This window comes from Chitinophaga sp. 9-1-y (genome assembly GCF_059511905.2).
This window is the reverse complement of the sequence record NZ_CM197955.1, coordinates 4,379,942-4,437,612: the sequence shown is the minus strand read 5'-3', so window position 1 is coordinate 4,437,612 and position 57,671 is coordinate 4,379,942. Positions and strand designations below refer to the sequence as shown.

The following is a 57,671-nucleotide window of genomic DNA, read 5'->3' as shown; positions in this document are numbered from 1 at the left end:
AAGTGGCTGCTGGGCCCGGGCTACAATGCTATGTACGCAGAACAGGAAAATAAGAAATCTTTTCAAGATACGGGGATTGTATAGGGAAAATACGGAAAAATGAAACACTACACGTAATTTTGTCAAGTCATTATCATCAGCCCCTTCGAGCAGATAAACTTGAATCATTAATTTCAATTTAAGATGGAAACCATAGGATTTATAGGTACCGGCAATCTCGGCTACCCTATCGCAGAAAACCTGCTGAGAGCGGGATATACCGTAAGAATATACAACCGCACCCGTGAGAAGGCATTGCCTTTGGAGACGTTAGGTGCTGTATTGGTCAATAGCCCGGAAGAAACGGCTGTTAAAGGTGGGGTGGTATTTAGCCTGGTAGCAGATGATGCTGCTGTGCGGGCCATTACCACCGATGCTTTGGTGGCTGCATTGGGAACTAATGGTATACATGTATCTATGAGTACTGTATCACCGGATATTTCCAGGGAGTTGTCTGCGCATTTTCAGCAGCACGGAGCGGCCTGGGTAACGGCGCCGATATTTGGACGCCCGGAAGCAGTGGCCGCCAAAGTGGCGAATGCGGTGATTTCCGGGGAAGCCACCGCGAAAGAGCGTATTAAGCCATTATTGCAGGCAGGATTTGCTAAGAATATTTTTGACCTGGGTACCGATGCTGGTAGCGCTAATGTATTGAAGCTGATAGGCAATTTTATGATTGCAGGCGCTATTGAGCTGATGGCAGAGTCATACGCGCTGGCAGAGAAGAATAATGTAGACCCGCGGGTGGTGCATGATATGCTGACCAGCACCTTGTTTACGGGACCTATCTTTAAAAATTATGGAGAAGTAATACTGAGCCGGAAGTTTACTGGTAACCCTGCTTTTAGTGCAGCATTGGGTTTGAAAGACATGGACCTGGTATTGCAAACGGCGCGGAAGTCGTATACCCCGATGCCAATAGCCAGTTTGGTGCAGTCGCGGTTAACTACGGTCCTGGCTAAAGATATTCATGATGCCGACTGGATTTCCCTGGCGAATGGTGCCCTGGAAGACGCCGGCATTACGCAATAATGCGTTTGCTTAACCTTTATCTGCCATGGCGCGTTCTGTAGTGGCTCTTTTGTTGACAGTGGAGCGGGCCATGGCTTTTTCCCGGTGCATCACGCCCCAGTCGGAAATATGCTGTAACATACTTTCCATACTCAGGCCCAGCGGGGTCAGTTCATATTCCACCCGTGGTGGCACTTCCGGGTATATGATCCGTTTAATCAGCTGGTCATTTTCCAGTTCTCTCAACTGCAATACCAATACTCTCTCAGAAATACCAGAAATCGATTTTTTCAATTCGTTATAGCGCAGTTTACCATCCAGTAAACGCCACAGTATGCTGGGTTTCCAGCGGCCGCCGATCAACGACAGGGTATAGGCAGTACCGCAGTCGCCACGCAACTGTTGTTCGTTGATAGCATTAGAGGAATTTTCTTTTCGCATATCTTTTCTTTCAGTAGTAAAGATAAGCATAAAGCAGAAAGCGGAAGGCAAAAGTGCTAAAGCGCCTGTCAGCAAAGCAAATGATCAACGGGGATTTTGTCTTTGTACAGGATTAGACTGATTAGACTGATTTTGTGTTTTTGAGATTTTAAAAGAGGAGAGAAGATTTTGGCGAGTATATCCATTTCCATCTCCCAACATCTTTCTTAATTCTAAAAATAGAAAATCAGTCTAATCAGTCTAATCCTGTACAAAGACAAAATCCGCACTGATCATTCCCTAAAAATAGTAATTGGGGTAACAACATGGATGAAAATTAGAATGGCAAAAGGATAAATAGTTTTTGGGGTAACTGCATGAATGAAAATTAGAACGGCGAAACAGGTTAAATGGTAATTGGGGTAACAACATGGATGAAATGTTAGAATGGCAAAAGGATAAATAGTTTTGGGGTAACAACATGGATGAAAATTAGAATGGCGAAAGGGATCAATAGTGTGTTGTTTTTACCAGGATCAGACGGGCGAGGTCTGATCCTGGTGGGATATTATTCCGGTTGTTTATCAGCTGCCTGTTTTTTGGCTACATCTTCCAGTAACTTCAGTCCCAGCAGTCCGCTGATAGGGCCGTTGGCGCCGTCGCCACCGCCAATCAGCACATCTGGCATAATGCGGATGTTTTGTGCACCGATGGCTTCCATTACTTTCAGTTGTGTAAAGTTGTCGCCACCCATCGCTTCAACGGCCAGTTTGTAAGATTCCGCGCTGGACTGACCAATGGCCAGGATTTTTTCCGCTTCTGCTTTACCGGTGAGGGCAATTTTTTCTGCATCTGCTTTCGCGAGCCACTCGGTACGTTCTGCTTCCGCTTTGGCGAGCAGTCTCACTTTCTCGGCTTCACCGCCTGCGAGTAGTTTCATACGATCACTTTCTGCATTCGCCTGCAGGCGTACGCTGTTGGCGTCACCGGTTGCTTTTTTCACAGAGGCGTCCGCATGTCTTTCTGCGATCCATACGCCCTGGTCGGCTTTTACGATTTCTTTCTGCATTTCAGCAATGGCTGTTTCTTTTTCGAGCGATTGGCGGGTTTCCTGTGCCAGTCTTTCAGTATCGTAAGTGATCTTTTGTTCTTCTGCTATTTTACGATCGGTCAATGTTTTCATCAGTGTTTCCGGTGGTACGATGTCACCAATCAGGGTGTCTACGCCGAAAACGTTATACTGATCCAGTACATGTCCGATATGTTCTTTCGCGGAGTTTTGTCTTTCCTTACGACTGGTCAGGAAGCTGATCACATCGGATCCCTGTGCCGAGTTACGGAAATAGTTACCGATGGTAGGTTCCAGTACCTGTGTTACCAGGTTGCTCATATTTCCGAAGCGGGCAATTACTTTAGGTGCTTCGTTGGTGGGGATATGAATGATCTGGGACACATCGAGGTTGAAGGTAAAACCGTCGCGGCTTCTCACGGTGATGGTCGACAGGTTCTTATCCAGCTGGTGTGCTTCGCTTCTGGCGGAGGCCCAGTTGAGTACCAGGTTGGTGGTGGGTACCAGTTCCACCTTCATGATGTAAGGATTCACCGGGTATTTACCAGGGCCTAAAGGCTCAGCCCATACACCTTTGGTGCCTTTTGCCACGATGTTACCATGTTTAAATTCCGCGCCGCTGATGTCTACGCCGTCGTTACCAACGAAAGAGATGACTACGCCTACATGTCCGATGGCGATTTCGGTCATCTTTACCAGTTCCAGTTTCGCAAACCAGGGGTTGATAAAGTAGGAACCGGCCAGGATTACCTGTTCCTGTAAACCTTTATAACCGCCGTTCTCGAGGAAGGCATCCACATCCTGGAAGTTGTTGTGGCTTTCGATAGTTTTACCCGCGATAGAGCCGGTTTCGATGGCTTTACCTTCCAGTGTGGTAATGATACCAACGGCGTTGTCGGGGATAGAAAGCATATCGGTTACTTCCACTTCAAAGAGGAAGGTATTGATACGATACGATCCGGGGGTGATGATAGCCGTTTGCCGTCCTTTGCGGCCGCCGTTCTGCAGGAATGCTACTGCATCCTGGAAGGAGTCGCAGGGTACTTTACGGGCCAGGATAGAGCCGGTTTCCAGTTCCGCGCCATCTTTCGCCAGTACCAGTCCTATTTTACCGGTAGGGATGATGGTAAACGGTTGGAAGGCAACGCTATACTGCCAGATCCATTTCCAGAAGTATACGCCGGGCGCCAGGGTTTGGGCCTGGAAGCCCGCTTCACCGTTGGTGGCGAGGATACGTCCTTCGGGAAGTTCCTGTTTACCGAGGAGTACGAATTTCTTTGTTACCAGGCCGATACGGTCTTCCGGTACAATTACTACGCCGAAGCATATACGAAGAATCACCTTGTATAATAACAGGCATAGCAGGGGCACGCCAATGAGCAGCGCCCATCTGAGAACAGTGTTTTCCATTGTTGGGTTGTTGTTAAGAAATGTTTAGGTAAAATCTTGGGTACGGTGCATGGCTGTGCTGCTGCACGATTGTGTCAGAACAGGGCAAAAGCTGGGCATTCGTATTTATAAACTTGGGGGAGAAGTGTTGAAGTTTGCAAGAATGTATGCGATCAGAATATCTTTGCCGGAGCAACTATCAGATTCCATTGTAGAATTGAATTATGATGTAAAAGTGATAAATATTTTTCATCCGTCAAAATATTTTCGACAACTTTTCTTTTGAAAAGATTCCGTTGTGTTTTTGATTTTTCGAAAAACAGCCTATATTGGGGCTAGTTTAACCATTTATCACGTTGCTAAAACGATTTTTCTGAGCAAATCAACCAAAATATGTTTTACATTTGTTTAGGTTAAACGATTTAGCAAACATTCTATCTTAAGTTTTATATGAAGAATTCCACGGCGTTAGGAATCGATATTGGCGGCTCTCATATCACCGCAGCATTAGTTGATCTGGGTACAAGATCTGTTATAGAAGGTTCCTGGAACCGTACCCGTATTGACTCCCATGGGGAAGCCGAAGATATCATTGCTTCCTGGGCAGCCGTTATCAGCGAGGTATTCAGCAAAGCGCCTGCCGGCGCTCAACATATCGGCATAGGCATGCCAGGCCCGTTTGATTATGAACAGGGCATCAGTTTGATGAAAGGGCAACATAAATACGATGCCCTCTATCGCCTGAATGTGAAAAATCTGCTGGCAGATAAGTTAGGCATCACACCGGCGCAAATCCGCTTCATTAACGATGCCGGCTGTTTCCTGCAGGGAGAAGTATTCAGCGGCGCCGGCAGAAACTACCAACGCGTTATCGGTCTCACACTGGGCACTGGCCTGGGATCCGCCGTTTACCGCGATGGGAAAGCCAAAGATGCAGACCGCTGGTGTACACCATTCAAAGACGGTATGGCGGAAGATTATTTATCTACCCGCTGGTTTGTGAAACGCTACCAGGAAGTAAGTGGTCAATCCGTTCCGGATGTAAGAGCACTTGTTGGTCGTATAGGCGTTGACGATAGTATACAGGGATTGTTCGATGAGTTTGCCGTAAATCTCGGCACCCTACTGGTTGATTTTGTACAGGAAGAACAACCGGAAGTGATTGTGATTGGTGGTAATATAGCCAACGCGGCTGACCTTTTCTTCCCACTGTTAATCACTACACTGCAACAACACAACATCCATATTCCGGTAGTTACCGCCAGCCTGGGAGAAGCCGCTGCGCTAATCGGCGCTGCCAGCCTGTGGCATGAGTAGGAGCGAAGATCTCAGCGGGTTTTTGCCTGGAGACAGGATTATATTGATTATACTGATTTTATTTTTTTGATAAACAAGATGAGCGAAGACCTTAGCTGATACCTGCTACAGTCTTCGCTCATATTTTTAAATCAAAAAAACCAATAAAATATTTGATCAGCATAATCAGTATAATCCTGTCTCCAGACAAAAAAAATCCGCTCAGATTACCCGCTAAAATAGCTTTTTGCTTTCCGCTTTCTGCTTTTTGCTTATATTGGTGTCATCAACCACTTCTAAATATTTTCTGTTTGAACGACGCGTCAACTGCTGCTAATAATCTTTTGTGGGAAAACATCATCAACGGTGATCAGGATGCCTACAGGGAGTTATATGAGTTGTTTGCGGAGATGCTCTACCGCTACGGACTTCGTTATATGCAGGATACCGCTGCCATCAAGGATTGCATACAGGATCTTTTCACAGACCTGTATCATTACCGCCGTAATCTGTCTCCCAAAGTAAATATCCGCTACTATCTGCTCCGGTCTTTCCGCCGGAAAATACATACCGTTGTTAAAAAATCGGTGACCATGAGCCGCGCGGTGGAAGTGGAAGATTTCTTTTCCATCACCTACGAGCCGGATACCGAAACACAAATCATCGCTGCCGAACAACAACAGCAAATGCTGCATAGACTGGCACAGGAATTAAACGCTTTACCTGCCCGTCAGAAAGAACTGCTGTTCCTGAAGTTCAATTGCAACTTGTCGTATGAAGAAATAGCCGGCATTATGAAAATCAGTGTTCCTACCTGTCGCACCCTCGCGTACAGAGCTTTCCGCCAACTACGCACCAATATGGAGAAAATACCTGTTCTCCCACTCCTGGTTTTATTAATGCACTGGCTCTCGCAAAAAAATAATTAAAAAATATTTGCATTTTAGAGTCTATATCCGAGCCATTTGTTGCTCTTTATTGGAAATACCTTGCATGAAGTCTGGAGATGAACAATTGAAACTGGAAGATTTATTGAGTAACGACGGGCCATCCTCCGCGCAACCTGCCGACCCTGCACAACAGGAAATGGCAGCAGCGGTGCAGCGCATGATCATGAACGCCGGACAGGAATCGTGGGACCCGGCTGACAAAGCCGCGCTATGGGAAGACATTGCCGGACAACTGGTACCACAACGGTTCCGCTACCGCCACCTGGTCCTCAAAGTAGCGGCTGCAGTATTGGTATTGCTGGCTGTAGGCGGCTGGTGGCTGTGGCCGCGACAACATTCCGCATTGCTGCAGTTCGCCCAAACCCATCGGCCAACAGGCAATACTACAGACACCCGCCTCATTGTAGGACAAAATAAATCCGTGATCGTGCAGGGTAAGAACTCTTCCCTGGTATACGCCGACAGTGGCGTTACCATCAACGCCCATAACACCCTGATTCCGGCGGAAGAATATAATACGCTGGTAGTCCCCTATGGGCGCCGTTCCCGCGTACAGCTGGACGATGGTACCGTTGTATTCCTGAATGCCGGCTCCCGCCTGGTATACCCAGCTACTTTTAAACAACAGAAAAGAGAAGTATACCTTGAAGGAGAGGGCTTTTTCGACATCGCCCCCAATGCTGCGGCTCCTTTTTACGTATATGCTTCCGGGGTAGAAACAGAAGTATTAGGTACCACCTTCAACATATCTGCTTACCCCGACGATGCCTGGCAAAGTGTAGTGCTGGTATCCGGAAGTGTACGCCTGCACCTGCCACATGGCATGTTTGGTAAGCAGACCCGGCAACTGCAACCTTCCCAAATGGCTGTTGTTGATGATGATGAACTGGAAGTAGGCCAGGTAAATGTAAACACCTACACTGCCTGGAAAGATGGCCGACTACTGTTTTTCCGCACACCACTGAAAGACATCCTGAAGAAATTAACGCGATACTATAATATACAGCTGGACCTGGCGTCCTCACAACCCGGATTGGAAACCTGTTCCGGCGACCTTGATCTTGAAGAAAACCTTGAAAACGTACTCGATGTCATCTGCGTCACCAACTCCCTGCGCTATGAGCGCCAGGGGCAACGCATTGTACTGAAAGAGAAAGATTAATTACCATACATATCACCAAAAAAAAACCGGAAGATGGTGGAACATCTTCCGGTGGCACTACCCCTCGCATGCTGCGAGGGGACAGGCTTGTCTTTTTATTTAACGAAAAAAAACGTAGTGAAGTTATGAAAAAAATCTATGCACAATGGCGTATTCCGCCAGGCAAAGCTTTTGCCGCTAAATTACTGAGAACAATGAAGCTAACTGTAATTTTGCTATTCGTTGGAATCCTGGGTATCGCCGCGAAGGGCCGCTCGCAGGACAATCATCTCACGGTGAAACTTCACCAGGGTACTTTACCCCAGCTGTTTTCCCAAATCCAGTCCCAAAGCACCTGGCGCATCTTTTATAAAGATGAACTGGTAAACCGGGAACAACCCCTGACCCTGGATTTGCAGGACAAGAAAATCAATGAAGTGCTGGACAAAGCATTGGCCAACACCCATCTCAGCTACCGTATTGTACGCAACCAGGTAGCTATTATTCCCAAAGAGAAAAGTAAAAATGATCGTGTTACGGATCCCGGCTCACTGCTGGAGGACAGCTCCTACATCATCCGGGGACGTGTGTACGACACGCATGAACCCCCACAGACATTGCCCGGTGTGACCATCCGTGTAAAAGATAATAACAGCATTGGTACCACTACCGATGCAGACGGTTATTTCACCCTGAAAACCCGGAAAAATGCAGTACTTGTTTTTACGCAAATGGGGTACCAGCCGGCAGAACACACCGTCATCCGCAGCCTGAATGCACTCAATATCTCCCTGAAAGAAAATGTATCGTCCCTCGACGAAGTTGTAGTGGTGGGATTATCGGAGCAACAGAAAAAGCATATCGCCAGCGCTATCGGTACCGTTAACATGGCGCAGCAAACCAACGGCAAGCCGATTACGGCATTGTCGCAGGCCCTGCAAGGTGGTGTTACCGGTATACAGGTAACCCAGAGTTCCGGCTTACCCGGTGGCGATGCAGCCGTCATTAAAATTCGTGGTATCAGCACCCTCAATGAATCCAATCCATTAGTGCTGGTGGATGGTATACCCATGGATATGGATTATATAGATCCTGTTACCGTAGAAAGCGTGACCATCCTGAAAGATGCGGCTGCCGCTGCGGTATATGGCGCCCGGGCCGCCAATGGCGTTATCCTGGTCACCACCAAGCGGGGAGTAGCCGGCCGGGTAGCCGTTACCTACGATGGTTATTATGGCATACAATCGCCTTCCAGCATGCCTAAACTGGTAGAAGCCCCGGAATACATGCGCATGTATAATGAAGCGCAGGTGAATGCCGGCAACCAGCCTTTTTATTCGGACGAGGATATTAAGCATACAGAAGCAGGAGATGATCCGGTGAAGTACCCGAATACCGACTGGCAAAAGCAAATCCTTAATCGTGCGGCACCGATTACGAGTCACTCGCTGGGTGTAAGCGGTGGTAACAGTTTGGCCCGCTTTGCCTTAACCGCCAACTACCAGAATCAACAAGGCATGATCCCGCTGAATCATTCCAATAAGTATAATATCCGCGCCAATACTTCCATTACCCTGAATAAAAAATTCCTGGTGTATATGGATATGCTGGCTATTAAAAGAAATACGTTCTACCCTAACCGCCCTAATGGTAATGATGGCAACAGGATACTGGAAGATATCTTCCGCGTACCGCCAACTATCTTACCCAAATATCCCCAGAAAGATGGCGCGCCCCTTATATATGGCCGCTACGTGGATATTGTGAACCCGGTAGCCTATGCGGAACATGGTGGTCGCTCTGCCAATGAGTACGGACAATCCAGTATTAACCTGCAACCTAAATGGGAAGTTTTACCAGGACTGAATCTTCGCGGTCAGTTCAGTTTCCGTTTGAATAGTGATGTTACCCGTACTACCCGCGACAACTATTATTTCTTTGACTATTACACTGGTAAACTGGTACAGACCTGGGGCGTACAGCGTAGTGCCAGCATGGCCAGGACTACCTATTATTATGCAGGTGTCACCGCTGATTATACCTATGATCTGAAAGACCATCATTTCTACATCATGGGTGGGTATTCGCAGGAAGAAAATAACAGCGACTATTGGGATGTGAGATCATTGCTTTCATTTTATGGGAAAGTAAATTATTCTTATAAAGATAAATACCTGCTGGAGGGTGCTGTCCGAACAGATGGCTCTTCCCGTTTTGGGCCGGGACATAAGTATGGCACTTTCCCTTCTGTGGCGCTGGGCTGGAATGTACATAAGGAAAATTTTATGCAATCCCTGCATGTGATCAATAACCTGAAACTGCGGGCATCCTATGGCCGGCTAGGTAATGAGAACATTCCGCTTTACATGTATCAGAATATGATCAACACCGGTGATGGTACAGAAAGCATATTTGGTAACCCCGATATCACCTGGGAAACAGTAGACATGCTGGACCTGGGTATGGACCTGAGTTTGTTTCAAAGTAAACTGGAACTCACCTTTGATTATTATAATAAAACCACCAATGGCATTATCCTGAATCCACCCGTGTCTTATGTAGGCGGTATGGGAAAACCACCGATCAATGCGGGCAAGCTACGTAACAAAGGTTTGGAGCTGTCGCTGAATTATAACAGTCGCATTGGGAAAGATATCACGATCTCTGTACGCCCAGGTATCTCTTATAATAACAATACGCTGCTTTCCTTATTGGGAGGGCCTTATATAGATGGTAACCGTATCAATAAAGAAGGATATGCTTTGTATAGTTTATATGGGTATAAAACCAATGGACTTTTACAGGCCGCTGATTTCAAACCTGATGGAACGCCGCTGGTGCCTATTATCGCCAATGAGAAACCAGGTGATATCCGTTATATGGATCTGAATGGCGATAAAATCATTGATGGTAACGATCAAACGGTGATGGGCAATCCCACTCCCAAAGCTGATTTCTTCGCGAATTTCCGTATCACCTATAAAAAATGGGAGCTGGAAATGCTGCTACAGGGCGTAAGTGCTAATGACGCTGTGCTGGGCGGGATGCTGGCATATCCGCTGGATATGTCGTTTGATGGAGGCGTGCCTTCTCAATATTATGCCAACAATTACTGGACGCCGGAACGTACCAATGCCCGCTTTCCGCGCCTGACTACCTCACCGAGCATCAATAAGTTGTCGTCTGATTTCTGGATACAGAACGGGGCATATGTGCGCATGAAGTATATACAGCTGGGTTATAATTTCAGCAGCACCCGCTTAAAGCGTATAGGCGTTAACGGTGCCAGGGTATATGTGAATGCACAAAATCCGTTTGTGTTTACTTCTATGAAGCTGGTGGATCCGGAAAGCCAGGGCAACCAATGGACTTATGGTATCATGAAAATGTACACCGCCGGGGTAAGCATACAGTTATAACCATTAAACTTTTCTTTATGAAGCAATATAGTAAGATGATCCTGCTGGCCCTGAGTTTATTGTCGTTGCCAGCCTGCAAAAAATTTCTTACCCATGATAATCCATCCGGTGTAACAGATGCCGAGTGGTGGAAAACAGAAGCGCATGCCTATGGTGCGCTGGGCTCTATTTACGCGGGTATCCCGGCTGGTTCCACGGGGCGTAATGTGATGTTCTGGTCGGGCCTCAGTGATGAAGCCGTGTGTCGGGGCGACTTCCGGGGTAACTATGACATCTATACACGTGGCTTACAAAATCCTACCTGGGATGTAGCGGAGTGGATCTGGAGAGATGATTATATAGATATCCGCCGGGCTTGTCGTTTCCTGGAGAACGTAGACAAATGTTACATGACCGATGACCTTCGTAATCGTATGAAGTATGAGGCCCGCGCGCTTCGTGCATTTTATCATATGGAGATCATGCTTTTCTTTGGCGACATTCCTATTGTTACCGCTTCCGTTACGCCGGCAAATAATCATTTGAAAAGAGACCCGGCGCAAAAGGTGTATGATTTTATCCTGAGTGAACTGAAAGATTGTGCGGAGCATCTGCCCCAGGAATATGTGAGTGATGAAACCTGGCGCATCTCTGCCGGTACCTGTAATGCGTTGATTGCGCGGCTGGCGTTATTTTATCATCATTATGATGTAGCACGCGATGCTGCTGCCAAAGTAATCGGCTCCGGTGTATATAGATTGTATCGCAACGACAAGGGGATTAATAATTATGCGGAGCTATTCAGTTATGCAGGCGAGTTGAATAAAGAGCGGATCTTTTACAAGGCAGATGGTTGTAATAATGCCTGGACCACCTTTGCGCCTTATGGAATTGGTGGAGAAACGTATGTATCACCCACGGCGGAGGTAGTAGATAACTTTGAAACGAAACAGGGAAAAACACTTGCGGAACTGGGACCAGACTCCGTAGCTATCTACCGTAAAAATCCCAACTATAATAATAATCGCGATCCCCGGCTGGTAGCGTCTATCCTGTATCCCGGAGAGCAATACCTGGATGCCAACTATATTTTATCACCCTTTGATAATGCGACTGGTAACACGGATAAAATAGGAGTACAGAAATCAACTGCCACCGGTTACTGGGTGCGTAAATACCTGGATCCGCGCGACCGGCAGGGCAGGGGTGGTTCGCTGGATTTTATGATTATCCGTTACAGTGAGGTGTTATTAATTTATGTAGAGTCACTCATTGAACTGAACGACTGGAAAAATCCGGCCATTGCGCAGCATTTAAACGACATCCGTACGCGTGCAGGCATGCCCGTAGTGGACCTGCAACGGTATAATAGTGCTGCTGCCTTACGTCAGTTAGTACGCCGGGAAAGGCAGTCGGAGCTGGCGTTTGAAGGGCAACGCTATTTCGATATCCGCAGATGGGGGATAGTAAAAGACGTGATGAACGGAGAAGTATTGGGTGCTACCAACCCGCAAACGGGTGTGGCCGTGAAAGTACAGGATCGTGCTTATATGGATCGTGATTACCTGTGGCCGATACCGGAAAAAGAAACCTTATCGAACCCGGAGATGAAACAAAATCCTGGTTACTAATTTTTACCGCTTATCATAAATTCTGTGCTGGTACTTGCAATTCATGGAGTTAGATTATATCTTACCATTCGAAGGGCCAGAATCAAATAAGACGGTGAATTTATTATCACACAGTGAACGAATACTATCAGACCAAAACGCATTTAACAATCCGGCATTCTAATTAAACTGAAATATGGCGAAACAAAACAGCGATTCAAGGCGGGCATTTCTCAAAAATTCCCTGGGAGCGCTTGCTGCATTTACTATTGTGCCCAGACATGTGCTGGGCCGCGGTTACCTGGCACCGAGTGACCAGCTGACTAAAGCCGTGATAGGCGTTGGTGGCATGGGACGTGGTCACTTTGGCTATGCGGGCACGCGGGTAGTAGCACTTTGCGACGTAGATCGCAACCACCTGAAGCAAGGTCTGGACCTGCTGGGTGAAAAAGGCAAAGGCGTTAAAACTTTTGCTGACTACCGCGAGGTGATTACCTTACCCGAAGTAGATATTGTACACATTGCTACACCTCCGCACTGGCATGGTATTATTGCTGCTGATGCAGCCCGCGCCGGCAAAGACATCTGGTGTGAAAAACCAATGACCGCCACCATCGGTGAAGGTAAGCGCCTGGTGGAAGCCGTACAACAGCATGGCAGAATTTTCCGCCTGAATACCTGGTTCCGCTTTGAAGACAGATTTTATGGAATGGGTACTACTGTAAAGCCCATTAAGAAACTGGTAGACAGCGGTCTGCTGGGATGGCCACTGAAAGTTACCGTAAGCAAGCATACCGGCTTTGACTGGAAATTTTACTGGGTAGGTAAAACGAACCTGGAAGCCATGTCAGTGCCTAAAGAGCTGGACTATGATATGTGGTTAGGCCCTGCACCTTATCGTCCGTACAACCCGCATCGTGTACACCAGACCTTCCGTGGTTACTGGGATTATGATGGTGGTGGTTTGGGAGATATGGGACAGCATTACCTGGATCCTATCCAATACTTCCTGGGTAAAGATGATACCAGCCCCGTAAGCGTAGAAGTAGATGCACCACAACAACATCCTGATGCCGTAGGTACCTGGAGAAGAATTACCTACACCTATGCAGATGGTTGCCAGATTGTACTGGATGGTGATGGCGCTGATGAAAAAGCTGCTTATATAGAAGGACCTAAAGGTAAGCTGTATCCTGGCTTCCGCTCAGACATACCAGACCTGGAAAAGAAACTGGCTGCCTTCCCTGATCCGGCACCACAGCAAACAGATTTTGTGGACGCTGTGAAAAACCGTCGCAAATTTGCGCTGAATGAAGAAAATGGTCACCGCTCTGCTACCCTGGTTAACATGGGTAAGGTGGCGCTGCGTTTGAACCGCTCCCTGAAATTTGATCCCGTAAAACAGGAGTTTGTAGATGATGCTGGCGCTAATGCCCTTATCTATCAGCCTATGCGCGGACCATGGACGATCTAAAACAGCCGGAATCAGAACAAACAAGTAACTGAATTATGAAAAAGATACTACACTTACTCATTGCACTACTGGTTGGCGGGAGTAGCCTGGTGTCCGCACAGGGCCCAACAGATCAGCGTGCTTTCCATACCAAAGTAGCCGACGTGCTGGCATTGATGCCATCGCCCCACCCGTCGCAATTTAACGCCAATATGCAGGCGATTGAAGCGTTGGGAGAAGATGGATTAACCGCCGTTGCCGGTATGCTGGCAGCGCCCGGAAAAGGCGATAATACACAATTGCAATATGCCATTGCCGGATATGCTTTTTATGTAACACAACCAGGCAAAGAAGCCGCCCGCAAACAAGCGGTAGCCGCCCTCTGCAAATCACTGCCTAAAGCAAATGACCCGGAAAATAAAGTATTCCTGATCACCCAACTGCAAACCGTTGGAGACGACGCAGCTGTAAGCACGCTACAGTCTTGCTTAACAGACGATCGTTTATGTGATCCTGCTGCCCGCGCACTGGTGAAAATCAACACCCCTGCCGCACAACAGGCATTATTGCAGGCATTGTCTTCCGCCACCGGCTTCAACCGCATCACCCTCACGGAAGCGTTGGGTGATAGCCGTTATACCGCTGCTGCTGCCGCCATCGCTCCATTGGCTGCCGATGCCGACAAAAAGCTCGCAAAAGTAGCCCTCTATGCGCTGGCTCAAATCGGCGCACCTGCTTCTGCTCCGGTGCTCGCTGCTGCTGCCGCTAAAAGCGGTTACGCCTACGATGTCACCGACGCTACTTCTTCGTACCTGTATTATGCCGGTCACCTGGCAGATAAAGCCGCTGCGGAGAAAATTGCCGACAACATCCTGAAACAAACTAAAACAGATGGACAGGTACATACCCGTACCGCCGCACTGCAACTGCTCACCGCCATCCGTGGTGAAAAGAATATGCCGCTGCTGCTAGCCGCTGCTGATGATAAAAATCGCGCTTACCGTGATGCTGCATTAAAGTTTGCCGGTCAGAATGATCTCGCTGGCAACGCCGGCTGGTTGAAGAAACTGCTGGGCCCTGACAACGCCAATAAAGCCGCTGTGATCGGTATGTTGGGAGATAATAAAGTAGCCGCAGCTTTACCTGCCCTCCAGAAATTACTGGGCAGCAAAGATGCAGGCGTAAAACTCGCAGCCATTAAAGCGGCTGGTCAAACCGGCGCTGCTGCTGCACTCCCTGCTTTGCTGCAAACCATGAAAACTGGTGATGCCGCAACGGTAGAAGCAGTGAAGAATGCCCTGCTGATTATGCCTGGCGAAGAAGTAGCGGCGCAATCCGGTGCTACACTGGCTACCATGCCTGCTGCTGCTCAAACTGCCTTACTCACGGTACTGGCTGCACGTAAAGCAGACAGCCGCGTAGGTGATGTACTGCCGCTCACGGCCAGCACAAATGCTACCACGCGCAGTACTGCCATCGCAGCGCTGAAAGACGTAGCTACCAAAGGCAATCTCGGCGAGCTGTTTACCTTATTGAATAACAGCAGCGATGCTACGGATATCAGCAACCTCCAGGAAGCACTCATCAACGCCGGCGCCAACAGCGCTGACGTGCTGTCGCAAATGAAACAGGTAGCTGGCGATAAACAATCCCGCTACCTGCCTGTATTGGCTGGCATCGGTGAAACCACCGCACTGGCACCGGTATTATCCGCTTTCAATAACGGCGACGCTGCTACGAAAAAAGCAGCCGTTGCTGCTTTGTCGGCCTGGAAAACTGCCGCTGCGGCTCCCGCTTTATTACAAATAGCCCGGGACAATAACAACAGCGCTTACCGCGAAGAAGCACTGAAAGGCTACGTAGCCCTGACCCGCAGATCCGCTTTCCCGGCAGATCAGCAACTGCTCATGCTGCGTGGCGCCATGGAATTAGCTACCACTCCTGCCTTGCAACAGAAAATCCTGCAGGGCGTAGAGCAATGCAAAACTATTTCTGCATTGCTGTTTGCCGGTAACTACCTGGACAACACCGCTGTACAACAAGCAGCCGCCAACGCCGTGATGAACATCGCCCTGGCCGATAAAAGCTATAACGGCGCTACCGTTCGTGCACTGCTGGAAAAAACGGCTACGGTGCTGAATAACCCGGATGCAGATTATCAACGCCAGTCTATCCGCAAATACCTCGCGGAAATGCCTGCCGGCGATGGCTTCGTTTCCATCTTCAATGGTAAAGACCTCAGCGGCTGGAAAGGACTCGTTGAAAATCCTGTTGCCCGCGGAAAAATGGATGCCAAAACCCTCGCCAAAGCACAGCAGAAAGCTGATGATAATATGCGCAAAGGCTGGTCTGTGAAAGATGGTTTGCTGGTATTCAACGGCAGCGGCGACAACCTCTGCACCGACAAAAAATACGCAGACTTCGAAATGCTGGTAGACTGGAAAATCACGCCACAAGGTGATGCCGGTATCTATCTCCGTGGCTCACCCCAGGTACAGATCTGGGATACTTCCCGCACCGATGTAGGCGCGCAGGTAGGCTCCGGTGGTTTATACAACAACCAGAAACACGAAAGTAAACCACTGAAACTGGCGGATAACGCCATCGGCGAATGGAATCACTTCCGCATCATCATGAAAGGCGATCGCGTAACCGTTTACCTCAACGGTGAACTGGTAACCGATAACACCATCCTGGAAAACTACTGGGATCGTGGTTTACCGATCTTCCCGGAAGAGCAGCTGGAACTACAGGCACATGGTACCTACGTAGCGTACCGCGACCTGTACGTGAAGGAATTGCCTCGTCCTAAGCCTTATGTACTGAGCGATGAAGAGAAGAAAGCCGGTTATAAACTGTTGTTCGATGGTACCAACATGCACGAATGGATCGGTAACACCAAAGATTATGTGATCGACAACGGTGACATTATCATCGACCCATCCAACGGTGGTCACGGTAACCTCTATACGAAAGATGAGTACAAAAACTTCTCTTTCCGCTTTGAATTCCAGCTCACACCAGGCGCTAACAACGGTTTGGGTGTACGTGCCCCACTGGAAGGTGATGCCGCTTACATGGGTATGGAATTACAAATCCTGGATAACGAAGCAGATGTATACAAAAGCCTGCACGAATACCAGTACCATGGTTCTGTATACGGTGTTATCCCTGCTAAACGCGGTTTCCTGAAGCCAGTAGGTGAGTGGAACGTAGAAGAAGCCATCGTAAATGGTAATCGTGTGAAAGTAATCCTGAATGGTACCGTGATCCTCGATGGCGACATCGCAGAAGCCAGCAAAAATGGCACCATTGATCATAAAGAGCATCCGGGTCTGAAAAATGAAACCGGTCATATCGGTTTCCTCGGACATGGTTCTACTGTACGTTTCAGGCATATGAGAGTGAAAGTACTGTAATTGTTTTGTGAGATATTTTTTAGGGCGCCGTTCTTACCATTTGGTAAGAACGGCTTTTTTTATGCCTGTACCAGTTCGATCTTTCGCCCGTCCGGATCTTGGATCAGTGCGGTATAACCCCATTCGGTGGCCTTTGCGGCGTTAATGATGCATGCCGGTGGAAGTTGCTGCATTAAGTTATCCAGATGGTCTACAGTGAAACCTAACCGGGTGATGTTGTCGGCTTCTGTTATCCCTTTAGGCAGTGGGTAAATTTCCAGCGTTATGTTACTGTTGGTGCTGGCATAATGGAAGGGGCCATTGCCGTGGCGGTGATAGTGAAATTCGAAGCCGAGACGGGTGTAGAATTCCGCCAGCTTATCAGGATGAGCCGTTTTGATGACGAGGAGTTGGAGAGTAGGCATAAGATGAAGATAAGGTGTTTTATTTTGATGTATATTCGAACAGGCATGGTTTGTTTTCTTGTTAACTAATAAATTTGTTTAAAAGCGCCTATGGCAAGGGTATTATTATTCCATCTTTGTTGCTGGTTGTTCAGTACTGGTGCCAATAATCCGGATCCAAATATTTATAGTTTGTTTTATCATTGGAATAAAATGAGTTTGACTGCATTGAATAAGCGTATTGAGTTAGCAGTAGATCCGGCTGAAAAGAACCTGTATGAAGACAGGGCAAATGCCTATTCAGAAACATGGAAACCGCCCCCGGGTAGTATTAATACAGCTGGGTTAAGGTGGTTGTTTTTAGAACAGATTAGTGAAGTGTTTGATTGGAGGGATAAAGAGTGGGCGGTAATTGAAGCTGTCAAAAGTGGAGAAGTAACCAGGATCTTGAACTACCTAATTTACTACGAGGGCAAACAAACAAAAATTATCGTTTATTGCTTTTACCAAGGTAGATGGACGAAAGTCAAGGAAGAGGCAGATCATTTTAAGATAGCCGAATTGATGGCTCCTGAAGCTAAAGTGCCTATGAACCAGGGAGTAGGATCCGGAGATGTTATTGTGACAAGTTTTAAGTCGGCATTATCACTCAAGTCCGAATATTTTGTTGAATTTACGATAGCTGATAATTGTTTGATCAGAAAGATAATTACACGTTGAGCCGGTAGCCAATATTTCAGAGATATGAGAACTGTAACAAGCGTGATTATATTCGTTGTTTACTTTATTGCTGTAGTACTTGTCTACTTATCCAGCAAAGGTTGGATTATTAGCGAGTTTTCTTCTGTACAATATGTAACTGATAGCCTGGGGATTAGTACTGGAAACTGGATAACGCTCTGTGTTTATTGTCTCTGGACATTTGGTGTAATGGAGTATACAATAGGAACGCATCAACTGTCTGCACTTTTAGTACGACTGTTTTTTTTGATACTGAATATATTTGCGGTACCGTTGAGTATTGTTCTGTTTATTTTGTATAATAATACCCGCAGTACAGGCTTTACCACTACGGCAGATGTACTGAGTATCTTTTTTCTGTTGATTGTTTCAGGAGGTTTAAATACGGGGTTTATGCTAATATTGAAAATGTGGGAGAAGTTGATGGGCGATAAAGTGAATGGATGATACGATTTTTCATTTTTAGCGCCTTAGAAATTTTGCCCTCCATCTCTTGATAAAAAAATGCAAATGTTAGATAAGGAAATATTTAAAATTATGTGGCTTCCGGAAGAAATGGAAATAATTTTTCACGCCAAAGATGAAAGCCCACTTTCCCGTGAAGCTGATTTGTATAGGCAACTCAGCAGATATTTTGATATTGAGGAGTGGAAACGAAAATACAGTGTGGCTTATATGGAATGGTTACGTGATGAAAGTAGTGCGGTATGTGATATAGGTAATGAAGTCAACCAATCAATCATCAGGGCTTTAATACAGCTTAATCAGGAACTGGATGCCCAGCAACTTTACTATTGGTTTGACATTGATAGAACACTCGCAGAAGGATTTACCTGGAAATATTGCCCCATTTCAGGAGAAAAGGTGATATACCTCGGCGATAGGTACAGAAAGATTAATGCCTTCGCTTCACCCAGCTATCCATTGATATTTCCGGATTATGAGCAATTGTTTTTACTAGCTGAAGAGGATATTAATGATGAAGGTTAAGCGTATCAATTGGAAAGACATAGCCGTATTGAGCATTTGGATAGCCCTGTTTTCCTGGGTAATAGCTGAAACAATAAAGGTCTTCTTAATACCAAAAATAATTGAGTATAATAAAGTGATAAGTGGGGAGTGGAAAGGCGAGCAATATAGGGTGGGTAGATTATTGAATTTGGTCACCATGTTTCATATACGTGGTGTATTCGCCATCTTTTTGGTATTTGTCCTGGTAACTATATTTGTACTGACCAGACGTAGAAAAATATGGTCAGAGGTAATAGTTAGTTTCATGATTATTCTTGTCGCATATTTTATAATACCCTAAATTATTTTGGAATCACACCTACCTGGACAAACGACAATGTATGATAAAGCACCTTTTTATAAATATATTTTTGTTTTTTGTAGGTTGTCTTCTATTCATATTTATCCTATCTGGTTCAGGTATGGCGTCGAGCGCTAATTCTAACAAAACACTTCTTCTTTTCATTTATCTGGCGATTGTATTTGTACACCTTTTGTTGATTTGGGTCCTGAAAAAGCAGATAGAGAAAGACATTTTTTATTATTTGATATTAATCATTGGCTTATTATATTTTGGTGCCTATAATCTATTCTTTTGAGAAGGATTTACCTGAATGAGCATATATTACAGTAATTTATTCCTGCTTTTTTGGTGCCCGCTAAACCTTCTAAATGCGTGAAAAAATTAATGTTTGTTCCTTTAGTCAGTATTTTTTTAGGCTGTAATATGGGAAGTTCAAAATTTGTCCGAAAACATATCGATAATAAAGACATCTCCATAAAGTGGTATTACTATAGTTATATTACAAACAACAACCCTGACTTTGTAGTGGTAGAAAAAGACGGCGATAAGAATGAGATTTATAAAGCCACATGGACTGTTTTGAAGGTGACGCTTAAAGATCGTAACATCATCCTGGGAACGCTGGCGGAAGAAGTGTTCGGGTATAAGATTACATTAGATACGACGGGTACTTATCAAGAAATGAGATTAATACCTGATGGAGTAAAGGAATGGTGGTAGAAAGATATACTCCTTTAGATAATGAAGGAGGGTACTATTTATACCTTTTGAACTGGTTAACCCGGCAGCCGAACAGGGCATTAGTATCCAGCTTTCAGTTTATAGCGGAACTGGCTAACTGGTGCTGTAAGGGCTGTTAGATGGGGCGTTGGAAGTAGCTATTGAGGATAAAGCTGAAGCCAACCCTAAAGGCGCCCACCTGCTGGTATTCTGATTAAATAATACAAAGATGCTATTTTCTACAACTAAAGTTGTAGAGGTGGATTTGAAATAAATTATTTCCTTTGTGGCGTTGTTAACCTTTTAATTTATAAGGAGATAACTGTAGCTTTTAATTTCGGTAGTAGTGAACAATGTTTTAATGTTCGTGCTATTGTAGGAATATTGAGCCCCTTAGTAAACCATAATAAGTAACCTATATATGAAATACAACTTTTTCCTATTCCTTTTGTGCTTGGTATCTATGAGCGTTTGTGCGCAAAGAACCAATAGACTTGATTCTACCGGAAATGCGGGTATTGGTATTTTGTCTCCCACTGAGAAACTCGAAATATCCTCGGGTGGGTTATCTAATATAAAACTCACGCATTCTTCAGACGTTTTAGGGACAGTTGGCTCCCTCAAGTTTAATATGGCTGGTACTGACGTCGGGTCATTGGAGGTAGAACGATATATTGCCTCGGGAAGACGCTCTGCCATGAAATTCTTTGTGAGAGGTGATAGCATATCAGAAGCCATGAGGATCATAGAAAACGGAGCTGTAGGAATTGGAGAAACGGCACCTAATGCAAGGCTGCATGTAGTCGGAAAACAAGGTGCAATGCTCGCGAGATTTTCGCAGTCAGGATTACTAAATACTGACGGTAATATTTCTATTAGCAATGCAATCAGCACTCCCGGCCTCTTTCTTCCTACTATATCTGGACGATCATACATGGCTGGTCGTGGACTTGGGTTATACGTGATAGGTGAAGTAGACGATGTGATACCACAGGGAACGGATGCTATTTTTGGCGCAGTGATTTTAAGTGGACGAAGCAAAACACCTACGCGCTTGTCAAATAGCAATATATTGGCTGTCAATAATTATGATGTAAACTTATTGATAGTAAAAGCAAATGGTAATGTTGGTATCGGTACAACCGCTCCAGGTCCTTACAAACTCGCTGTGGAAGGAGCCATTGGCGCCAGAAAGATAAAAGTAACACAGGTAACCCCCTGGGCTGATTTTGTATTTGCTGAAGATTATAAACTCCCCACCTTACAGGAAGTAGAAGATTTCATCAAGGTGAATAAGCATCTCCCCGAGATTCCAACTACTGCAGAAGTGGCGAAAGATGGTATTGATCTGGCAGAAATTAATCAAAAACTATTGCAGAAAGTAGAAGAGCAGATGTTGTATATCATCGAAATGAATAAGAAAATTAATACCCTTACTAGTGAAATGAAGGAACTTAAAGCAAAAGTGGCCACTTCTTCCTCATTATAATTATAATAACCCTTTTCATGAAATTTGACGGCATCCTTATACTGTTCTTTCTTATTAGTGCTGTTGCAGTACAGGCGCAGGATCGTCTTATTAAGCAGGATAGTCTGGTAAAAAAGATCGCCCCAATACCTGGAAAATATCTTTCGCAGGTAAAGCATAAGTCGGATAAAATGGAACGACAAATTTCCAAGCGCAGTGAACAGGCGTTGAGCCGGTTTATGAAGCAGGAGGAAAGATTAAAGCGTCGTTTGGAAAAATTAGATTCCCTGAAGGCGAATAATCTGTTTGCACATTCCATCGATTCCCTGGGTAGCCTGAAATCGCGTATGAAAGGCAAACTGGGTAAGTATTCCGGCGCCTTATCGCAGGTTGGTGGCGGACAATACCTGGACAGCCTGGGTAATTCCCTGGCTTTTCTGAAGGAGTCAAAAGGTTTGCTGGCACAGACCAAAGGCATCACGGATAAACTCAATGGTTCCCTGAAGTCGGTAGATAACCTCAAAGATAAACTGGCGCAGGCCGAACAGATAAAAGCGTATATCCGGGAGCGTAAACAGTTGCTGAAAGAGCAATTGAGCCAGTATACCGGCTTTACGAAAGACCTGCAGAAGATGAATAAGGAAGCCTATTACTATGCCCAACAGTTGAAAGAATACAAAGAGGTGTTCAGGGATAAGAAAAAGGCAGAACAAAAGGCGATGGAGGTGATTAAGAAGCTGCCTGCGTATAATAATTTCATGCAGCAACATTCTCAACTGGCCAGTCTTTTTAATATCCAGGGGGCCACCGCCTCCGCGCAAAGCCTCGAAGGATTACAAACCCGCAGCCAGGTAGAGCAGATGATTCAGCAACGCATCGGTAGTGGCCCCAACGCCAGCGCCGCAGTGAGTCAGCAGATGGCAGAAGCCCGCAGCAAATTTGATGAACTGAAAAGTAAATTCCCCGACCTGGACAACGCTGCTGAAATGCCCGACTTTAAACCCAAGGAAATGAAGACCAAAAGTTTCCTTCAACGGGTGGAGTTTGGAAGTAATATCCAGTTTCAGCGCAGCAGTAAATTCTTTCCCACCACCGGAGATCTGGCAGGACAGGCCGCCTACAAGTTCCATAAAAACGGTAGCGTGGGGGTAGGACTCGCTTATAAACTAGGCATGGGTACCGGGTTTGATAACATCCGGTTTTCCAGTCAGGGTATAGGGATCCGTTCATTCATAGACTGGAAAATCAAAGGTACTTTCTTTATGAATGGTGGATATGAGCAGAATTATCAACCAGCATATGCAGGAGTTCCGGAAGGCGTGGGACAGCAATGGACGCAGAGTGGGTTGATAGGCATTAGTAAGAAGTATAAGATTAATAGTAAGCTAAAAGGGAATATGATGGTGTTGTTTGACTTTTTATATAATTCACATGTGCCCAGGACAGATCCGGTGAAGGTGAGGTTGGGGTATAATTTCTAGGGAGGAAGTATTTAATGCGAAAAGATTGACGATTCATAATAATAAACGGAAACATGTTTTAAATGAAATTAGCCGGAAGTACATGCTTTTTTTTCGAATACATTATTTGTTCTTAGAATGTTTTTGCATAGGCAATGAAGTAGTCAATTTGTTTTCATAGAAGCCAAAAAAAATAATTTGTCATTCGATCATAGTCTTCTTTTCTTTGCGCTACTTATTGTACTGTTTAGCATATTTGATTGGAAGTATTGAATCCTTTATCATGAAATATTTATTGTTATTTGTAACCTGTTTGCTTGGTAGCTATAATCTTTTTGCGCAGCAAGCCCCAAATCTGAATAGTGGTACAGCATCAACAGAGGCCACTGCATTTGCAAAGTCTGGTAGTATACCTGTTAATTATTTTTCTGGTATTCCAGGGATTAGCATACCAATTTTTAATTTTTCAAAAAGTGGTATTGCAGCAAATATCTCTCTTAACTATTTTGCTGGAGGAATAAAAGTAGCTGAAGAAGCAACCAATACGGGTTTGGGGTGGCATATTAATGCAGGAGGTGCTATTGTTCGGAACTTGCGAGGATTGCCGGATGATTGTCCTGGTAGGGGTTTTATGTATACCCCCAAAATGGATGTTGACCCTGATCTTCCTGATTTGAATGCTAGTAGAATATATTCTACGCGGAATTATTACAGGGATTCCCTGGATTCGCAGTGCGATGTTTTTCAGTTTAATTTTGGTGGAAACTCAGGCGAGTTTATTATAGGCAAGGATAAGAAAGTGCTATTGTTCCCGGAAAGTAATTTAAAGATTACTTATAATACAGGAACTGTTGATGGAGCTCCCTTAAGCAGTATAACCTCGTTTACCATAACAACGGAGGATGGGGCGAGCTATTTGTTTGCTGAAAAGGAAATTACAGCCAGGTCAACCGGGGAATATTTTAATATATACAGAGGATTTGTTTCCGCATGGTATCTTAAACAAATCATTGCTCCTTTTGGTATTGATAGCATCATCTTTAATTATAAAGAGAACGTTAGTACTACTTCTGTTGATTTGCCAGGTTCTCGTATGGATGACGGTCAATCTGATCCAATTATCTCTAATGGAAAAGATAGAGTGCAGGTTATACATAAAAATCTGGCACAAATAATTTACCCTTATAATCTAACAGTCAACTTTAGCTATTTTAATTTTAATAGATGTGATGTTAACCAACAATTTGCATTAAAGAGTATTGAGGTACGAGATACTTTACTACGCAATGGGTTCCAGTTCAACTATAAATATTTTACCGAAACAGCAGGAAAGGAATATCCAATGGATGGTGCCAATTGCCCATCAGATATTTCTAAAATGAAGTTACAAAGTGTCACACCTTATAACCAATTTGGACTATTGCCGGGTTACGAATTTGGGTACAATAATTTGGGGGTGCCAAAATCTTCGCATAAAGGACGGGATCATTGGGGCTACTTTAACGGGAAAAATAATGCTGATTTATTTCCTCCGGTAGGCCCATATAGTGGAGCAGATCGTAATCCTGATCCTCTTTTTGTTAAGGCCGGTTCGTTGATGTTAGTACAATATCCTAACGGAAGCAAAGCTTTTTTTGATTTTGAGCTTAATGATGCAGGAACATATTACTATAGTGAGCCCAACACTATAACTACAGGCATAAATCAAGCAAACTCAGCTTCAATCTATTTGTCAAGTTTGAGTGGGAAACCAATAACATTAATTCTTAAAGATAGTTATCGTTATACTGGATGTTATTTGAATTATACGTTAAAGAACTCGGCTGGCGTAGTTGTCGATCAATTTTCTTCTCCGCAGTCCACTCCATACCGTTTAACAAATGAACGTCAAATAAATGTGCCTGTAGGAAATTATACATTAAGTTGGGAGAATGCGGCAGTGAGTCAGTGTGCGGGTTCAGGCTATCCTCAATATACTGTATCCTGGACTAATGAGAAGCAAGATTTAAATTATCAAACTGTAGGTGGCTTAAGGATTAAACAAATCACATTGTATGAGAAGGATCTGCAGACCCCCGCTTTGATCCGTAAATTTAGTTATAAGAATGATGATGGTACCTCTACAGGCTTTCTGGTAAGCAAACCGAAATATGATTATTCATATGTTATAGAAACAGGAGGGGCTGGATTCCGTACCTATACAGTACGGATATCGGAGCCTATAAATAATTTGAATTTTATTAATGGTGGGATTATCGGGTACAGTAAAGTAGATGAAATTATTCCTGGTGCTGGTAAAACTAAATATGAGTTTACAACCTATGCAGGAATGAAGTATTATCCACCGAGTTGCTTATTTCCATTTGCGGACGTATTTATACCAACCTGGCTCGTCGGACTACCACTTAAACAATCTGTATTTGATGAAGGTGGAAAGAAACTATTTCAGACAGAAAATATTTATGATGGTAGTTTCCAGTTTTTAGTAGATACATTATATAAATCTACCAAGTTAAATCCTTACCGGCACTGGGTTGTGACACCTGATAAGCCGAGGTACTCAGTAGTTGACTATTACCCCTTTACAGGGAAAATTTTATGTGTAGGAAAGACTGACACAAGGTATAGTGGTACCGATTCTTCTGTTTCCGTTTTGACAATGACATATGATAGCCGCAGAAATCTAAAAACGGCGAAAACATTATTGAACAAGAAGGCATCCAGGTATTTAGAAACAAGATTATATTATCCAGGAGATTATACACTGGGGGGAGCGGTTAAACGGATGAGGGATAGTGGAATGAACATCCCAATTTCTACTGAAAAATGGCTTATTACTCCTTCAGGAGAGTACTTAACAGATCTGTCTATTACAGATTTTCAGCAGCTAGATAATGGCGGAATCGGTGCAAAGAATACTTATACTTTTCAGGCGGATGGTCCGATAGGATCCGCAACTGTTGGCGCTTTTAACCCCGCAGTATTGAATCGAATTCCTTCATCTGTAAAACTGTCTCAGACAGTAGATAAATTTGATGATAAATCAATTTCAATAGAGTATACAAATGTTTTTGAACAAAAGAAAGAGGCAATTATCTGGGATGACAAACAACAATTAAGTCTTGCCAGTGTGACGAATGGGGGCTATAATGAGATCGCGTATACCAGTTTTGAGACAGATAACAATGGTCGTTGGCAATTGCCAACGGGCGTATACATATATAATACATCTCTAACAGGGAGAAAGTCGTTTCGTTTTACGGGAAATATTTCCACTACAGTAACAGTAGGAAAGAAATATACTGTCACATACTGGACTACAGGAGCAGGTGCTGTTGTAAATGGAACGCAGGGCGTGAAAATTAAAACGCGTCAGGGTTGGAATTTATATTCACATCTACTGGATGTTAATACTACTGGAATTACAGTGTCTGGGTCGGCTTTGACTATAGATGAGTTGAGAGCTTATCCTGTAAATGCAAGAATGACTACACAGACACCGGAACCATATTTGGGAGTTATAAGTAAGTGTGATGCATTAAATAGGGTCAGGTATTTCGCTTTCGATGATCTTGGAAGAGTCCGAATAGAGAAAGATGAGTACGGAAATATAGCTAGCCTGAATTGCTATGGACGTGCAGGGCAGCAGGTGGACTGCAATGCTGTTTATCAGAACTATGAAATGCGTTTCCCTTATGCGCAAAAAAACTGTGCTAGTGGAATTCCTGATACGACTGTATATGTGGTGCCTGCGGGTAGATATTCATCGGCCCTTAGTCAGTATACCGTGGATAGTTTAGGTATAGATGATGCGAATAAGAATGGACAGGCTTTCGCCAACGCGCAGGGTACATGTGGTACAGTCTATGTAAAAATGGTGTATGAAAATTTCTATTTTAATTCGGTACAAGCCGTTGCTTATTTCTATGCCGATGCAGCATGTACAAAGCCCCGTAATGTTAAAAACCTGCGTGTCAACTTTATTATTCAGGATACTTGTGAGTATCTCAATAATCTTAATGTAACTGCTAATGGAACTTCATGTCTTTTAAGTTCACTCACTAATATGTACTATCAAAAAATGGTTTGTGACGATTATGGGAATAATTGTCAGATATTCGACTGTTATACTGATTGTACCTTAGACAATGGAGGGTATATTATTAAGTAATTGGATTCTCTTTAAAAAATAGGATAGATGATAAGATTTTTTTTAATAATATTTATTGGTATGTTTTATTCCTCTATAAGTAGAGCACAAAGCATTGTAGTAACCAGTCATGCTGATTCGTTAGCCTGGAATACTGCTAGAATATTGCAAACGCAATTAAAATGTACTGATTCACAATTCTATCGGATATATGAAGCTGACAGAATAAGATTAGGTCAGCTTGATAGTGTGAATACATTGTTGCTACCAAGGGATCAGCAGGCCGGAAGCATGTTCAATGTGAAACACCTGTTTTATGCAAACCTGAAAGCTATTTTATCGGCTGCTCAATGGGAGCAGTTCCGAAGTGCTGAAATAAAAAGACGGGACGCAGCTATTGAACGATTAAAGAAGCGCGGAATTCCTGTTCAGGGTTTGCCTCACGAAGATATCTATTAAATCAGATTATTATTTTATCCCCGTTTAAATATACTATTGTGATAACCTATAAAAAGTGGTGGCACTTAATATCATTCATAGTGATATTGATGATGCATACTGTAGACGCCTATTCCTTTCAATCGAAGGATACCACCATTTCTTCGCGTCAATTTATACGTTCATGGTGTCCTGTCATCCCTTTAAAGGATGCTGCCGAAGTAACAAGGAAAAGTAGGTGGCCGAATGAGGTGGTACAGCTTACCAGCTACTATGATGGCCTGGAGCGGAAGACGCAGATTGTGCAAAAACGTTTTTCTCCAGGGGGAAACGACCGTGTGACTATCAATGCATACGACTCAATCGGACGTCAGCCTATCAATTATATGCCTTATGTTGGTATAACCAATGATGGGGATTATAAAAGTAATTGGTGGGGAGAGCAAAATATCATAAACGGAGCGACTTATCCTGGGCAATCTCCATATTTTAGTCAAACCATTTTCGAAAAGTCTCCTTTGGGAAGAGCGGAGAAACAAATGAAGCCGGGAGCTGCCTGGGGAGCAGCCAGTAGAGGAGTTAGTAATCAATTTTTGTTCAATACCCTGGCAGATAGTGTAAGAGTATGGGAATTGAATGCTGCTGGCATACCTGTTAGTACTACAATTTATGATGCAGGCGAACTCGATAAAAGTATTACTACTAATGAAAGTGGACAACAGAATGTTTCCTATACTAATAAGCAGGGCCTGGTTATACTAACCAAGGTGCAGTCTAATGGAACTCCCGGAACTGCTCATATGGGGTGGAACTGTGCATACTACGTATATGACGATTTTGGACGCCTTAGTACTGTTATTACGCCTCTGGCTGTGAGTAAAATTACAAGTACATGGAATGTCATTCCGGTGATAAAACTTTGTAACATTAGCAGATTTGATGGACGTGGTCGAGTTATTATGTCAAGAGGATCTGATGTGGATTCTACGGAGATGGTGTATGATAACAGAAATAGATTGGTTTTTAGCCGTGACGGAAATCAACGAATAAAGAAGGAATGGACAGTTAATTTTTATGATGACTATAATAGGTTGGTCATGACTGCATTATATCCATCAGATTCTACGAGAGTCCAATTGCAGGATTTGATGAATGCGGTAAGTAATTCCTCCACAACACTGGTAAATACTATTCCGGGAATCGCCGATTTATCAGTAGCAAATTATAAATCTACAGATCAGACTTACAAAGCTAGGAATAGTGTAGTTTTTTTGCCGGGTTTTGAAAGCCCTGTTAATGCCGAGTTTGATGCGTCTATTGATCCTTCATTGATCAATAGTACGGAAACAATTGTAATCAATAATCCTCTGCCAGGAATTAGAGACTACATTCCTATATTATATAACTATTACGATGACTATAATTATGTAGGAATTAAGGCATTTGATCAAAGTTATGTAACAAAATTAATTGCCGGAGGTGATCCGCATCCGGAATCCGTTATTGCATCAAGCTTAACTAACACCTTGGTTACTGGTCAGAAAATACGGGTACTAGGTACAGATCAATGGATAACTACTTCTCTTTACTATGATGATAAGGAACGAATGGTGCAGATCAGAAGTGATAATTTTTGTGCTGGAGAAACCGTAACGACATTTCAGTATAATTTTAGTGGCAGTTTACTAAGTAGTTATCAACATTATGAAAACCGACAATCAGGATTAAACCCCGTGCTGAATGTACTTACTACATATGAGTATGATAGCCTTGGTAATATTCTTTCTGTAAAGAAGAAATTAAATGATGATCCTGCACTGGAACGAACCATATTAGTTAATACATATAATAGAGATGGCGTATTGGTTACTAAGAAATTGGGAAAACAATCTAATGGTAGTTTTCTGGAAACAATTTCTTATGGGTTTAACATACAGGGCTGGTTAACAGGAATAAATGCAGACTATTTGGCAGGAAATAACACGGATGTTAAGCATTTTGGTATGCAACTGGGTTATGATTCTGGATTTATTGCATCACAATATACTGGTAACCCTTCTGGGGTGAGATGGAAAGGTTGGAATGATAAGATAAACAGGCAGTATAATTTTAGCTATGATCAGACAAGCCAGTTGACAGGAGCCGCTTTTACGCAACAAAACGCTGGTAGTACTTCCTGGACAAATGACAAAGTCGATTATACAGTAAATAATTTGTCTTATGATGCCAATGGTAATATTAAATCACTAAAGCAATATGGTCTTGTCGGTACCCAACCAGGTGTGGTGGACGAATTAGTGTATGGCAACACAGATAACAGTAATCAGCTAAAATATGTTTATGACAAAGCAAATAATGTTGGCTCGAAGTTAGGTGATTTTAAAGAGCCTGCGATTAACAACTCCGCAAATATTACTTCTGGATTGGCTGATTATAGTTATGACGCCAACGGGAACCTGTTATCTGACGCCAATAAGAATATTAGCAATGTAGTATATAATAGCTTGAATCTTCCCGAAAGAATAAGTGTATTTGGAAAAGGGACGATCCAATATACCTATGATGCTGGGGGAACTAAATTGCGTAAGACTGTAATTGATAGCACAGTCAATCCAGTTCGTACTATAAAAACGGATTACATTTCCGGTCTGATTTATGTAAATGATTCTCTGCAATTTATTCCTCATCAGGAAGGACGTATCAGGGCTATATATACAGCTACTGCTCCAGTTAAATACGTGTATGATTACTTCATTAAAGATCAATTGGAGAATACCCGTATGGTGCTAACAGAGCAGACGGATTTTACTATGTATGCTGCAACTATGGAAACAAGTGCAGCGGCAAAAGAGACAACCTTATTTAGTAATATAGATAATACCCGTGCTGATAAGCCAGTTGGTTATCCTGTGGATCAAAGCGCTGGACAGAATAGTTTCGTATCAAAGTTGAATGCTGCCGGGAACCAGAAAATCGGACCGTCAATTGTTTTGCGCGTAATGGCAGGAGACACTATTAATATTGGTGTTAAAGCTTTTTATAAATCCATTACCCCAGAACAAACCAAGGGTCCTGTACAGCCCGAAGTAATGATAGCATCTTTAATGCAAAGCTTTGGCGGTACAGGGACAAGCGGAAATGGCCTTCACAATGCTGCTGCCGAGGCCGGACCTATTAACGCAAACTTTTATAATCATGAATATCAACAGTTAAAGCAACGGGATGCAGACCCATTTACTTCTGGTAGGCCCAAAGCTTATCTCAATTATGCCCTCTTTGACGATCAGTTTTCTCTGGTGGACGACAATAGTGGAGTAAAACAGGTGAAAGAAACTGCTGATGAGTTGCAAACACTTGTGACGGATCGGATGATTATGCAGAAAAGCGGCTTTTTGTATGTTTATACAACCAATGAAAGCCAACAAGACGTGTTCTTTGATAACCTAGTTATTACTAAAGGTAATGGACCTGTTTTGGAAGAAATGCATTATTATCCTGATGGCCTCCTGATGGATGGGATTAGTTATAAAGCTTATGCAGCCGTCGACAATAATGCTTTATTCCAGGGGAAAGAATTACAGCATAATGAGTTTAGTGACGGCTCAGGTATAGAATGGTATGATTTTGAAGCACGATACTACGACCCTCAATTAGGCCGTTGGTTTTCACCAGATCCGGCTGGACAAGATTTTAGCCCCTATATGGCCATGGGGAATAAGTATATTACAGTGAGAGACCCTGATGGCAGATTTTGGCACATTGTGATAGGTGCAGTTATTGGGGGAGCGTTTAATGTGTTGAGTCATGTTGATAAAATTCATTCTCTCCAGGATGGTTTAGTGGCTTTTGGAATTGGTGCGGCTGCAGGTGCGATAGGAGCCGCTACAGGAGGGGCATTAGTCGCTGGACTTAATGGTGCGGCAGCAACTTTGATGGGGGGAATGGTTAGTGGTGCTGTTAGCGGAGGCTATGCCAAACTTACGGAGAGTGCAGGAAATGCATTTTATTTTGGGGATCCTATTAGGATGGACGATGTGGCAATGGCTATGGCGCAAGGCGGTGCTTTTGGCGGTGCTTTGGGCACTGTTGCAGGTGCTGCAGGAGGAAAAAGAGGATGGGATCTTGTAGGACTTCCTAAATTTAATAATGGAGGCCCCTCATTTTCATTAGCTCTATCATCCGGTGGTAAAGTTGTTGATCCATTATATACTAATAAAGTGGGTTACGGCGGTTTAGGAAAAGGCGGAAGTTTAACAATGCCCGCGTATAGAGAAGGAAATTTCTATAAACCACCTACAAAGTATAATTTAGATGGAAGTATTGTTTTTTCTACTGCTAATGGAACGGGAGGAGAACTTGGCAATTTAAAGGTAAATATTAATTTAAACCCTGAATTAGGAACAATATCAAATCCTGGCCCAGAGATACCTCATTTTGAAGTGCCAAAATATTATAACTATACAAATGGAGAAAATAGTATTCATGTTCATCCACATGCAATGAAGCATTTGCTTGAGCTTCAGCAAAATGGAATGAAACTTGGCCCTGATTACCTTCGATTATTAGGACAAATGCATCAAAAGGCAATTAATACAGCAATAGATGAGGCTTTATCCAGAGGACCATTGATTTTTAGGCAGATGTATAACATCGGTGGGCACGAAATTATGTTTTCAGCTCCTAGAGTTGCTGGAGAGCTACCAGTAGTTAATCATTTTCAATAAGCAAATATGATAAAAGTAGAGTTTAAAGAAATTAAAATTCGTCAGACTGCGGAGTTATCATTAGCTAGTCAAACTGATCCCATCCCCTTTTCTATAGTATTGAGAAATGCTACGGAAATTTCCGAAACGGTTTACGCAAGGAACTTAAATGGTCAAAATTTTATCGAGTTCAGATTCAATAAAAGTGATAGTCAATTGTATGACATAACTATGGTTGGATTAGACCAGAAGAGCGTTGAAAATGTGTCTCTGATTGAAATAGATAAAAAAAATAAATCTTCATATGGTTGTTTGATTGATGTAGAGAATAGTGTGTTAAAAGACACTCAGCCAGTCATGATTTATCGTGCCAAGGATACTATTAAGGTAATCTGGGGAGTTGAAAATGAACAAGGTATTGATTATTTTCCATTGGTATCTAACTGTTGGTTGGGTATTGATAGCAACTCATTTCTGGTATCTGTCATACTAACGGGGTTGACAGATGAAGAACTATTTTACATATTGGAGTTTTAGATGCTACTGAATAAATAATGGATCATGTTTCGATCTATTGAGTATGATCCTTTTATTCAGTACATCTACGAATTCCTAATGGCATTGTAAAAGGAAAGGGCAGCACATTGTTTGGGAGAAGTGTAACGGATAGTGAACGGCTGGAATCGGCAAAGGAAATTTGATAATCCTTGTTGGTTATTGTATCTGGACATTTGGTACCATGAAGTATGTGATTTTTGGATACATTATTTCATTTCTGCTGGTGTTGTCGTCTCCTTTTCTTTCCTGTTTTTGGTTTCGTACTTAAAGGCAATAATAAAATTTTTCTTAATTGCTATTCCATTGCAATCGGATATATTTTATTCTTTTGATAGGGAATACCTGCGGGGAGTGGTTCCTATACCTTCCCCGCCGGATCCTGCCTGAATATCTTCGTTAACATCCCATACAACTCCGGATGCTTCTCCGCCAGCAAATCCGGCCTTTCAAAAAAGTATTCCGATATCACCGCAAAAAATTCCGCTTCATTCATCGCGGCATAGGGATTAATATCCGTATGCCCTTCTGAAATTTCCTGTATGGTTTGATGCACCAGTTTCATCCAGGGGATGGCGTAGCTGTGATCCAGCAGTTTGCTGGGGAATCCATCGATGGTACCATCTGTTTTGTCCAGCAGGTGTACGAATTCATGAATGGCGGTATTGTTTTTATCGGTGGTATTAGAGAAGCCTTCCCGTAGTGCGGAGCGGGAGAGGATCATTTGTCCGTTGAGTGCGCCGCTGCCCACCATGCCGAGAATGTTGCGGCGATTCCCTTCATATTGGTAGGTTTCATCGAAAGTGTCGGGGTAGAGGATCACGTTAGTGAGATTAAAATATTCCCAGTCTTTGAACCCAAAGATGGGGATGATGCCGCTGGCGGCCACGAGTACACGGTCCAGGGCGGTTACTTCGGTGCCTACGCCTTCTATGCTGGTTCTTTTGAGGAAGCGCTGTACCATGCCTTCAAAGCGCGTTTTGTCGCCGGGGCTGAGCTGTTGGTAGTAGCGTACATTTTCCTCGAGGAGCGACTGGTATCCTTCTGGTACGGCTATTTTCTTGCTTTGCCTGCGACTGTACATATTTTTGAAGTACAGGAACAGGATGAGTCCTATCATGATCAATCCGAATAACACCATGGCTATTTATTTTCTGTATGCTTTAAACTCTGATCCTTTCTTCCATGCAGGGAAACTGCTCTCCTGGCTGAGGTGGTAGCCTACGTCAAACAGCAGGCGGATATCTTCTACCATGCCTTCCATATTCCAGGTGGCGGGGTTGAATTCGTCTGCAGGAGAGTGGTAACGTAAACGGTTATACGCAGCAGTTTGTTCTTTGGCCCATCCGGCTTCGTGGCCAATGGCGTTGGTCCCCGGGCCTATATATAATCCTGGTACGCCTTTCTTGGCGAAGTTGAAGTGGTCGGAGCGAAAGAACCAGCCGCCTTCCGGGTTGGCTTCCGGAATAGTGGTACGTTGTTGCCGTTGGGCGGCACGCAGGGCGTAGTCATCTAATTCCGATTGCCCGTAGCCGATGACGGTAATATCTTTGGTGCGACCAAAAGTATTGAGTACATCAAGATTAATATCAGCAACTATTTTGTTCATGGCAAAGGTGGGATGTGTGGCATAGTATTCTGACCCCAGCAGGCCTTGTTCTTCGCCGGTAACGGAGAGGAACAGTATGGAGCGCGCGGGCCGCTGTGGCAAACGGGTAAAGGCTGTGGCCAGTTCCAGTAAGCCGGCGGTGCCGGTAGCGTTGTCAACGGCGCCGTTGTAAATAGAGTCGCCTTTAACGGGTTCGCCTATACCAAAATGATCCCAGTGGGCGGAATATACAACACATTCCTGCGGCCGTTTGGCGCCGGGCAACACCGCCAGCACGTTATGAGAGGTGGATTTTTTAATGGTATTATTTATCTCGAGAGATGTTTGTAAATGGAGGTCTACCGGCTTGAAATCTTTTGTCCTGGCCTTTTGTATGATATCCGGTGATATGCCGGCCAGTTGGAATATTTTCCTGGCGGCATCTTGTGATATCCATCCTTCCAGGGCGGTGCGGTGTTGATTGTTGTCGGCGGTTTGCAGGTAGAGTTTGGAGTTGGACCATCCACTGCGCACTACTTTCCATGGGTAGCTGGCGGCGGCGGTTTCATGGATGATGATGACGCCGGTGGCGCCCTGCCTGGCAGCTTCTTCAAACTTATACGTCCAGCGCCCGTAGTAGGTCATGGTGCGACCTTTGAACAGGGTGCTGTCGGAAAAGCCGGGATCGTTGATGAGTACGATCACGGTTTTGCCTTTTACGTCCAGTCCTTTGTAGTCGTTCCATTGGTATTCCGGTGCTACGATGCCGTAGCCGGCAAATACCAGCGGGGAGTTGCGGATGCTCACCTGGTCCTGCACGCGGCGGGTGGCGGCTACGTAGTCATCGAGGTACGACAGCGATACGCTGCCGTTGTTACCTTTTATGACAAGGTCGCCGGCGGGTTTGGAATGAATAGACACCATGGGTACCTCCTGGAAATAGCTGTTGCCATTACCGGGTTGCAGGCCGAGTTGTTTGAATTGGGCGGCGAGGTATTGAATGGTGCTGTCTTCCCCACGGGTGAAGGGTTTACGGCCTTCAAACGCATCGGAGGCGAGTATGCTGATATGTTGCGCCAGGCTGCCGGCATTTATGGCTTTGATGGCAGTGGAGTTTTGTGCAATCGCCCGGCTGCCTGTCAAGGAGGCTGCCATGGCTAATATAATGGGTACTTTCAATATATGTACGGTTTATTCAGCGCAAAAATTAGGGGACTTCCGGTAGAATTCCAAAAAATGGATTAGCGGAGCAGCACCGTGGTGCCTTTACGGAATATCCTTTTGCCGCTTTCTTTCTCGGTGTATTCCAGCATCCATACATAGGTGCCGATATCGGCTGATTTTCCATTTACGGTGCCATCCCATTTACGGCGCCAGTCGGTGGTTTCAAACAAGAGATTACCGCTCCGGTTGTACACCGCAAAATGCAGGTCTACTGCTTTGTAGGCATTCAGTGGATAGAGATAATCGTTTTGCCCATCGTTGTTGGGAGAGAAGGCGGTGGGCACATCTATATAACAACTGGATACGGCAGTAATGTAATGATTGGCGGTGTCCAGGCAGTTAGCTTCATTTCTCACAATGAGCCGGATGAGATATTGCTGCTCTTTCTGGGATGGGTAGTATTGCATGCGGATTGGTGTGGCGCCGGTGGTACGTGCACCATTGCCATAGTCCCAGGTCCAGGATTTAATTGCACCCAGACTTTTATTCTGCGGCAGTACCAGGTCCAGCGGGCAATAAGGACCAGGGTCTACATCAAACAAAGCGGTTACCTCGCTTCTGATGAGGGTATCTTTACTTTTGGTGTCTGAGCATACGCCGTTGGAAACAGTTAGCTGTAGGTGTTTCTCTCCGAGCGATGTATAGGTCTTTACCGGATTTTGGGTAGTAAGTGTTTCTCCATCGTCAAAACTCCATTTCCACTGGTTCACCTGGTTTTTGCCATCATGTTGAAAATGGAAGGTGCTGATACGGCAATCCTGTTCGATGGTGTAAGTAAAGGAAGCATTAACGGTATCGGCTGTACGAAACAGTGTTTGTTGATTAATAGCGGCCAGTTGCCAGCATTCGCTTTGTAAAGTATTTCCATCGGTGCCGTTGCGTAGTGTAATGAGATAGTCGCCTGCATTTTGTATGGGTGCGGATAATTGCAGATCAATGCTATCGGCCAGTTGGTTGCTGTTACAGATGCCGCTGGCTTTTACAATGTTGGCTGGTTTTGGACCAGTGATGGAGAAGTCGCTGCCATCGGGCGCAATAGAGCTGCAGCGAACCGGAATAGAAACCCCTATTTTTACCGTCGTTGGTGTACAACTGGCGGGAGCGGTAGCGCCTAACAGCACCGTGGGTTGTGGCGCCAGGGTAAATGGTTGATGCGCGCCGGCCGGCGTTTCCTGCCAGCATTCACTTTGCAGGGTATTGCCATCTTTCCCGGCTTTTAGTTGCACGTTATATTGACCATCTTTCAGGATGCGGTCTTTCAGTTGCAGCGCCACAGTTTTTGTTAATCCATTGGCATCGCAGGTGGTGATAGCCTGGGTGATCACTACCGCCGAGGGACCGCTGATGCTAAAGTCGCTCCCATCGGGTGATACAGAGCTGCAACGGATATAATCATCAAATACCAATTGAATATTATCCGGGCCACAGGGTGGGGGCGTAACAGGCCCCAGGGCCACATAGGGCTGTGGTGGAATGTTTACGTTAGCTGTTTGTCCTGCCGGTGTTTGTATGTGGCACTCACTCTCAATGGTATTGCCATCCGGGCCTTGTACCAGGGTAACCGTATAATTGCCTGCTTGTAGTATCCGCCTGTCTAATTTTAGGGAGATGATGGTGGTGAGGCCATCGCTGCTGCAACTGCCGGTGGCCCCAATAATCTTAACGGCACCGGGGCCGCTGAGCACAAAATCTTTTCCATCCGGTGAAATAGACTGGCAGCGGATAGCAGCATCAAAGGTCAGTTGTAGCTGATCAGGGCCACAGGGAGGCGTTTTAATGGTCCCCATGTTTACCGGCAAGGCCGGTGCTACGATGAAGGTTATTTCTTCTCCCGTGGGAAGTTGGTTGCCGCAGGCGTCCAGGAAGGTGTTCTGATCAATCCCGTTTTTTGATATCAGTTTATAAGTTCCGGGAGGTAATTGTTTGTCAAATTGCACCAACAGGGAATCAGTATCAAAGCCACTGCTACAGTCTACGCCGGTCACACCGGTGATTTTAACACCAGGAATACCAGGGCCATTAAATATAAATTCGCTGCCATCTTTAGAGATGCTGTTGCATTGTATTTTCTTGCTAAGTTTAATGCCGGCAGAAAAAGGACCGCAGTTGTAAGCTGATTTTGTAAGGTGAGGAATGGTAGGATCAGTGATAACGGCAGTACCTCCGCCGAAAGATAACTCGTACCCACTCTGGGTATCCGAGAAGTGGCTGATCAGCAACAAGTATTCATGCCCCACTTCGAGCGTAGGCATGATGCTAAATAGCGGTTGTCTTTTACCACCACAAACCGCATTAGAGGTACCTGCTGGAGATGTGCCGGTAATACCAAATTCTCCTGACCAGTTCATGCAAACAAACAGGCTGCCGTCTGTAAATACGTCATTAGGATTGCGTCCGGTGATATCAAATAGTTGCCAGTCGTAGTCTTCATCTAATATCAACGGCCGGATAGTAAAGCCGAGCGTACCGGTTTGATAGCAGGTAAATTTATACCAGTAAGGATTTTTATCAACATGAGGGCCATCGTCCGGGTTATTGCAAACGGGACCGGGCACAAGGTTGGAACCGCAAATAGGAACTGACGCCTGTTTGAAAACCTTGGTGCCACAAACCGGGAATGCAGAGGAAGGGGTTTGACCAATTCCTGTGCAGGATTGCCCGCTGGCTGTTTGTACACAGAGCAGCAACGTTAACAAATAGGTAAAGTATTTTACATGAAGCATGGGATACCTGGTTGACGGGGAATTACCAAATTAAGGGAAAATTTCCCATTCAGCGGTATTAAATTCTATGCAGATATTTTTTAATTCCTGGCGAAAGCCTCCTGTTTTCGGTTAAAATATGCGTATAATTGATTAATTACAGCAGCATGCTATAGCAGGTCTCCAGCTATTTTTGTTGGCATAAAAAAAGATAGGAAAATGGCACAAGTTAACTGGCAAGGCGTATTTCCCGCGTTGCTCACCCCTTTCACCGCCGACGATCATATTGATTATGAGATGTTCGACAAAAACCTGCAGGCGCAGGTAGATGCAGGCGTTAATGGTATTATTCTGGGCGGCTCACTGGGCGAAGCCAGTAGTTTGCAGAATGAAGAAAAGTATGCACTGGTAAAACATGCAGTAGCTTTCCTGGGTGGTAAAATACCCGTTATTATGAATATCGCGGAGCAAACCACCAAAGCAGCGATTGGTTGTGCCAAGGCAGCAGAAGAAGCGGGTGCAGCTGGTTTGATGCTGTTGCCTCCTATGCGCTATAAAGCAGATGACGCGGAAACAGTAGCTTACTTCCTGGCGGTGGCTAACAGCACGCCATTGCCTATTATGATCTACAACAACCCGATAGATTATAAAATTATCGTGACACTGGATATGTTTGCGGAACTGGCAAAAGCGCCTAACATCCAGGCGGTAAAAGAATCCACCCGCGATACTACCAATGTGATTCGCATGATCAACCGCTTCGGCGACCGCTTCAGCATTCTTGGTGGCGTAGATACTTTGGCGTTAGAATGCCTGGTACTGGGTGCCAATGGCTGGGTAGCCGGACTGGTAGATGCTTTCCCGCGTGAAACCGTAGCTATTTACCGCCTGGTAAAAGCAGGCCGTATTCCGGAAGCTTTGGCCATTTACCGCTGGTTTATGCCATTGCTGGAACTGGACATAGATCCTAAACTGGTACAATACATCAAAATGGCTGCTACTGCTACCGGTATCGGTAATACCAACCTGCGTGCGCCACGGCTGTTACCAACAGGAGCAGAACGTGCACATGCTGAAAAAGTAATTGCGGAAGCCCTGGCCACCCGCCCTGTGCTGCCGGAATATTTAAACCTCCCTGGATGATTACTGGAAAAAATATTATAGGCTTCGCCAGCACTGCTGAAGGAACAGATGTACTTCGTGCATACAATCCCGTTAGTAATGCCACGTTGCCGGAAACATTTACGGTAGCTACCACCGCAGAGATCAACCTCGCGGTAGATAAAGCTACTGCTGCTTTTCAGGTGTACCGCCTTTCTTCTCCGGAAGAAAGAGCGGTTTTCCTGGAAACCATTGCTGCTGAAATACTGGCGCTGGGTGATGCACTGCTGGAAAGAGCTGTTGCTGAATCCGGCCTGCCTTTAGGTCGTATTACCGGTGAACGTATGCGTACCGTGTCCCAACTGAAACTCTTCGCCAGCGTATTACGCGAAGGTTCCTGGGTGGAAGCGGTGATTGACCCTGCACAGCCCGATCGTACACCACTACCGCGGGCGGATATACGAAAAATGCTGGTGCCACTCGGCCCCGTATTGGTATTCCCTGCGAGCAATTTCCCCCTTGCGTTCTCCACCGCAGGTGGCGATACGGCATCGGCCCTGGCAGCAGGCAATCCGGTGATCGTGAAAGCACATGAATCGCATCCCGGTACCAATGAACTGGTAGCACAGGCTATTCAAAAGGCAGCACAGCAATGTGGCATGCCGGATGGCGTGTTTTCCAGTCTTTCCGGCGCCGGCCCGGGCGTAGGGCAACAACTGGTGAAACATCATGGCATAAAAGCGATCGGCTTTACCGGCTCCTTTAAAGCAGGTACTGCTATCTTCGATGCGGTAAACCAACGCCCGGAACCTATCCCGGTATATGCGGAAATGGGCAGCATCAACCCAGTCTTGTTATTACCCGCTAAACTGGCGGCAGCAGCAGACCATGTGGCAAAGCAATATGCGCAGTCTATCACCCTGGGCGCCGGACAGTTCTGCACCAATCCCGGTCTGCTCATCGCCCTGGCTGGCGAGGCTACCTCGCAGTTTGCCACCACCCTGCAACAGGAGCTGTCTGCTATCCAGGCGGCCACTATGCTCAATCCCGGTATCTGCTACCACTACTACGAAAACAGGGAACAGCTGTCACGCAGAAAAGGCGTGGAAACACTGTATGCCGGCGGTGCTGAAAGAGACGCCACCAAAGGTTCGCCTGCACTTTACCGGGTAAGTGGCCAACACTTTATGGCCAGTGCGGAACTGCAGCAGGAAGTTTTTGGCCCTACCTCGCTGTTGGTGGTATGTGATAACGAAACAGAACTGCAGGCAGTCATTGCACAGTTACACGGACAGCTAACCGGTACCGTAATGGCAGAAGAAGCAGATCTGACACGCTTCTCCACCGCTATCGCCGGGCTGTCTGAAAAGGTAGGCCGTATCATCCTGAATAATGTGCCTACCGGTGTGGAAGTGGGTTATGCCATGCAACACGGCGGACCATTCCCGGCCAGTACGGATATACGAAGTACTTCCGTGGGTGCATCGGCGATTGTACGTTTTGTAAGACCGCTATGTTACCAGGACTGGCCAGCAAACCTGCTCCCGGCAGCATTGAAAGATGAAAATCCTTTAGGCATCTGGCGCCGTATAGACGGGCAGCTAACAAAAGAAGCCGTTAGAAAATAATTTGAATGCTTATGGCAGCTAAAACTTTTTTTTGCATAGATGCCCACACCTGCGGTAACCCGGTAAGACTGGTAGCAGGTGGTGGCCCTATCCTCCGTGGAAATAACATGATGGAGAAACGCCTGCATTTCCTGCAGGAGTTCGACTGGATCCGCAAAGGGTTGATGTTTGAGCCAAGAGGGCATGATATGATGAGCGGAAGCATCCTGTATCCACCTACAGATGAGGCCAACGATATCGGCGTATTGTATATAGAAACCAGCGGCTGCTTGCCGATGTGCGGTCATGGTACCATTGGTACGGTGACTATTGCCATTGAACAAGGCCTGGTAACACCTAAAGTGCCCGGTAAGCTCCGCCTGGAAACACCGGCAGGCCTGGTACTGGTAGATTATGTACAGGAAGGGAAGAAGGTGAAATCAGTAAAGCTTACCAACGTAAAATCTTTCCTGGCAGCAGAAAACCTGGAAGTAATTTGCCCGGACCTGGGCACTTTACGGGTGGATGTGGCTTACGGTGGTAACTTTTACGCCATCGTGGATCCGCAGGAAAACTTTGCCGGCCTGGAAAACTATACTGCTGACCAACTTATCTCCTGGAGTCGTGAACTACGTAAACGACTCAACGAAAAATACACCTTCGTACACCCGGAGAATGAACATATCAAAGGACTGAGCCATTTGCTGTGGACAGGCGCCACCATCAGTCCGGAAGCTACGGCACGCAATGCCGTGTTTTACGGTGATAAAGCCATCGACCGTTCTCCTTGTGGTACCGGCACCTCTGCGAGGATGGCGCAATGGTATGCCAAAGGAAAACTGAAACAGGGCGATCGCTTCATTCATGAAAGTATCATCGGCTCACAATTTATTGGCACTATTGAAGCGGAAACCACACTGGCAGACAAGCCGGCGATTGTACCGGGCATAGAAGGCTGGGCAATGGTAACCGGTTACAATACCATTATCCTGGACGATGATGATCCGTATGTACACGGGTTCCAGGTGCTGTAAAATCAATATCTCTCCCGCCTGATGGTGGGAGATAAACATTATCCTGAACAGGAAGCCCCGCGAGTGAAAACGCGGGGCGATCCAATTAATTGAATATATGAAAGCAATCGTCATAGGCGGCGGTATTATTGGTCTTAGCAGCGCTTACTACCTGCAGGAAAGCGGTTGGGAAGTAACCGTTATTGATAAAGGAGATTTCAGCAACAACTGCTCCTATGGCAACCTGGGTATGATTGTACCCAGTCACTTTGTACCATTGGCGGCGCCAGGTATTGTATCACAGGGAATTCGCTGGATGTTCAACAGCAAAAGCCCCTTTTACGTAAAACCTGCGCTCAGCAAACAGCTGATCAGCTGGGGCCTGAAATTTATGAAGAGCGCCAATGCACAGCATGTGGCCGCATCTGCATTGCCCCTGCGGGATATCAATCTCTTTAGCCGCTCCCTGTATACAGATCTTGCACAAACGAACGGCTTTCAGTTTGGTCTCGAACGCAAAGGCATTATCATGTATTATAAAACGGCCGCTGTGGAAGAGGAAGAAGCGCATATGGCGCATCAGGCCAATGACATGGGCCTGGATGCTGTGGTGCTGGATAAAGCCGCCCTGCAACAGCTGGAACCGCAGCTGGAGATGGATGTGCTGGGAGGCGTGCATTATCGTTGCGATGGGCACCTCTATCCCAATGACCTCATGCAGCAGCTGATCGCTTATTTGAAACAAAAGAAAGTACAATTTCTCCCGAATAAAGAAGTAACTGCCATCAAAACCAATGGGCAAAAAGTAACGGGAGTATCTACCGGCAGTGAAACACATACGGCCGATTTATTTATATTGGCCGCCGGTTCCTGGACGCCTGCAGTAGCACGTTTGGCGGGAGCAGCAGTGCCTATGATGCCTGGTAAAGGCTACTCTGTTACCCTGGAATCACCGGCGGTGAACCTGAATATCCCGGCTATTTTATGCGAGGCCAGGGTCGCCATGACACCCATGGGAAACAGGCTGCGCTATGGAGGTACCATGGAAGTAGCGCCGGTAAACGAAACAGTAAATATGAACCGTGTGGCAGGTATCGTGGATTCTATACAGCATTATTTTACCAATCTCCCGGTAACCATGCCTGAAAAAACAGCCGTGTGGAGTGGCTGCAGACCCTGTTCTCCGGATGGTTTGCCTTACATTGGCCACCTCCCCGGCTACCAGAACTTTTTACTCGGCGGAGGACATGCCATGATGGGACTCAGCCTGGGACCCGCTACCGGTAAGCTGTTGACAGAACTCGCCAACCAACAAAAAACAAGCATCGATATCAAGGCATTTTCGCCAACGAGATTTAGATAGAGCGGAAAGCAGAAAGCGGAAAGCAAAAAGCTATTGAAGCGAATGATCAGAGCGGATATTTAATTTTTCGCTTTCATCATTCCCCTCAATAGCTTTTTGCTTTCCGCTTTCTGCTTTCCGCTTTTCATTATATTTGATTCATGCAAACAGATATCGGAAAAAAAGCCGCGGGAGAAAAAGCGGCCAGCTATATTAAATCAGGAATGACCGTCGGTTTAGGTACTGGCAGTACCGCTTATTACACCATTATGCGTATAGGCGAGATGGTGAGAGAGGGACTGGAAATTAAAGCAGTAGCCACTTCCCAGCAATCTGCCCGGTTGGCGGTAGAACAAGCCATTCCATTGGTAGATTTTGATCAGATAGCGCAGATAGATATAGATATTGATGGGGCAGATGAGGCAGATATGCAACTGCAACTGATTAAAGGAGGGGGAGGCGCGTTGCTGCGCGAGAAAATTATTGCTGCCGCCTCCAAAGAAATGCTGGTAGTGATAGATGAGCAGAAACTGGTGAAGCACCTGGGTAAATTTCCATTGCCGGTAGAAGTGGCCACTTTCGGCTGGGAGCTTACTTTTAAGCATCTCGCAGCGTTAGGCGCCCACCCGGTATTGCGTACAAAAGATAACAACCGCTTTGTAACGGATAACGGGAATTACATCCTGGATTGCCATTACCAGAAAATTCATAATGCCCCGGCGTTGCATACACAACTCAATAACATTCCCGGCGTAGTAGAGATTGGCTTATTTCTCGACTACGCCAGCAGGTTGATTGTTGGGCACCAGGATGGTACGGTTAGGGAAATCACGCATCCTTATCCAGCAAAGACGTCTTTTTAGTATCGCGGGAGCTGAGATATACCAGCAAAGAGATGAAAATGCAAATGGTCACGTACCAATAATACATCGGTTCATGCCCTGTCTTTTTAAAATACAGGGCTATGGGTTCCGCTGTTCCTCCAAAAATGGCTACGGTAATGGCATAAGGGAATCCCACACCCAATGCCCGTACTTCTGCAGGAAACATTTCTGCTTTTACCACTGCATTAATCGATGTATAGCCACTCACAATGAGCAAAGCCAGGAGTATCAGCCAGAAGGCGGTCCATTCCGAACTGGTTTGGCTGATGGCGGTGAGAATGGGTACGGTAAACAAAGTACCCAACACGCCGAAGCCTATCAGCAGCGGTTTGCGGCCATACATATCCGAGATCCAGCCAAACAGTGGCTGTAAACAAGCAAAAATCAACATCAGGAAAAAGGTAATGGTGGTGGCATGTTCAATGCTCAGGTGTACCGTATTTACCAGGAATTTCTGCATGTAGGTGGTATAGGTATAGAAGGCCAGCGTGCCGCCCATGGTGAGTCCTACAACGGTCAACACCGCCCTGGGATGCTGACGGAACAGTAATTTCAGCGAGCCTTTCTCTTTTTCATTTTTTATCTGCTCGAAAGAAGTCGACTCCTGCATATGCCTGCGCAGATACAGCGCGAAAAGCGCCAGGGCAGCACCAATCACAAAAGGAATGCGCCAGCCCCACTCGTGTAGCTGGGGAGCAGTTAAAAACACTTTCTGTAGCAGCATTTGCACGCCCAATGCGGTCAATTGCCCTCCAATCAGGGTTACATACTGAAAACTGGAATAAAAGCCCCGTAATTCAGGGGTAGCCACTTCGCTCAGGTAGGTGGCAGAGGTGCCGTATTCACCACCCACGCTCAGGCCTTGTAACAACCTGGCCAGCAGGAGCAGGGCAGGCGCGATGACGCCGATTTGCTCATAAGAAGGTGTAAACGCAATCAGCAACGATCCCAGCGACATCAACAGCACAGATAGCGTCATGGAGGCTTTCCGGCCCTGCTTATCCGCGATGCGGCCAAATAGCCAGCCCCCAATGGGGCGCATCAGGAACCCTACCGCGAAAATGGCGGCTGTATTGAGCAATTGGGCAGTATAATTACCCTTCGGGAAGAATATCGGCGCAAAATAGAGGGAGAAAGTGGCGTAAATGTACCAGTCGTACCATTCTACCAGGTTACCCGCAGATCCGGTTAATATGGCTTTTATTCGCCATGCGTCAGGTTGTTTCATATATAACGCGAAAATATATTTTAATATGGAATTATGAGCCAGCGCGGCCCTGGCGTGGAACAACTTTTAAAAAAAATTAGGCTTGTATTAGGGAATCCCCTATCTTCGTACCGCTTCTTAAAGATAATGTATTGCAATTCTGTTGGTAGATCACCTCTCACATTCAGCTTTTACTTACACTTTTTCTTGTAGTTGCCAGGTAGCCGCCTGCTGTTAATTAAATGGCGAGAACACGTTCACAATTAAATATTAAATATAATGCAAACAGGTGTAGTAAAATTTTTTAATGAAGCTAAAGGTTTTGGATTCATTAAAATCGAAGGTTCCGGACAAGAAATTTTTGTTCACGTATCTGGTATCAAAGAAAGCATCGGCGAAAATGACCGCGTAGTATTCGACGTGGAAGAAGGCAGAAAAGGCCCGAATGCTGTTAACGTAAGACTGGCATAATTTATTTTATAATAGTTTTGTTATAAACCGCTCCTGCTTTGCAGGGGCGGTTTTTTTTATGTAGCATATGCTGCATAAAAAAACGCTCCCGTCATGGAGCGTTTTTTTATGATAGCTTTAAAGCATATCATAGCACTTATAAGCGAACCAATCACTAAGCTTTATCTTGTAGCCATACCACTTTCTGTACAGATGCATGCGGCGCCGCAATCACTGCACCATATAAATCAGGCCTGCGTGCGAGGCGATAACGATGTCCGCCGGCTTCAGTTAATTTATTTCGTGTAAGCGTTGCTGTTACTACATCATCATCCAGTTTCCGGCATTCTGCAATCACATCCCCAAACGGATCCAGGATCATAGAGCAACCATTTTTTAACTGGTCGTCATCCATGCCAATTGGGTTGGAGAAAACCGCATATACCGCATTGTCGTATGCGCGCGCCGGTAACCACTTCATCAGCCAGGAACGGCCTTTCATGCCGTCAAATTCCAGTCGCAGCGAAGTAGGGTCGGTATGACGCAGCTCCCACAGCTTCGGATCCACGAAACCTGCACCGGGCCGTGTAGATGGCGTACACATCGTCACATGCGGCATGAAAATAATCTCCGCCCCCAGCAACGCTGTAGCGCGTACATTTTCCGTGATATTGTTATCGTAGCAGATCAGCATACCGCATTTCCATCCTAACAAATCAAATACAACATATTCATTTCCTGGCGTGAGGTGCGGATTGATAAACGGATGCAGCTTCCTGTATTTAGCTACCAGCCCGTTTTTATCTACACATACATAGGCTTTAAATAAGTTATCGTTAGCGTCTTTTTCAAATAATCCCGCCAGTACCGCAATATTATTTTCGGCGGCAATTTCCTGCAGCGCTTTAATGGACGGACCGTCCGGAATAAATTCAGACAATTCCAGCATTTGCTCTTTTGATAAATGCCGGGCAAAAGTATAGCCGGTTACAGAACATTCGTGAAAAGCTACTGCCTGTGCACCGTCTGCCGCCGCGCGGGCAGATAAGGTACGGATCACGCTGAGGTTATAGGCTTTGTCGTTGCTCTTGTTTTCGAACTGGGCGGTCGCTATTTTGATGGTTTCCATGTAAATGTATTTTGTTGGCAAAAACTGGAGCGAATATAGGGGTGATTTAGTTATGACGATGTTAAGAATGTCTGCACGGCTTTTCTTATATTTGCAGTTTCAATTTATAACTTAATGCCCCAACCGGATAATTCGAATACCATCTTTCACCTGGCGGCAGATTTCATAAACCATACACACCGCCATATCTTCCTTACCGGTAAAGCCGGTACAGGGAAAACTACGTTCCTGAAGTACATCAAAGAACATACAAAGAAAAATACCGTAGTGGTAGCACCTACAGGCGTAGCTGCTATTAACGCGGGCGGTGTTACCATGCACTCTTTTTTTCAGCTGCCTTTCGGACCCTTTATCCCCGGCACTAAAAGAGGTTTTGGCATGGATGAAATCAGCAGTACAGACAAACATAGCCTGTTCCGTAATATTCGTTTTACAAACGATAAAAAAGTGCTGTTGCAGGAAATGGAACTACTCATCATCGACGAGGTGAGTATGGTGCGCTGTGATATGCTGGATGCGATTGATGTCATTCTCCGCCACTTCCGCAATAAACCGCTGCTGCCTTTCGGAGGTGTACAGGTGCTGTTTATTGGCGATCTGTACCAGCTTCCGCCCGTAGTGCCGGATGCAGAATGGCAGATGCTGTCTGAATACTACAACAGTACATTTTTCTTCGCGGCCAAAGCAATAGAACAGGCGCCGCCACTCTATATCGAGCTGAAGAAAATTTACCGGCAAAATGAACAACATTTCATCGATATACTCAACCGGGTACGTAATGCCGAAGTACTCCATGAAGACCTGGTACTGCTGAATGAGCATTATCAGCCGAATTTTAAGGGAGAAGACCAGGAATATATCGTACTCACTACCCATAACAGGAAGGCCGATGAAATCAATGCCCGGCGCCTGGCCGACATGCCGGGAAAAGTATATCGCTTCGAAGGCAAGATAGAAGGCGACTTCAGCGACAAGGCCCTGCCTACCGAATTACTACTGCAACTGAAAATAGGGGCACAGGTGATGTTCCTGAAAAATGACCTTGCACAGCCCAGGCGGTATTACAACGGCAAACTCGCCACCGTCAAAGAAATTAGCGATGATGAAATTGTGCTGGTACTGGCAGGTTCCCATGAGGAATTAAAACTGGGCAAAGAAACCTGGCGTAATATACGCTACTCCTTTAACCAGGAAGAAAACAGCATAGAGGAAGAAGAAATAGGCAGCTTCACCCAGTTCCCGATCCGCCTGGCATGGGCTATCACGATCCATAAAAGCCAGGGCTTAACCTTCGAACGCGCCATTATTGACGCCGGGTATGCCTTTGCACCCGGACAGGTATACGTGGCCCTCAGCCGCTGTACCTCACTCGAAGGACTGGTACTGCACTCCCGCATAGGGCATGGCAGCATCAAAACAGACCGGCAGGTGATTGAATTTGCCGAAAAAGAAAATGAAGCGAACGAACTGGTGGTATTGCTGGAAATGGAACGGAAGAAATTCCAGGCCACTTCCCTGTTGCAGTTGTTCGACTGGTATCGTATGCAGGCTACTATTCGTAGTCATGCTGTCTGGATCCAGGATAAAAAAGTACCCGATTTTGATGCCGCTATCAAATTAAGTCGCAGCTTGTCTGCCAAAGTAGAACAACAGCAGGAGGTAGCCGCTAAATTTGTTGTACAACTGCATCAGTTGTTGGATACTGCCGTGCAAACTGGTGAAATGGAACAACTGGAGCAACGCGTCAATAAAGCCATCGGTTATTTCACGCAAAGCATCCACGACGACCTGATACTGCCTTTACAGGCACATATTGCAGAAGTAAAAAAGGCCAAATCAAAGAAATACCTGCTGCAACTCATGGCGCTGGAATCCGACTGCTGGAATAAGTTGCGTCATGTATGGGAGGTGTCTTATGCGGACCTGAATTTTACTGCCGGCCTGAAAGACTATACCAAGTTAAGGGACGCAGACGCCGCTGCTGCCGCTATTCCCGCTGCTGCTGCCAGAGAAAAGGCTGCAAAAGGCAAAGTGGAAAAAGGCGCCAGCCGTCGGGGTACCCTGGAATTATACCTGGCAGGTAAATCAGTTCCGGATATCGCTGCTGCCCGCCAACTGGCCATCGGCACCATAGAGAGCCACCTGGCGCAATGTGTGGAGGCCGGAGAAATGGATATCCACCGCTTTGTCCCGGAAAGAACCATGCGCCTCATCCTCAAACACATCGGGGAGCTTGGCGCCACTGCTGCCGGCCCTATCAAAGAAAGAGTAGGGGAAGCCGCCAGCTTCGCCGAAATCCGCGTGGTGCAATGGTACCTGAAGAAGAAACAGGAAGAGCAGATCATGAACGGATAACGCGAATGTTGTCTTTTTCAGGATTAGACTGATTATACTGATTTTTTGTTTTATAAGATTTGGGAAGATGTGGGCAGAATTTATCTGCTTATATCTTCCCAAATTTTTTTCATCTTCTCAAAATCAAAAAATAAAAATCAGTATAATCAGTCTAATCCTGAAAAAGACAAAAAATCATGGCAGGATAGTGCGGGTTGCAAATATCCCCGCGGTTTTTTACTTTCAGTCAGTGAAAAATAAGCCAGTAACCGGTAAAAAAGAGGTAGGATTACTGTTGCCTTGCCCGCTAAATTTGCATATTGCCAATAAGCATAAGCAGGGCGGCCTGGATGATCAGTACCTGTTTCCGTTGCTTACAGCTAATGGCTAACTGCTAACAGTTACTAAATTACTTTACCCGTGAAAGTAGGATTATTTATACCATGTTATATTGACCAGTTTTACCCGCAGGTAGGAATTGCTACCCTGCAGTTGTTGCAAAAACTGGGTTGTGAAGTGGACTTCCCACAGGGACAAACCTGTTGCGGCCAGCCTATGGCCAATTCGGGCTATGAACACCTGACACACCAATGTAACACCCTGTTTATTAAAAATTTCGCTGACTACGACTATATTGTAGGCCCTTCCGGTAGTTGCGTACTGCATATCAAGGATCATTTACATGATCCGGAGAAAGAAGATAAAGCCACACATATACGCCAACGTATATACGAACTGACGGAGTTCCTGACAGACATCCTGAAAGTGGAATCTCTGCCTGCCCGCTTCCCCTGTAAGGTGGGCCTGCACCAGAGCTGCCATGGTCAACGCGGACTGGCACTGGCGCAGATGAGCGAGCTGGTGGCGGCGCCATTTTCCAAGCCGGAGAAACTGTTGCGGATGGTAGAAGGCGTAGAGCTGATACCACTTGACCGGCAGGATGAATGCTGCGGGTTTGGCGGTACGTTCTGCGTGGCAGAAGAAGCCGTATCCGTAAAGATGGGGAAAGATCGTGTAGCCGACCACGTTAAACATGGCGCGGAGGTGATCACCGGAACAGACGTAAGTTGCCTCATGCACATGGAAGGCATTTTACGCCGGCAACATGCTGGTGTAAAAGTGATGCATATTGCTGAAATTCTCAATCAAAATATCCATGAACAGGCAAACAGCTGATCACGCAACACTGGCAGACAAGTTCAACGAAAATGAAGCCAGGGTTAACTGGCACGATGAAACGTTATGGTGGGTGCGGGCTAAACGCGACCGCATCGCATGGACTATCCCTGAATGGGAACTGCTGAGGGAAACCGCCTCGCAGATAAAAATCAATGCACTGGGCAATTTACATGACTACCTCCTGCAATTTGAACAGCAGGCGCAGCAAAACGGCGCCATTGTACATTGGGCAGCCGATGCCGCAGAGCATAACCGTATTGTAACAGACATCCTGAAAAAGCATGGCGTAAAACGGATGGTGAAGAGCAAGTCGATGCTAACAGAAGAATGTCACCTGAATCCACACCTGGAAGCCAACGGCATCGATGTAATAGATACGGACCTGGGAGAAAGAATTGTGCAGCTGGCGAAAGAACCGCCCAGTCATATCGTACTGCCTTGTATTCATAAAAAGAAGGAAGAAATAGGGGAGCTGTTTCACGAACACCTGGGCACACCCGCTGGTAATGCGGATCCGCAATTTCTGACGGCCGCCGCCAGGTTACATCTGCGGAAAGAATTTCTGCAGGCCAACGCGGCGATCACCGGGGTGAATTTTGCAGTAGCAGAAACCGGTGAAATGGTAGTATGCACCAATGAAGGAAATGCCGATATGGGGGCACACCTCGCAGATGTACATATTGCCTGCATGGGCATCGAAAAAATTATCCCGGAACGTAAGCACCTGGGCGTATTCCTGCGCCTGCTGGCACGCAGTGCTACCGGGCAGCCTATTACAACGTATTCCAGTCATTTCCGGGCGCCCCGGAAAGGCCAGGAACTGCATATTGTATTGGTAGATAACGGACGCAGCAGACAGCTGGGACGGGAAGATTTCCGCAACTCGCTGAAATGTATCCGTTGTGGCGCCTGTATGAACACCTGCCCGGTATACCGGCGCAGCGGCGGGCATAGCTATCATACGGCCGTTGCTGGCCCTATTGGCGCTATTCTGGCGCCTAACCTCGATATGAAGGATTATAAGGACCTGCCTTTTGCCTCTACTTTATGCGGTTCCTGTTCCAATGTATGCCCGGTGAAAATCGATATTCATCAGCAACTATATAAATGGCGGCAGGTGTTGGTGAAGGAGGGTTATACTTCTACCGCCAAAACAGCCAGCATGAAAATCATGACGGGCGTATTGTCCGCTCCCCGCACCTATAAAGCGGCCGGGAAAATGGGTAGATGGGTAATGCGTGCATTTCCCGGGATGGTGAACAACCGCATGAACCCCTGGTACAAACAACGGGAGATGCCTGCGCCACCGGCACAGTCGTTCTCCGAATGGTATGCAAAAAATAAAAAATCTTCATGAGCAGCAGGGATAAAATATTAGCCGCAGTAAAACAAAACCAGCCGGAGTTTGCACCGCTTCCGGCTTTGCAGGGACTCTCCGGAAATATGCCCGGTACGCTGGAAGCTTATCGTAAGGTCCTGGAAGCACTGGGGGGGACCCTGTTTGAAGTCAGCGATGAAACAGCCATTCCTGCGTTGCTGGCCGAACATTATCCGGATTTACAACGGGTGGTCAATGCCAGGGAGGTATCACGGGAATGGGCCAACGAAGATCCGCATTTACTGGAGGATGTAGACATGGCTATTGTACCCGGACAATGGGGTGTAGCAGAAAATGGTGCCATCTGGCTCACCGAACAGGAAATGCAGGTCAGGGTGCTGCCGTTTATTTGTCAACACCTGGCTATTGTGCTGCCCCGCCAAAATATATTGCCCACCATGCACGAGGCCTATGAAAAGATAGGTGCACCACAAACCGGGTTCGGCGTATTTATTGCGGGCCCATCCAAAACGGCAGATATAGAACAGTCGCTGGTACTGGGCGCCCATGGCGCTAAAAGCCTGGTTGTATTCATTACAGGCGCGTAAAGGAGAAAGCATAAAGCGTAAAGCAAAAAGCTATTGAGGCGAATGATCAGAGCGGATTTTGTCTTTGTACAGGATTAGACTGATTATTCTGATTTTTTATTTTTATTTTCTGGATAAAGAAAGATGGGAGAAGAAAGCAGGTACATCCGCTTTCTTCTCCCATTATCTTTTTAAATCTTTAAAAAATAATCAGAATAATCAGTCTAATCCTGTACAAAGACAAAATCCGCTCTGATCATTCGCCTCAATAGCTTTTTGCTTTCTGCCTTATGCTTTCCGATCTTAGTAAGGCATCCATATCGTTTTGTTATTTTTTAATAACTGAAGTATTTAAATAAATAGTTTACTAACTTTAGTACTATAATTTCAATAATTAGTAAATTGGTATGGTGTTTGTTCGAATGCGTGCGTTGCAAGAATTAATTTTAACGCAGGTTTTATAACCATATTTACTTAGCCATATTTTAGTCACACTGCGTTAACCAAAAAATTGAAAGACCATGACCATGTATCATCTATCTGACACTTTAGAGCATCGAAAGCCTAGCAAATCGTTACAACAAGAAGTACTGATGCATCACCACCAATGTTGCAAAGTTTCTTTAATAGTATTTAGTATGGGTAGCTTATTGAGCTGATCCGTTTTTTTTCGTATATCCGGTGTGGTTATCTGTTGTAATGGGGGATCCCTGTTGCGTTTTAGCGAATAATCATAGCGGAAATATTGGTTTTATAATCGCTTGTTTAAGCCGGTTCGGGCATGCTATGCACTATTAGATCTGTATTTTAAGGGAACTAGAAAATTTTTTTTCCACAGTTTACCTTTTGATAACAGAACTTATCAAATTTAGTATTTACTTTGTGCTAACTTTGAAAACCGAATAGTTTGTAAATCATTTTTAATACCCGGCCTGATTTAACTAACGCGACTCTATGAAAACCTTGAAAAAAACGCGGATGTAGTTAACCAGGCGAATGTAAATACATTTAATAACCATATCTTATTATTGAACCTATGGTGCGTAGTTCATCGTGGATTACCCCGTCATGGCTAATACTACTATTAGACCTGGGGTGTACCGTTATAGCAATCAATTTAGCCTTTTTGCTCAGATTTAATTTTGATGTAGAAGCATTGGCCGCTTATCCGATGTCGTATATCGGGCTCGTTGTACTGGGCATTAATCTGGTGCTGGCTTTAGTATTACGTACCTATCGCGGGATCGTCAGATTCACCAGCATGGCCGATATTGGACGTATAGCCGGACTCAATGTACTCAGCAGCTTTTTCCTCTTTGCGGTTGATCGCAGCCACCTGTTGGAAGCACGTCTCAATGCATTCCCGATTTCGGTGATACTGATCAACTTCTTCATCACTGCTTTCTTTCTCCTATCTTATCGCCTGCTGGTAAAATGGGTATTCAGATACCATAATAACTTCCGTAGCCACAGTCGTACCAGGGCCGCGATTTATTACACCGGTCACTCCAGCCTGATGCTGCGCAAGGCCATTGCCGATGATCCTGCCGCTGATGTCAGAATTACCGCATTCCTGGCCGATACCAAAGCGCATGCAGGGAAATCGATCGAAGGCTTGCCCGTCTATGCGTCCCGTAAAGGACAGTTGTTTAAAATGGTGAAAGAAGGGAAAATCACCCTGTTGCTCATCCCCAACGATCCGCTCGATGCAGCACACCTCAATGAGCTCGTAGAAGAATGTATCGCACTGAATATAAGAGTACAAAAAATTATTCCCGTGAGCGAATGGACAGAAGGAGCCGCTACCAACAATAGCATCCAATTGAAGGACCTCAACATCGAAGATCTCCTGGAAAGATCTGTCATCAGCATTAAAAATCAGCAGCTGAGTAAGGAACTCAAAGGCAAAAGTATCCTGGTAACAGGAGCCGCCGGTTCTATTGGAAGTGAAATAGTACGGCAACTCCTTAACTACGAACCTTCTGTGATTGTGCTGTGCGATAAGGCAGAATCCCCGCTGCATGAGCTGGAACTGGAAATCGCTGAGAAAGGCCTGAGTGTACCCATCATTCCTTTCATTGGTAATGTATGCGATAATGTACGCATGCAACAACTATTCGACATCTATGCACCCGCTATTGTTTACCACGCGGCCGCTTATAAACATGTACCGATGATGGAAAAAAATCCATCTATTGCGGTGATGAACAATGTGCTGGGGACCAAGATAGTAGCGGAACTGGCAGTAGAACATGGTGTGGAGAAATTCGTGATGGTATCTACTGATAAAGCAGTGAACCCTACCAATGTAATGGGCGCTTCCAAACGGATCGCAGAAATTTTCACCCAGGCTTATAACAATCAGCTGAATGAAAAATTTCTGAAGATGGGACCTGTGTATACGGCTACGCCTACACGCTTTATTACCACCCGTTTCGGAAATGTATTGGGCTCTAATGGCTCTGTTATTCCACGCTTTAAACAACAGCTGGAAAAAGGCGGCCCTATTACTGTAACACATCCGGACATCACCCGCTATTTTATGACCATTCCCGAAGCATGCCAGCTGGTGCTGGAAGCCGGCGCCATGGGACAGGGAGGCGAAATATTTGTATTCGACATGGGCAAACCCATGAAGATTGCAGAACTGGCGAGAAAAATGATTCGTATGACCGGCAAGGAACCTGGCCGTGATGTACAAATCGTTTTCACCGGCCTTCGCCCCGGGGAAAAACTCTACGAAGAACTATTGAATAATGCCGAAAATACCATGCCCACTTACCATGAAAAAATTATGATTGCCAAAGTAAGGCCGTCAGATTTTACAGAAGTAAATGAGCAGATAACTCAACTGATAAGCACTGCCAAAGGACATTACCTCACGCCAACAGTACAAAAAATGAAACAATTGGTGCCAGAGTTTATCAGCCAGAATTCTTCTTATGAAGAACTGGACAAAGACAAAATAAAAATGTAGCAGTATTACTGTCGCACTTGTATATCGCTCATTCGTTTTTTAATCAATGAGCTTGTTATTCATTTAAGAGCCATATCGTATAATGAAAATACTTAGTACGTGCAGGTGCTTTGCATCCGCTCATCAGATCTTATTTGCTGTCGTCATAGGTGCGTGCAGTCTTTTCCTGGCAGCTTGTTCGGGTCCTAAACATATTACTTATTTCAAAGATGTGCCGGATACTGCCAAACTAAGCATGGTGAATCTTACGGCTTACACTACACCAGTGATTCAGCCGGATGATATTTTACAGATCACGGTACAAACCATGGACCCAACGGCTACGGCGATCATGAATCAGCAGAATGTGCCTAATATACCCGCAACGGGCAGCACTACGGTGCCGGCGCCAGCAGCCACGGTAACCGGCGCTAACGTGAGCGGATACCTCGTAGATAAAGCAGGGACGGTAAGTTTACCCATGATCGGTAAACTCGAGGTGAAAGGCAAAACAACTGACCAGGTGCGGGATGAGATCCAAACCAAAGTGGCCGCTTTCTACAAAGACCCGGTGGTAAACGTACGCTTTGCGAATTTTAAAATAACCGTCCTGGGAGAAGTAGCCAGACCATCTTCCTATATCATGCCCAACGAAAAAGTAACGCTGCTGGATGCGCTGGGAGTGGCAGGAGACCTCACCATTTATGGTAAACGCGAGAACGTTTTACTCATCCGGAAGAAAAACGATCAACAGGAATTCGTTCGGCTGAACCTGAATGAAAGCCGTCTGTTTGCCTCGCCTTATTACTATTTACAGCAGGGAGATGTTATATATGTGGAGCCTAATAAATCAAAAGTAACGGCATCAGATGGCGCACGCTTAAGAAACATTACCATCGCGTCTTCTGTGATATCAGTACTGATTGTTTTACTAACCAGAGTTAAATTTTAAAGGGAGGGGATATGCACAATATTATAAAGACGGACAACCGGTTTCCTTTAAACGACATTCAACCTTTCGAAGAGCCGAAAGGCAGTGGATTAGACGTTCGTAAGATACTGGACAAAACCCTCCGCAACTGGTATTGGTTTGTCCTGTGTGTGATTGGATTGGCAGTTGTAGCCCGGCTATACCTGCGATACGCTTCACCGGATTATAAAATCAGTGCGAAGATCCTGGTACAGGATCAGCAGAAAGGAGGCGATATTCCCGGCGCTGAAATATTGGATCAGCTGGAACTATTCAATAACAAGAACAGTGTAGACAATGAAGCTGAAATATTAAAATCCCGCTCGCTCACAGAGAAAGTGGTAAAGGATTTACAACTGAATGTCACTTATTTTATTGCCGGTCATGTTAAGAAAACAGAAATCTACGAACGCCTGCCCATTGCGTTGCACTGGCTGGCATTGAAAGATACACTGACCTCCGTATCCTATACGGTGGCAACAGCAGGGAAAGACAGCTTTGCGCTGTCCCGCGAAGACCTGAAACTGCGTGGCAGATGGGGAGATACATTGCAACTGCAGGAAGGTGTACTGGTAGTAGAACGTAAAGCCATGTATCCTTTGCTGGATGAAGATATCCTGGTGAAGGTAATTTCTGTGGACCAGGCAGTAGCCGATTTCCAGAAACAATTTACCGTAACCATTCCTAATAAGCAGGTAAGTACCATCGACATGACTTATTCTTCCGGGGTACCTGCTAAAGGAGAAGCAATACTCAATAAGCTGATCGACGTATACCTGCATGCCAGTGTGGAAGATAAAAACCGCATTGTAGACAGCACCATTTCGTTTGTCGACAATCGCCTCGTGATTGTAAGCAAAGAACTGTCAGGCGTGGAAAACGACATACAACAATTCAAGCAGCAAAATAAGCTGGCGAATCTTGAGGAGCAGTCGAAACAGCTGGTGGTGGG

Annotated in this window: 41 protein-coding genes (2 of these 41 running past the window's edge); 32 read left to right on the top strand and 9 right to left on the bottom strand. The window is 45.5% G+C overall.

Annotated elements, in window-relative coordinates:
* Positions 1 to 66 carry the beginning of an alpha-2-macroglobulin family protein gene (locus AC5ZC7_RS17415; protein ID WP_496157635.1) on the bottom strand. It extends 5,679 nt beyond the left edge of the window, so 66 of the gene's 5,745 nt are visible here — the first part of the coding sequence; the start codon lies at positions 64 to 66; the stop codon falls past the left edge of the window.
* Between the two features lie 117 nt (positions 67 to 183).
* On the opposite strand from AC5ZC7_RS17415, the gene AC5ZC7_RS17410 reads away from it, so the two are divergent.
* A complete protein-coding gene (locus AC5ZC7_RS17410) occupies positions 184 to 1,071 on the top strand; it encodes an NAD(P)-binding domain-containing protein (RefSeq protein WP_496157636.1) in 888 nt (295 codons plus the stop codon).
* A gap of 9 nt (positions 1,072 to 1,080) precedes the next feature.
* Here the strand turns inward: AC5ZC7_RS17410 and AC5ZC7_RS17405 are convergent, their stop codons facing one another.
* Together AC5ZC7_RS17405 and AC5ZC7_RS17400 are read right to left on the bottom strand one after the other, a co-directional pair.
* On the bottom strand, positions 1,081 to 1,491 hold the full coding sequence (locus AC5ZC7_RS17405; protein ID WP_496157637.1) for a winged helix-turn-helix transcriptional regulator: 411 nt from the start codon (positions 1,489 to 1,491) through the stop codon (positions 1,081 to 1,083).
* A 547-nt stretch (positions 1,492 to 2,038) separates the two neighbouring features.
* The gene (locus tag AC5ZC7_RS17400) at positions 2,039 to 3,949 is read right to left on the bottom strand and encodes an SPFH domain-containing protein (protein ID WP_496157638.1); all 1,911 of its coding nucleotides are present in this window, start codon (positions 3,947 to 3,949) and stop codon (positions 2,039 to 2,041) included.
* A 429-nt stretch (positions 3,950 to 4,378) separates the two neighbouring features.
* On the opposite strand from AC5ZC7_RS17400, the gene AC5ZC7_RS17395 reads away from it, so the two are divergent.
* From AC5ZC7_RS17395 to AC5ZC7_RS17365, 7 genes are all read left to right on the top strand, one after another.
* Positions 4,379 to 5,245, top strand: coding sequence for an ROK family protein (locus AC5ZC7_RS17395; protein ID WP_496157639.1), 867 nt, complete (start codon positions 4,379 to 4,381; stop codon positions 5,243 to 5,245).
* A 290-nt stretch (positions 5,246 to 5,535) separates the two neighbouring features.
* On the top strand, positions 5,536 to 6,153 hold the full coding sequence (locus tag AC5ZC7_RS17390) for a sigma-70 family RNA polymerase sigma factor (RefSeq protein WP_496157640.1): 618 nt from the start codon (positions 5,536 to 5,538) through the stop codon (positions 6,151 to 6,153).
* Between the two features lie 64 nt (positions 6,154 to 6,217).
* Positions 6,218 to 7,336, top strand: coding sequence for a FecR domain-containing protein (locus AC5ZC7_RS17385; RefSeq protein ID WP_496157641.1), 1,119 nt, complete (start codon positions 6,218 to 6,220; stop codon positions 7,334 to 7,336).
* Positions 7,337 to 7,461: 125 nt separating this feature from the next.
* Positions 7,462 to 10,734, top strand: a complete 3,273-nt coding sequence (locus AC5ZC7_RS17380; RefSeq protein WP_496157642.1) for a SusC/RagA family TonB-linked outer membrane protein — start codon at positions 7,462 to 7,464, stop codon at positions 10,732 to 10,734.
* A 17-nt stretch (positions 10,735 to 10,751) separates the two neighbouring features.
* Entirely contained in the window at positions 10,752 to 12,344 is a 1,593-nt protein-coding gene (locus AC5ZC7_RS17375) for a RagB/SusD family nutrient uptake outer membrane protein (RefSeq protein WP_496157643.1), read from the top strand.
* A gap of 175 nt (positions 12,345 to 12,519) precedes the next feature.
* The gene (locus AC5ZC7_RS17370; RefSeq protein ID WP_496157644.1) at positions 12,520 to 13,797 is read left to right on the top strand and encodes a Gfo/Idh/MocA family oxidoreductase; all 1,278 of its coding nucleotides are present in this window, start codon (positions 12,520 to 12,522) and stop codon (positions 13,795 to 13,797) included.
* A 35-nt stretch (positions 13,798 to 13,832) separates the two neighbouring features.
* Positions 13,833 to 17,195, top strand: coding sequence for a 3-keto-alpha-glucoside-1,2-lyase-like domain-containing protein (locus AC5ZC7_RS17365; protein WP_496157645.1), 3,363 nt, complete (start codon positions 13,833 to 13,835; stop codon positions 17,193 to 17,195).
* A gap of 59 nt (positions 17,196 to 17,254) precedes the next feature.
* Here the strand turns inward: AC5ZC7_RS17365 and AC5ZC7_RS17360 are convergent, their stop codons facing one another.
* On the bottom strand, positions 17,255 to 17,599 hold the full coding sequence (locus AC5ZC7_RS17360) for a VOC family protein (RefSeq protein WP_496157646.1): 345 nt from the start codon (positions 17,597 to 17,599) through the stop codon (positions 17,255 to 17,257).
* Positions 17,600 to 17,689: 90 nt separating this feature from the next.
* Between AC5ZC7_RS17360 and AC5ZC7_RS17355 the strand changes: the two genes are divergently transcribed.
* The 10 genes from AC5ZC7_RS17355 (at position 17,690) to AC5ZC7_RS17310 (ending at position 33,110) form a co-directional block, all read left to right on the top strand.
* Positions 17,690 to 18,298, top strand: a complete 609-nt coding sequence (locus AC5ZC7_RS17355; protein ID WP_496157647.1) for a hypothetical protein — start codon at positions 17,690 to 17,692, stop codon at positions 18,296 to 18,298.
* A 24-nt stretch (positions 18,299 to 18,322) separates the two neighbouring features.
* A complete protein-coding gene (locus AC5ZC7_RS17350; RefSeq protein ID WP_496157648.1) occupies positions 18,323 to 18,766 on the top strand; it encodes a hypothetical protein in 444 nt (147 codons plus the stop codon).
* A 63-nt stretch (positions 18,767 to 18,829) separates the two neighbouring features.
* Positions 18,830 to 19,309, top strand: coding sequence for a hypothetical protein (locus AC5ZC7_RS17345; protein ID WP_496157649.1), 480 nt, complete (start codon positions 18,830 to 18,832; stop codon positions 19,307 to 19,309).
* Positions 19,310 to 20,006: 697 nt separating this feature from the next.
* The gene (locus AC5ZC7_RS17340; protein ID WP_496157650.1) at positions 20,007 to 20,354 is read left to right on the top strand and encodes a hypothetical protein; all 348 of its coding nucleotides are present in this window, start codon (positions 20,007 to 20,009) and stop codon (positions 20,352 to 20,354) included.
* Between the two features lie 631 nt (positions 20,355 to 20,985).
* A complete protein-coding gene (locus AC5ZC7_RS17335; protein ID WP_496157651.1) occupies positions 20,986 to 21,843 on the top strand; it encodes a hypothetical protein in 858 nt (285 codons plus the stop codon).
* Between the two features lie 17 nt (positions 21,844 to 21,860).
* On the top strand, positions 21,861 to 23,303 hold the full coding sequence (locus AC5ZC7_RS17330) for a hypothetical protein (RefSeq protein ID WP_496157652.1): 1,443 nt from the start codon (positions 21,861 to 21,863) through the stop codon (positions 23,301 to 23,303).
* A gap of 262 nt (positions 23,304 to 23,565) precedes the next feature.
* Positions 23,566 to 27,453 carry a DUF5977 domain-containing protein gene (locus tag AC5ZC7_RS17325; RefSeq protein ID WP_496157653.1) on the top strand — a complete coding sequence of 1,296 codons (3,888 nt, stop codon included), beginning with the start codon at positions 23,566 to 23,568 and terminating at the stop codon, positions 27,451 to 27,453.
* A gap of 27 nt (positions 27,454 to 27,480) precedes the next feature.
* Entirely contained in the window at positions 27,481 to 27,891 is a 411-nt protein-coding gene (locus AC5ZC7_RS17320) for a hypothetical protein (RefSeq protein ID WP_496157654.1), read from the top strand.
* Between the two features lie 89 nt (positions 27,892 to 27,980).
* Positions 27,981 to 32,594, top strand: coding sequence for a DUF6443 domain-containing protein (locus AC5ZC7_RS17315; protein ID WP_496157655.1), 4,614 nt, complete (start codon positions 27,981 to 27,983; stop codon positions 32,592 to 32,594).
* 6 nt (positions 32,595 to 32,600) lie between these two features.
* Positions 32,601 to 33,110: a hypothetical protein gene (locus AC5ZC7_RS17310; RefSeq protein ID WP_496157656.1), complete on the top strand. Its 510-nt coding sequence runs from the start codon at positions 32,601 to 32,603 to the stop codon at positions 33,108 to 33,110.
* 379 nt (positions 33,111 to 33,489) lie between these two features.
* On the opposite strand, the gene AC5ZC7_RS17305 is transcribed toward AC5ZC7_RS17310, so the two are convergent.
* The 3 genes from AC5ZC7_RS17305 to AC5ZC7_RS17295 form a co-directional block, all read right to left on the bottom strand.
* The gene (locus AC5ZC7_RS17305; protein WP_496157657.1) at positions 33,490 to 34,269 is read right to left on the bottom strand and encodes a zinc-dependent peptidase; all 780 of its coding nucleotides are present in this window, start codon (positions 34,267 to 34,269) and stop codon (positions 33,490 to 33,492) included.
* A 6-nt stretch (positions 34,270 to 34,275) separates the two neighbouring features.
* Complete coding sequence (locus tag AC5ZC7_RS17300) at positions 34,276 to 35,895, bottom strand: M28 family peptidase (RefSeq protein ID WP_496157658.1); 1,620 nt, start codon at positions 35,893 to 35,895, stop codon at positions 34,276 to 34,278.
* A 62-nt stretch (positions 35,896 to 35,957) separates the two neighbouring features.
* Complete coding sequence (locus AC5ZC7_RS17295; RefSeq protein WP_496157659.1) at positions 35,958 to 38,663, bottom strand: PKD domain-containing protein; 2,706 nt, start codon at positions 38,661 to 38,663, stop codon at positions 35,958 to 35,960.
* A 198-nt stretch (positions 38,664 to 38,861) separates the two neighbouring features.
* On the opposite strand from AC5ZC7_RS17295, the gene AC5ZC7_RS17290 reads away from it, so the two are divergent.
* The 5 genes from AC5ZC7_RS17290 to rpiA all read left to right on the top strand — a co-directional run bounded on the left by AC5ZC7_RS17290 (position 38,862) and on the right by rpiA (position 44,568).
* A complete protein-coding gene (locus AC5ZC7_RS17290) occupies positions 38,862 to 39,785 on the top strand; it encodes a dihydrodipicolinate synthase family protein (protein ID WP_496157660.1) in 924 nt (307 codons plus the stop codon).
* Positions 39,782 to 41,371, top strand: coding sequence for an aldehyde dehydrogenase family protein (locus AC5ZC7_RS17285; protein WP_496157661.1), 1,590 nt, complete (start codon positions 39,782 to 39,784; stop codon positions 41,369 to 41,371). Before AC5ZC7_RS17290 ends, AC5ZC7_RS17285 begins: the two co-directional genes overlap by 4 nt.
* 11 nt (positions 41,372 to 41,382) lie before the next feature.
* Complete coding sequence (locus AC5ZC7_RS17280) at positions 41,383 to 42,384, top strand: 4-hydroxyproline epimerase (RefSeq protein WP_496157662.1); 1,002 nt, start codon at positions 41,383 to 41,385, stop codon at positions 42,382 to 42,384.
* A gap of 97 nt (positions 42,385 to 42,481) precedes the next feature.
* Positions 42,482 to 43,726, top strand: a complete 1,245-nt coding sequence (locus AC5ZC7_RS17275) for an FAD-dependent oxidoreductase (RefSeq protein WP_496157663.1) — start codon at positions 42,482 to 42,484, stop codon at positions 43,724 to 43,726.
* 140 nt (positions 43,727 to 43,866) lie between these two features.
* The gene (gene rpiA, locus AC5ZC7_RS17270; protein ID WP_496157664.1) at positions 43,867 to 44,568 is read left to right on the top strand and encodes a ribose-5-phosphate isomerase RpiA; all 702 of its coding nucleotides are present in this window, start codon (positions 43,867 to 43,869) and stop codon (positions 44,566 to 44,568) included.
* On the opposite strand, the gene AC5ZC7_RS17265 is transcribed toward rpiA, so the two are convergent.
* Positions 44,534 to 45,817, bottom strand: a complete 1,284-nt coding sequence (locus tag AC5ZC7_RS17265) for an MFS transporter (RefSeq protein WP_496157665.1) — start codon at positions 45,815 to 45,817, stop codon at positions 44,534 to 44,536. The two genes, rpiA and AC5ZC7_RS17265, sit on opposite strands and share 35 nt — an antisense overlap.
* 258 nt (positions 45,818 to 46,075) lie before the next feature.
* On the opposite strand from AC5ZC7_RS17265, the gene AC5ZC7_RS17260 reads away from it, so the two are divergent.
* The gene (locus AC5ZC7_RS17260; protein ID WP_079472790.1) at positions 46,076 to 46,267 is read left to right on the top strand and encodes a cold-shock protein; all 192 of its coding nucleotides are present in this window, start codon (positions 46,076 to 46,078) and stop codon (positions 46,265 to 46,267) included.
* A 154-nt stretch (positions 46,268 to 46,421) separates the two neighbouring features.
* Here the strand turns inward: AC5ZC7_RS17260 and AC5ZC7_RS17255 are convergent, their stop codons facing one another.
* Positions 46,422 to 47,375, bottom strand: coding sequence for a nitrilase-related carbon-nitrogen hydrolase (locus AC5ZC7_RS17255; RefSeq protein WP_496157666.1), 954 nt, complete (start codon positions 47,373 to 47,375; stop codon positions 46,422 to 46,424).
* Positions 47,376 to 47,489: 114 nt separating this feature from the next.
* Between AC5ZC7_RS17255 and AC5ZC7_RS17250 the strand changes: the two genes are divergently transcribed.
* The 8 genes from AC5ZC7_RS17250 to AC5ZC7_RS17215 form a co-directional block, all read left to right on the top strand.
* Positions 47,490 to 49,730, top strand: coding sequence for a helix-turn-helix domain-containing protein (locus tag AC5ZC7_RS17250; RefSeq protein WP_496157667.1), 2,241 nt, complete (start codon positions 47,490 to 47,492; stop codon positions 49,728 to 49,730).
* A 229-nt stretch (positions 49,731 to 49,959) separates the two neighbouring features.
* The gene (locus tag AC5ZC7_RS17245; RefSeq protein ID WP_496157668.1) at positions 49,960 to 50,100 is read left to right on the top strand and encodes a hypothetical protein; all 141 of its coding nucleotides are present in this window, start codon (positions 49,960 to 49,962) and stop codon (positions 50,098 to 50,100) included.
* 29 nt (positions 50,101 to 50,129) lie between these two features.
* Positions 50,130 to 50,885 carry a heterodisulfide reductase-related iron-sulfur binding cluster gene (locus AC5ZC7_RS17240; RefSeq protein ID WP_496157669.1) on the top strand — a complete coding sequence of 252 codons (756 nt, stop codon included), beginning with the start codon at positions 50,130 to 50,132 and terminating at the stop codon, positions 50,883 to 50,885.
* The gene (locus AC5ZC7_RS17235; RefSeq protein WP_496157670.1) at positions 50,866 to 52,245 is read left to right on the top strand and encodes an LUD domain-containing protein; all 1,380 of its coding nucleotides are present in this window, start codon (positions 50,866 to 50,868) and stop codon (positions 52,243 to 52,245) included. The genes AC5ZC7_RS17240 and AC5ZC7_RS17235 overlap by 20 nt, the downstream gene beginning before the upstream one ends.
* Positions 52,242 to 52,814 (top strand): LUD domain-containing protein, encoded by a 573-nt coding sequence (locus AC5ZC7_RS17230; RefSeq protein WP_496157671.1) that lies wholly within the window; start codon positions 52,242 to 52,244, stop codon positions 52,812 to 52,814. Before AC5ZC7_RS17235 ends, AC5ZC7_RS17230 begins: the two co-directional genes overlap by 4 nt.
* Before the next feature lie 1,105 nt (positions 52,815 to 53,919).
* Positions 53,920 to 55,770 (top strand): SDR family NAD(P)-dependent oxidoreductase, encoded by a 1,851-nt coding sequence (locus AC5ZC7_RS17225; RefSeq protein WP_496157672.1) that lies wholly within the window; start codon positions 53,920 to 53,922, stop codon positions 55,768 to 55,770.
* Between the two features lie 82 nt (positions 55,771 to 55,852).
* Positions 55,853 to 56,701, top strand: coding sequence for a polysaccharide biosynthesis/export family protein (locus AC5ZC7_RS17220; RefSeq protein ID WP_496157673.1), 849 nt, complete (start codon positions 55,853 to 55,855; stop codon positions 56,699 to 56,701).
* A gap of 11 nt (positions 56,702 to 56,712) precedes the next feature.
* Positions 56,713 to 57,671 carry the beginning of a polysaccharide biosynthesis tyrosine autokinase gene (locus tag AC5ZC7_RS17215; RefSeq protein WP_496157674.1) on the top strand. It continues 1,432 nt past the right edge of the window, so the window shows 959 of its 2,391 coding nt (coding positions 1-959); its start codon is at positions 56,713 to 56,715; the stop codon falls past the right edge of the window.

Coding starts and splice junctions, on each gene's coding strand:
- AC5ZC7_RS17410 (WP_496157636.1), top strand. CDS start 184: ATGGAAACCATAGGATTTATAGGTACCGGCAATCTCGGCTACCCTATC.
- AC5ZC7_RS17405 (WP_496157637.1), bottom strand. CDS start 1,491: ATGCGAAAAGAAAATTCCTCTAATGCTATCAACGAACAACAGTTGCGT.
- AC5ZC7_RS17400 (WP_496157638.1), bottom strand. CDS start 3,949: ATGGAAAACACTGTTCTCAGATGGGCGCTGCTCATTGGCGTGCCCCTG.
- AC5ZC7_RS17395 (WP_496157639.1), top strand. CDS start 4,379: ATGAAGAATTCCACGGCGTTAGGAATCGATATTGGCGGCTCTCATATC.
- AC5ZC7_RS17385 (WP_496157641.1), top strand. CDS start 6,218: ATGAAGTCTGGAGATGAACAATTGAAACTGGAAGATTTATTGAGTAAC.
- AC5ZC7_RS17380 (WP_496157642.1), top strand. CDS start 7,462: ATGAAAAAAATCTATGCACAATGGCGTATTCCGCCAGGCAAAGCTTTT.
- AC5ZC7_RS17375 (WP_496157643.1), top strand. CDS start 10,752: ATGAAGCAATATAGTAAGATGATCCTGCTGGCCCTGAGTTTATTGTCG.
- AC5ZC7_RS17370 (WP_496157644.1), top strand. CDS start 12,520: ATGGCGAAACAAAACAGCGATTCAAGGCGGGCATTTCTCAAAAATTCC.
- AC5ZC7_RS17365 (WP_496157645.1), top strand. CDS start 13,833: ATGAAAAAGATACTACACTTACTCATTGCACTACTGGTTGGCGGGAGT.
- AC5ZC7_RS17360 (WP_496157646.1), bottom strand. CDS start 17,599: ATGCCTACTCTCCAACTCCTCGTCATCAAAACGGCTCATCCTGATAAG.
- AC5ZC7_RS17355 (WP_496157647.1), top strand. CDS start 17,690: ATGGCAAGGGTATTATTATTCCATCTTTGTTGCTGGTTGTTCAGTACT.
- AC5ZC7_RS17350 (WP_496157648.1), top strand. CDS start 18,323: ATGAGAACTGTAACAAGCGTGATTATATTCGTTGTTTACTTTATTGCT.
- AC5ZC7_RS17345 (WP_496157649.1), top strand. CDS start 18,830: ATGTTAGATAAGGAAATATTTAAAATTATGTGGCTTCCGGAAGAAATG.
- AC5ZC7_RS17335 (WP_496157651.1), top strand. CDS start 20,986: ATGGCTGGTACTGACGTCGGGTCATTGGAGGTAGAACGATATATTGCC.
- AC5ZC7_RS17330 (WP_496157652.1), top strand. CDS start 21,861: ATGAAATTTGACGGCATCCTTATACTGTTCTTTCTTATTAGTGCTGTT.
- AC5ZC7_RS17325 (WP_496157653.1), top strand. CDS start 23,566: ATGAAATATTTATTGTTATTTGTAACCTGTTTGCTTGGTAGCTATAAT.
- AC5ZC7_RS17320 (WP_496157654.1), top strand. CDS start 27,481: ATGATAAGATTTTTTTTAATAATATTTATTGGTATGTTTTATTCCTCT.
- AC5ZC7_RS17315 (WP_496157655.1), top strand. CDS start 27,981: ATGATGCATACTGTAGACGCCTATTCCTTTCAATCGAAGGATACCACC.
- AC5ZC7_RS17310 (WP_496157656.1), top strand. CDS start 32,601: ATGATAAAAGTAGAGTTTAAAGAAATTAAAATTCGTCAGACTGCGGAG.
- AC5ZC7_RS17305 (WP_496157657.1), bottom strand. CDS start 34,269: ATGGTGTTATTCGGATTGATCATGATAGGACTCATCCTGTTCCTGTAC.
- AC5ZC7_RS17295 (WP_496157659.1), bottom strand. CDS start 38,663: ATGCTTCATGTAAAATACTTTACCTATTTGTTAACGTTGCTGCTCTGT.
- AC5ZC7_RS17290 (WP_496157660.1), top strand. CDS start 38,862: ATGGCACAAGTTAACTGGCAAGGCGTATTTCCCGCGTTGCTCACCCCT.
- AC5ZC7_RS17285 (WP_496157661.1), top strand. CDS start 39,782: ATGATTACTGGAAAAAATATTATAGGCTTCGCCAGCACTGCTGAAGGA.
- AC5ZC7_RS17280 (WP_496157662.1), top strand. CDS start 41,383: ATGGCAGCTAAAACTTTTTTTTGCATAGATGCCCACACCTGCGGTAAC.
- AC5ZC7_RS17275 (WP_496157663.1), top strand. CDS start 42,482: ATGAAAGCAATCGTCATAGGCGGCGGTATTATTGGTCTTAGCAGCGCT.
- rpiA (WP_496157664.1), top strand. CDS start 43,867: ATGCAAACAGATATCGGAAAAAAAGCCGCGGGAGAAAAAGCGGCCAGC.
- AC5ZC7_RS17265 (WP_496157665.1), bottom strand. CDS start 45,817: ATGAAACAACCTGACGCATGGCGAATAAAAGCCATATTAACCGGATCT.
- AC5ZC7_RS17260 (WP_079472790.1), top strand. CDS start 46,076: ATGCAAACAGGTGTAGTAAAATTTTTTAATGAAGCTAAAGGTTTTGGA.
- AC5ZC7_RS17255 (WP_496157666.1), bottom strand. CDS start 47,375: ATGGAAACCATCAAAATAGCGACCGCCCAGTTCGAAAACAAGAGCAAC.
- AC5ZC7_RS17250 (WP_496157667.1), top strand. CDS start 47,490: ATGCCCCAACCGGATAATTCGAATACCATCTTTCACCTGGCGGCAGAT.
- AC5ZC7_RS17235 (WP_496157670.1), top strand. CDS start 50,866: ATGAACAGGCAAACAGCTGATCACGCAACACTGGCAGACAAGTTCAAC.
- AC5ZC7_RS17230 (WP_496157671.1), top strand. CDS start 52,242: ATGAGCAGCAGGGATAAAATATTAGCCGCAGTAAAACAAAACCAGCCG.
- AC5ZC7_RS17220 (WP_496157673.1), top strand. CDS start 55,853: ATGAAAATACTTAGTACGTGCAGGTGCTTTGCATCCGCTCATCAGATC.